The sequence below is a fragment of the Solibacillus cecembensis genome (genome assembly GCF_050272495.1).
GTDB lineage: Bacteria > Bacillota > Bacilli > Bacillales_A > Planococcaceae > Solibacillus > Solibacillus cecembensis.
Window position 1 is genome coordinate 1 of record NZ_JBNNMF010000016.1, and the last position, 57,671, is coordinate 57,671.

The window sequence follows — 57,671 nt, forward strand, 5'->3', positions numbered from 1 at the left end:
TCGAAGGGGTTCATTTTACACACATCCTTTTTCTTTTTCATAACTATACCCAAATAGTAAAGAACAAAAACATTCACCGATTTTGCGTAAGAACCTATCGATATTGACAAACGTCAATAAATTGATTTGAAAAATGCACAGATTATTTTTGCACCGTTGTAAAATCAAGTGTTAGCAAAAAATAAGTAGCACGTTGCATAAGATTGTAGCATTTTATAGAGTGTAAAAAACAAAGAAACAGTTGAAATTATAGTGCTTTTCAAACTTTTTCAGCTTGAATTGAACAAAGAAATAAGGTGACCCTAAGCGTATATAGGTCTTATCACTTAGTTAACACTATTAAATTATTATTCAAATAAACGCTTTTTAGAGGATATTTTGGTATAAAGAACTGCCTTTTTCATAAAAAACAAATAGTCTTTCAACATCTTGATTCTGCTCCTGTATTTTGTAGAAACTAATTGTTTTGTCCACATATATTGTACGAAACATTTGTTCGATGAAGTATGTAGCTTTCACTCAATCCTCGGTTTCAACTCAGAATAGATGAATCAGAAGTAATCACCGGAAGCTTAGTCATCCTCCACCTCGATCAAATAAATCCCTTCCGAAAATCCACCTCGTTTTTCTTTCTTTTGAATGCGAACCTGTTCCAATTGTTCATACGACACGCCGTAAACATGTAAGGCCGCATGCACCAGTTCCAAAATATCCGCAAGTTCTTCTACAGCATCAGTTGGCGAATTTGCTTCTTGGAACTCAAGTGCTTCCTCTTGCATTTTCGTTTTGATTTGTCCTAAATGTTCACTTGGATCTAACACTTTTGTGACACATATTTTACCATCCGCTTCAATTACTTGAGGAATCAAATCGCGCACTAATTTATGATATACTGCCATATTTCCCGCTCCTTTTTGTCTATGTTTCTTTTATATTTATAGTATATGCCAGATCAATTATCACTCCATATAAAAACCCACAACAAAGTGGGATTGTACTTCGCTCTAACGTAAAAATAAAACACCATGGCTACGGGCAATTGAACTTTCACTCACGCTTTTCAATTCCCTTAAGCACTGGGATGAGAGTCAACATTAATTATTCGGCTTCTCTTTTTTCAAATGTGTTTTTCGTATTGAATTTACGACTATTAACAATAGGGGTAATACTACGCCAATCGAATAGGAATAATATATGCCGATTGTTGCGTTCCATTGTTTTTGATACATGATATTGGGATACAGTATAAGAGACAGGACTACGACAATCGCCCCTAATGGCACTATTAGAGGTTTGTAATCTTTTAAATTTAATATTTGTGCTAATCCTAATACTCCAGCGTAAAAATAGATTGTTGTCTTAAAATAAAGGGCAAGAATCCATATGCCAGCCATCAATGCTTCGATACGTTGTATAAAATCCCCGACATTTATTCTTTTAGCCAACTCATAGCTCGGATGATATTCAGCTGCCGTACTATAAGATCCTAATACTGCAATACTTAAAAATGTCAGGATAATGATGACCAATCCGCCTATTAAGTATCCGATATAAAAGGATTTTTTACCTTGTTTTAAATTGTTAATACAAGCAGGAAAAATCATTAATAAAACGACCGCGTCGACAGCAGTAACTTCAATTAAAGAGACAGATGATTGAAGGATGGGTAGTGGTCCTGCTTCAAAAATAGGCTGTATGTTTTCCAGCTTAATTTCAGGTAAAATAAAGAATACTAAAAGGATAAAAAGAACAAAGAAAATTAAGATAAATATTTCAGCAGAGCGGGCAATAGTCTCTAAACCGAGACGTACACCAATTACGATAACGAGCGCTAGAAGGATATTAAGTGCTAGCATGGGCGTATTTGGCATCAAATGTATATTTAGGAATGTCCCAGAATAAAACAAAAGACTTGCAGCATAAATAAAAGCCATCACTACAAACAAAAGGGAGACAGCTTTTCCTATCCATTTCCCTAAAATCTTTTCGGTAATTTGAATAAAGGTAAGATTCGGGAACCATTGCGCGATTAAGCAAAATAGCCATATAACGATTAGTCCGATTAATGTTCCGAAGATTGCTGCAATCCAAGCGTCTTGTTTCGCTCCATCAGCTAAAACTGATGGGATAATTAAGATACTCGTCCCCATCGAAAAAAACGTTACTAAAGCTAGAAATTGATACGCGTTTATTTTTATATTTTGCATCATTTCATATCATGGCATCCCTTCCTTAAGGTTCTTTTATATTTTATAAAGGTAAATCCTTATCATTATTTTAAGCTTAATGTTACTCATGCACCTTCTCTAAGAAAGTTTTATTTATAGTCCCTGTCCTAAGAATCGTCAAATCTACATTAATATTCGTCGTTAAATTAGAAAATTCTTCATCCCAATTATCTTTCAGTTTATTCCACTCTTTCGGGTTCGATCGATGGATGGCTTCACCAAACCCAAAGATGTCTACATTATAATTTTTTTGCAACGATTCAATCGTCTTCTTTCCATTTTCTACTCCTTTTTTTTCAAAACTTTTTTCAAGTTCGGCGATTGTTTCCAAGTCATTTAGATTAATTTTACATTGTACCGAACCTACATTCCCTTTTACTTGAACATTAATATTTATTTCAGGCTTTCCGTTCTTCACATTCCCTTTCACTTCAGCCTTGGACTTAATAACCTCTATTGTAGCTTCCCCTTCATTAGGACAAGATATAGGTCTTACGGTTGTTTTTACTGTGTTTGAAATGTAACTAAATGCTACGGTTTCATTTTCATCTAACCAACCTACCAATTTATCCCCTTTAAAAACAGCTAAATGATCATATTTTAAAATAGCAGCGGGCTTAATTGATTCCACATTCTGTTTACTTGATCCTATCTTTGGATCGCCTATTAATTTAATTCCCGTAACTGCGGCTTCTTTTCCTTCGCTTATAAGATCCGTTAGTAATTCATCAAGATTAATACTTTTCGTACCTGCCCAAGCTTCTTCTGACACTTTAAGACTTTTAAACATTTTATTTGCTGGAACGCTTTCAATCGTTGTTGTTACATTTAATATATCAGTAGCGGCGCTTTCTTTAGCAATTACAACAAAGAAATCTGGCCGAATTTCTGGATCCCTAGACAATACGTCCAATGATTCGCTGATTCCCTCTTCAGCTAATTCCTCACCAATGACAAGCATTTGTAAATGACCCGGGTAAATTTTCCTTGGCGATTCCTTTGTCATTTTTCGAAATGCTTCATAAACCGTTTCTCCTCTTGCAGTAAAGAGGGTTACTTGCGATTTTCCCGTCCCTCCATTTGTGGACATTTCTGAAGGTACAACTACTTGAGCAGATACTAAATATTCATCATCAACTTTATCAAATCCTATTGCTGCTGCAATGGCGAGTTGATTTAATTCTCGCCGGTCCCAACATCCCGAAAGAAATAGGCTGAAAAATAGGAGACCAAACATGTACTTTTTCATCGCAAACTCCCTTCATTTCTTTTATTTTTTTGGTGGTGCTGGTTTTGCAGAGGCTGAATCTTGTTGCTTCACCATATTCTTTTTACCAATTAGGTGAGGTCGAGTCGTCATTTTCCATATAGGTAAAACGATAAACGTATCCTTTTGATCGGAAATATTAAATGGCGCTAACGGAGACATATAAGGTACGCCAAAAGAACGTAAACTACATAAATGCAAAACAAGGCCAATTAAACCAATCACAATGCCAAAAATACCAAATGTAGCGGCTAAAGCTATGAATACAAAGCGTATGATCCTTACTGAAATCGCAATTTCGTAAGATGCTGGAACAAAACTAGTGATGGCAGTTATTGACACGACTATGACCATCATAGCCGAGACTAACCCTGCTTCAACCGCTGCTGTTCCTATAACAAACGCCCCTACAATCGACATAGCTGAACCGATAGAGCGCGGCATTCGGATACCCGCTTCCCGTAAAATTTCAAAGGTGACTTCCATAATGAGTACTTCAATGAATGCAGGAAATGGAACACCTTCTCGCTGGGCTGCCAAACTAATGAGAAGTGCAGGCGGTAGCATCGCTTGGTGAAACGTTGTGATGGCAATATATACTGCCGGTGCAAGCAAAGAGATGCCAAATGCTATAAATCGAAGGAAACGAACAAGACTTCCGATTATCGTACGTTGATTATAATCTTCAGGTGATTGGAAAAACTGAACAAATAGCGCTGGAACAACTAACACAAAGGGTGTCCCATCCACTACAATAGCTATGCGACCCTCTAGTAGTTCAGAAGCTACTACATCCGGCCGTTCTGAGTTGAAAATGGTCGGGAAAGGTGAATAGGTTGAATCCTGGATAAGTCCTTCTAAATTACCGCCTCCCAGAACCCCATCAATGTCTATTCGATCCAAACGTAAACGAACTTCTTCCACTATTTTTTCATTTGCAATATCTTGAATATAAACGATGGCAATATTCGTTTTCGTACGCATTCCAATTTCCTTTGACTCGATCCTTAGGTTTGGATCCTTAATTCTCCGACGAATGAGGGCCGTATTGACACGCAAATTTTCATTAAATCCTTCTTGAGGTCCTCTTACTACCGTTTGGGCTGTTGGTTCACTAACCGCGCGTTCTGCCCATTTTTTATTGGAAATGACTAAAACTTGTGAATATCCATCGATTAAAAGAATTGTATCCCCCGACAATAGGCTCGTTATTATCACTTCAAGACTCGTTATTTCTTTAATTTCTCCTACTGTCAGTGCAACATCTTTTAATACGCTAATCAGATTTTGCTCGGGTGAAGCTTTTTCCTGCAAATCAATTTTGTTCAGGTCTAACATAAGCGTTTCTAATATAAAATTTTGTAATGAAGCTGTATCGGTTAATCCATCAGTATATAAAATACCTGCTTTAATGTTTCCTTGTTTCCCAATGCGTATTTCACGCGTAACAATATCTGAACTTTTTCCAAGAGCTTCTTGTATCGTTTTTATGTTTTGTTGAAGAGAAGTTTTTAATTTTATGACCACTTTTTGTTTGGGTTCCTCAGCAGGGCTCGTTAAAGGGCTTTGAGGAATTGACGCTTTTTTGTTTTTATTTTTTGAAAACCACATAATTCCTCGCTTTCTTCATCCTTGAAAAATCCATTTTTATTTTCACCATTTGACTATACCCTCATGAATGGTGGTATGTATTTCTATTTTTAGTATTACTTACTTTTGTTTGTTTAATACTTCAATTTAGAGTATTTACCAAAATATGCACTAACAATAGAAAGAAAAATGATGAAATTTTCTATACCGCTGCTTCATTGCGAAACCACTTGCGCTTCCGGAAAACTGGTGCAGGGCCTCATCGATATTTGTTTAATCTAAATCAAGCATGTACACAAAATCCCCTTGATTCACAAACTTCTCGACCAGTTGCCCCGTAATAACAACTACAGGCCTCTTTGTACTATGTATCAGTTTGAAAATATAGTATATCGTTCGTTTTAATTACAAACAGAATATACTCAAATCACCAATTTAGGTTTTCTTTGTTTTTTAGAGGTGAAATCGAACGTTAAGTAGAAAATAAAACGTATCGCATTAAGCAACAATAGAAATCAATCGTTTTTGTTTAGAGGAAATGAAATTGTAGGAGGAAAGCATTTATGAAGATACTTTTTTGTATTGGGGTCATTGTATCAGGTGTCATTACAATTGCCGCATTTGCAATGGCTAATTTTTTAACAGCTCCATTTAATCCAGCTAATCCGAATGTTGGGGGCAATGATGCATTATTCTTTATCGCATTTCCATTTTTGATTATTTTATATTTCTTTTTTAAAATAATGTTTGTATTTGAAAAAATTCATGAGTGCCTCCGATTAAATTTTGATATATTAAAAACAATCTACTTGTTAACATTTGTTTTTTTTTTTAGTTTTACCGTTTATCGAATTATCCAATTCAAACAAAAAATACAACCGCATTTTGAATATGAAATTGGCTATTTAAATCCATATTCAAACAATTTGTTTTTTAACGTTTGGACATTTTCAGCCTGTTTATGCATTTCTGCACTCGGCTCATTTTATTTAAATTTCCGATTGAAGCCCGTTGAAATTAACAACAAGGAAGCTGAAAATTAGGCCTATTTTATGCTAGTTCTTTTTATAACTGGCAAATATAGAATGAAGCATTTTATTAATCCATGCTTGAAAAATGCATGAAAATACCTGCCATCCGTAATATTACCGAAATGGCAGGTATTTATTTAACCCATCGCATATAACGATATTCAACTGGCCAGAATCCTGACTATAAACTACATTTACCGCCCCTCAATTTCATCCGTAAGCTGATTTAATTTTTGTTCCAGCTCATTAAGAATACGCAATTTCACATCCAATTGTTCCTCGAATTCAATAGATTGCTCCAACATCTTTTTCATTTGTGTATCTAAATAGGCAAGCAAATGCGTGTTTTTGGCGTATTTCCCATTTTGATTGGATGACTCATTTTGCAGCGGAGTTTCATTTTGTTGTTTTAAACTGTTTATTTCGTTTTGGAGCTTTGTAATTTCCTCATTTTTTTCTTCGTTTTCTTTTATTAAATATGCTTTCATATGATTCGATTCATTGCCTTCTTTATGAGCCTTTTCGAAGTCGTTAACAACAATAGTCATCTTTTTAGCCGCTTGTTCGGTGAAATGAACCAACTGCTGTTCAAGTTTTTCGATTATCATCTTAAAATCCACTTCTCGAATGACGTTTGTACTTTCTTTTTTCGTTTCAATTTCACCTTGTGCAGCTTCCAACGCCTCCGACAATTGCTTGTTTAATGCCCTTAACTCTTCCTTATCTTTCAATAATGATTCAATGGACGCAATTTGTTTTAGCCGTTGTAATTCCTGCTTATACATGATTTCATTATGATTTTTCGTTTTATTTTCAAATTCTTTTTTTAGCTTCAAAATTTCTATAGAAAATTCTTTATTTTGATTTTGCAATTGACTATTTTCTTCATCGAGTCTTACTACAAGTGAATAATAATCGCTTTCTTGGTGTTTAGCTACTTCATTTTTATATTTGGCTAACTCCGCTTTCAAAAAAATGATCAATTGTTGCATTTGGAAAGTATCATTCATATTGACGCTTTCATTATCCACCGTAGTGCCTCCTACTTATAAAAATTTTTTAAGCGTATTAATAATATCTTCAAATTCCTTTTGGTTGTTTTCAATCATTTCATCCAACTTTACCATAACAACTTCTCCAAATTGGTCATTCATAACAGCATTTGAATTTCGCTTATCCCCTGTCAACAGATGCTCTAATAATAAATTCAGCGTACTTTTTTCAAAAAATACAAAACTGTTATTTTCTTCACTATTAGACTTTTTTACATGTGTCAAATGCTCCTTCATAAATTCACCAATCATGCCCTCCGTGAGCCCTTCCGTTTGTTGATTATTAATTTCACTCATGTTCTTCCTCCTGTATAAAACCGCTACCACTCAGATTGATTGGATTAATCGCAGGCACGCCCTCATTCAATTGATCGCAATACGTAACGCCGGTAATTGTGCTTGCATACGATGTACTATTCGCCCATTTTAGTTGAAAGTTTGGAAATATGATGGTCTCATTCGGTTCAATAGACATAATATTTAATGGTTTTAACCAAAATTCTTCTTTGTTTGCCCGCTCATTCATTCGCTCCCAACTCGCCGAATTTTTTAAATTTTGGCTGAAGTGTTCATAAACATATTGCCCAGAGAAGGTAAATGGCGAATTCTCAGGTAACTTAATGCAAAAATATATATTTGTTAACGGCTCATTGCCAATATTACGAATATGGTAATTACCTAAACATAAGCTTTCTTGTTCTGTGTCATGGGAAATATTTAATGATGCCGTAAAATAACTCAAAACATTGGCATTTGGAGCAATCGACAGTCCTTCTATCAATTGCCTAATTTCAGATACATAGGCTGTCGTTTGATTTTGAAGCTCTTCTATTTTCACTTCCAAATGTTCCTGGTTGATAACCACAATTAGCTCCCCCTTTTTTAATTCACAATCATACAGTCTAAAGTTTATGTAACTGACATCCATTATTCCATTGAACGCAAAAAAATAAAGAGAGGGTAATCCCTCTCTTTATCATATGTTTTTTTCTGCTGTGTTAGCACAATTAGCAATGGGTACTTGGGAATAGTCCGTGACATTGCTTTGGTCGACCCGTTGGTGAGCATGAACTTGGTAAATCTGCTCGTGGTTCACAGTAATTTGCTAAGAATTCAACAGTTACTGGGAACGTTGACTGGATACTTTGGCAAACTGATACCGAAATTGATAAAGCTGTAAACGAAATAAAACCTGCTGTAGAAGTAAGCGTACCTGTCGTACATACGAAACAATCTAAATCTGTGTACGTAATTTCTACATCTGTCCCTTTAGGCGCGCACAATGTAACTTGTTCACAACGCGTAACAGGAATTGTTGCACTCGTATACATTGTTCCATTCGGTAATGTAACGATAAGGGTAACTTCAAAGTTCTTTTGAACACTCAGGTGTTGCAAACATACGCGTGCACCTTCAATCGTAAATGTACGATCCTCACGATTCAAAATAACGATTGGATTCGTCGCAGCTGGTGTTACTTTACATGTAACAGCTGCTCCAGCAAAATTGACTCCTGCCGGTACACCTGGAAACGAAATTGGTCCAGCTGGAGAAATATCAAATGACATCTCCTTAACAACCCAGTCATATACCTTGTCAACGTTGATACAAATATATTCGCGTCGATCATGTGATGGCTTAATCTCTTGCATCTTTTTTGGCACCTCCATAATTTTTTTTGTCTTTCGTTTGTAGCATATGCGGTTTCCATAATTGGTGCATGGGCTTTTAGATAACTTCATTTTGAATTTTTCCTCTTCCTTTAGGAAGGATTTTCTAACTGATTGCAAACAGAAAAAACGCAAAACATCGAGACATTTGTAACATAACGAGTATATTTCCAATAAAATATGAATGGACTGGAAGGAGTGAAATACAATGGAAGATACAAAATTGTACTCCACACAAAATATTGAAAGATTAAAACAAAAAATCGCTGTATATAGGGAAACGTTAATGACATTAAAAAAGGGGACTTCTATAGAAGAGTTTCTTAATAAGAAGGAGGAATTTGACGGCTTCAAAATACAAATTGCACATCTTGAAGGGCTTTCTAAAACAATAGAAGAACAGCAAGGCATACAATTCGACGGCTATGGTGAAAAAGTAAAACAAATTGCCAATCAAATTGACATACTTAACCAAACCGTTGAGGAGATGAATCAAGAAATTTCATTGTTAATAAAAAAGGAAGTAAAAGTTGAGGTTGATGAACATTTAGACATAAATAGAACTCAAGGCAAAATGGATACCCCCTTATTCGTTACCAATGAAGTTTATAAAATTCCTGAGGAAATCCCTCAAGTGAAAGAGCCTTTTTTACTTACAAATAATTCGCCATCTTATATGCAATTGCAAAAATTAGCAGGGCTCGCTCGTAACACGAAGCCAGATGCCTTTATTGAAAAACCCGTTGCAAGCAAACCCGTTACGCAGAATCCACCAGAAGAACGACATTTTAATCACCAATACTTTCAATCCACTAGTACGCATCCAAGCCATATGTACAATGGTTTGTATAAAAACATTTCAAATACTTCCTCATTTCATTTTAAAAATGAATCTTCGGTACAGGAAATACCGATTTATAAAAATGAACCTACGGAAAATCCACTAATTGACTTAGGTAGTAAAGCAAGTAATTCTATTGTTCAAACAGTTGATAAGGTGGTTGGTATTAATTCGATAGCAGAAGAAATGGTTGATTCAACAGCTCCAATTGTTGAGGACAGAGAAAATTCAATTACGGCAGCCGAGAAAATCGAGCCTTCCACTGCTCAAATAATTGATAAAATGGAAAGCACAAATACTACGGCTAACGAAAATAATATTTCGGTTGCTCCAATAGTTGATGACGTTAAGAGTATTGATTCAATATCAGAAAAAATAAACATTTCTGCTGATCTAAAAGCTAATGAAGTTAAAATTATTAATCCAATAATAGAAGAAACCGATCAATCCGCTGCTCCAATAGATGAAGAAGTAGCTTGTATTGATGCGGTAGTAGAAGAAATCAATGAAGTTTCCTTGGAGTTTCCAATTGAAAAAATAAGCGTTCAAACCGAATCCTCTGAAATTAATGGCATTCAAGAAGAGCCTTTGAATGATTTAAATGAAACGGTGCCCGAGGAACACAAAAAAGAAGGATTTAGCTCATTTTTCAACCTATTTAGAAGAAGGAGTTAAATTATATTTCATTCAAAACGATAGAACTTAATTTCTCAATACTCTTTTACATTAAGAACACCTATATAGTGAAATATAAATGAGTAGAGCTTCATATCACACAGCTTTTAGTTTACATTCATTACATTTTTTACGGACAATTGTACTCCCACCTAGGATTCCTTAAATTCTTAAGTGGGAGTTTGTTGTCTTTTTGAAGGACAAACATAGCGACTACTTTTTAACAGTACTACATTTACTTTTAATATACATATTGTGCGACGAACAATACGATTTAATTGAAGAAAACCCCCATAATAAGAGAGTTTAAAAATTAACACGTCCCCATAGTTAATAGCCCCTACCACTTTCATTTCTGAAAATATGATAATGAAGAAAGGAGGTGTTCAAATGTTCTCAAATAATCATATGAAACATGGCGGATGTGGTTGTGGTTGTGGTTGCGGAGGTAATCACGATAGATGTAAAAATGCAATTGGACCATTTTTAGCAGTTGACAAAGCTTGTATCGTCCCACCAGTTAACCGAGGTTCCATCATTCCATTCTCTTCTGGATTAACTCCTGTTGTATTAGCTACGGTTGCGCTTGGTTTAGTTGGTGTACCTCAGCAAATCGGATTTGGTACTGCGACTCCTGGTGTAGCTCTTATAGGTAATACGATAGACTTATCTTCAGTTGTAACTGAAGCTTTCGTCGTTCCACGTGCAGGTAATATTACTGCTATTTCTGCTTCTTTTAAAGAGTTATTAGGCGTTGCTCTTGTCGGAACAACTACAATCAATGCTACAATCTATAAAGCTACTGGAACAAGTGCTGTCTACACTGCGACTGCTGCATCTGTTAATTTAAGTCCATCAATCACAGGTGCTGTCTCTATAGGTCAAATTTTTGCTGCTTCAGCAAACTTAGCGCCTATTCCTGTAGCACAGGGTGACCGTTTAGTAATGGTGTATTCAATTACTGTGTCAGGAGTTACTGTAATTCAGGTACTTACAGGTACTGCAAGTGCTGGTATTACAATCGAATAAAAGGACATCACATATGCGATTTTTCTCGAAAAGTACGCGAATAAAAAATAACTAAAACACAGTTTCATGTAAGTTATTGCAACCGAGCATCTCATTACCATGTCCATCCACACCATCATTTTTATAGGATAATCACCCACAAATCCGAATAATCCAGTTCGAGCTTATGAAACGAATTGGCTTTAAGAACAAAACCCCCATAGGATTACTCTTTTCGAGTAGTCCTATGGGGGTTTGTATTGTTAAATTTTCCTCATTAGAACTTCCCCATTAGTAGGTAATGCAGCAATCGCACCAACCTTTTCACAAACAATGGCCCCTACATAATTCGCAAATCGCACCATCACACACACTGTTTCAAAATCAATTTGCTTAGGGTTTGTTAGTGAACTGAATTGAAAGAGCATCGCCCCAACAAATGCATCACCTGCTCCGGTAGAATCAATTGACTTCACTGGAATTGAAGGCACTTGCTGCAATTGCTTGCCATTCGTTATAAGAGTTCCTTTACTCCCTCGTGTCACAGCGATTAAGTTCGCTCCCATTTCAAGCAATTTTTCTGTCGCAGTGTTGATATTTTTTTCATTCGTCAAAATAAATAATTCTTCTTCACTCACCTTGATGAAATCCGCCTTTTCAATATACGGCTTGCATTTCTCAACAAAATCGCGTTGTTGATTTGGCCATAAATCCGCTCGGTAGTTGGGATCAAATGAGACGAAATGTTGCTGTTGAACCGCCTCTTCAAAAACCTCTCGATATACATTACAAAATGGTGGTGATAATAACGCGGTCGCAGAGCCAAAATGGCAAATTGGATAGTTCTTCAGCATTTCGATTGCGATATCCTTTTTCAGCAATTGCTCATCTGCCCCACGAAAAAATTGAAAATCGCGTTCCCCATCTTTTTTGCGCGAAACAAAAGCTAACGTTGTCGGAGTTTGCGCGTCTTTTACTAAATGCGACACACCAACGCCTGCTTCTATTAATACGCTTTCTAAAAAATGACCAAATCCATCCGCTCCAACTTTGCCACAAAATTCTGCTCGTCCACCTAACTTTACAATTGCTGCACTCACATTAGCTGGAGCACCCCCTGCATGTTTTTCAAACGTTTTCCCATGCTGTAGATCGGTTTCTACTTGCTGGCAAAAGAAATCAATTAATATTTCCCCAATACATAATACCGTTTGCTTCATCTATCTTCCCTCCGATTTTCATTTTATTTTGATTTTACCAAACTTGCTGTTCGATTTACTGGATTTCTATACAAATTTTACATGGCAGTTTGGATGATTGATTGTTCTATCCATCACTTTCACATTTCTATCCACCGAAAATAAAAACACAACAGAAGAGTCACCTTCCATTGTGTTTTACCAATTTATTTTAAGATTTTAATTTCCACAGTTTTTCTACCCCAATTATAAGCAATCGTTTTTGTTTTCACAAAAATATCAATTTTGTTTCCTTTAATTGAACCACCTGTATCACCCGCAATGGCAATTCCATATCCTTCAACCCATACTTTCGTACCAAGTGGAATGACTTTTGGGTCGACTGCGATTAATTTGATGTCGGGATTTTCCTTTAAATTAATGCCATAAGCCGTTTTACCCGCGCAACCTGAGCAGTTTGCCGTAAATGCACTTGCTTCAACATTCAATGTTTTAACTACTTCATAATCTTCGAGAGTTTCCTCCGTAGCTGCACTTGTTGTTTGACCTATTAATACCGTACTAACTAAAATTAAGGCTAGGCTTAAAATCATTTTTTTTAGAAACATTTAAGTCTTTTCCCCCGTCTCATTTGTACTTTTAACAAATACTAACTCTTTACAGTTTACTCAATTAATATTTCAGAAATATTACAGGGATATTTTTTGCAAATTACAAATTATTTCGGTTTTCCCATAAATGTAATATTTGTAATTTACCAGACACAACTCCACAAAAAAAAGAGCTACTTTGATTTCCCATCAAAATAGCTCCTTTTTATATGAATATTACATTACTGTTGCTTCGGGTTCGTAGTCAATCATTTGCTCAATCACATTATTTTCCCCCATAATCGCTACGGTCGGATGGTGATCGGCTACTTCTTTATTATCCACGTACACATAGGAAATAATAATGACAATATCGCCCTTTTGAACAAGTCTTGCAGCTGCACCATTTACACAAATCACACCTGAACCGCGCGCACCTGCAATAATATACGTTTCAAATCGTGCACCATTATTATTATTGACGATATGCACTTTCTCGTTTGGTAGCATGCCGACCGCATCCAAAATATTTTGATCAATTGTAATCGAGCCGACATAATTTAAATCGGCCTGTGTCACTTGCGCACGGTGTATTTTACTATTCATCATCATTCTAAACATAAGCTGGGTCTCCTTTTAACGAAAAAATGACATTATCAATTAAGCGTGTTTTACCAATATATACAGCCGCAGCAAGTAGAACCTGCTGGGTTTCTGCCGTCACTTCAGTTAAATCTGGATACGACAGGAACGTCAAATAATCGATTTTCCCTTCCAATTTCGCTTCTATGATTCTCTTCGCTAGCTGTATGCTTTGTTCAACATTTCCCGATGCCATTAATTCATGTTTCGCTAATTGCAAAGCTTGCTGAATGGCTGGTGCTTGTGCACGCTCGGTTGCGGATAAATATACATTACGACTCGATTTCGCAAGTCCATCCTCTTCACGTATAACCGGGATAATCCGCAGTTCTACAGGAAAATTATAATCGCGTACCATCGTTTGAATGATTGCCACTTGTTGTGCATCTTTTTGGCCAAAGTAAGCAAAATCTGGTTGAATAAGATTAAATAATTTCGCAACGACCTGTAGCACACCATCAAAATGACTCGGGCGACTTGCTCCGCATAATACGGTCGCTTGCTGACCAGCTCGAATGTAGATGCCCCCATCATGTGGATACATTTCTTCAACTGAAGGAGCAAAAATAACATCTACCCCTGCCGATGCTGCCAACTTTGTATCCCGCTGTAAATCGCGCGGGTAGGATGCAAAGTCCTCATTTGGACCGAATTGTGTTGGATTGACAAAAATACTCATCATGACAATATCATTTTCTGCACGTGCTTGTGTCGCAAGTGTTAAATGCCCCTCATGTAAAAAACCCATTGTTGGCACCAATCCGATGCACTTTCCTTTTTGCTTGTTTTCTAAAATAATCGCTCTTAATTCTTCAATTGTATGGATTACGTTCATTTTTTTACGCCCCCATACAATTGCGTTAATTCCTCTTCTTTCATCGTAAAGCTATGGGCTAAAGTCGGGAAAGTCGCATCCCTTACAGCTTTTGTATAAGCCATTATGCCGCGCTCAATCTCATCACCGACCTGGGAAAATCCTTCAACAAATTTAGGTATATGATGATTTCCATATTGCAATAAATCATGGTAGACAAGCACCTGTCCATCTGCTTCAATTCCTGCACCAATACCGATTGTAGGGATCGTTAAAATGTTGGATACAGCCTGCGTTAGTTGGTGAGGAATACATTCTAATACAAGCGCACATGCACCCGCTTGCTCCACTGCACGGGCATCTTGCAATAATTTTTCTGCTTGCTCCGCTGTTTTCCCTTGCACCTTATAGCCACCTAATACACCTGCTGATTGTGGAAGTAAACCTAAATGGGCCACGACAGGAATCCCCGCTTGCGTCAGCTTTTCAATCACTTTTAGGACTTCCCCAGCGCCCTCGACCTTGACTGCATTGGCATTGGTTTCCTGCATGATGCGTACTGCTGTTTTTAATGAATCATTTGGATCGCCATGATACGTACCAAAAGGCATATCGACGATGATAAACGTATTTTGCGCGCCACGACGAACGGCTTTACTATGATGAATCATATCGTCCACTGTAACAGGCATTGTAGAATCATAGCCAAGTACAACCATACCTAAAGAATCACCAACTAAAATCATATCGACATCCGCTGCTTCTGAAAATTTTGCTCCCGGATAGTCATACGCGGTAATCATGACAATTTTCTCGCCGTGTTCTTTCATTTTGATAAACTGTGTTACTGTTTTCATGTTACTCCTCCTTTTTATAAGGAAGAAAACAAAAATACCCTTCTATCTAAAATTAGACAGAAGGGTAGCGTCTTACGAGAAAAAAATTTTTAAACGCGTGTTTTCTTCCGTCCCTGTCCATACAGATCAAGGCAGATATTTTATTATCGTTCACTTGTCTTGCTAATTAGGTACAATTCTATTGAAACCATTAAGGTTCCAAAAATTAGATATTGTCCTAAATTCACTATAACAAGTTTGGAAGAAAACGTACAGTATTTAATTTTTTTGCAACTGCCACAACGATTCCGTGGCATCCTTACTTATTAATCTAAAATTTCAATATCAGCTGAATAAACGCCTTTTATTTCACCGTTTGCTTGGCGAATTTCGAGGACGCCATTTTCCGTTATTCGGATGGCCTCCCCTTCCACAACTTCACGCAAACTCGTCGCTTTTACTTGTTTACCAAGTGTTCCAGAAGACTGTTCCCACAGCTCTTTAATAAATTGAAAACCATGTTTGACATAATGATCGCTATAATTCTCCAAAAATTGCAGGACATGTGCTACAAGCTGCACACGGTCAACTTGTTCCCCTTCACCAATCGAAACGGACGTAGCAATGGACTGAAGCTCGTCAGGAAAATCCGCTATTTGCTGATTGACGTTAATGCCAATGCCGATTAATAACGCTTGCACTTGATCCGCCTCAGCAATCATTTCAGTTAAGATGCCTGTCGTTTTTTTTCCATTAATCAAAATATCATTGGGCCATTTAATTTCGGGTGTAAAGTTTTTGAACATCGCTTTCATCGCATTAATAATCGCAACAGCTGCCACAAGCGTAAATTGCGGTGCTTGATGTGGGGGAATTGTTGGACGAATAATGATCGTCATCCAAATGCCCTTCCCTTTTGTTGATTCCCACTCCCGCAACATACGACCACGACCTGTCGTTTGATGTTCCGCGATAACAATCGTGCCATCTTTTGCCCCTGCACGAACAAGTTCATGGGCAACGAGCTGTGTCGAATCTACCTTGTCGAAGTAATGAATTGTTTGACCGTAGCGATCTGTTTGTAATAATTGCTTTAATTGACCTACATCCACTTTATCGGGAACACTCAATAGTTGATAGCCGCGCTTCTTAATCGTCTCAAATTCGTAACCTTCCTGTTGGAGCGTTTGCATATGTTTCCAAATCGCTGTACGCGAAACTTGAAAATCATCCGCGAGCTGCTGCCCTGAAATTGGCTCACCATTTGCTTTTAAAAACCGTTGTAATATTTCATCCTTCATCGTTAAATGCATGAAACCATTCCTTTAACTGTTCTTTATCATTTGTTACTTGACCATTAACGACCGCTGACAAAGCCGCTTGCAATGTCGTTTGTAACCATGGTCCTGCTTTATTGGCCGTCCATTGCAGTAAGTCTTTTCCACTGATGGCAAGTTCACTTTTATGTTGGATTGGCAAGGAATGCTTCATTTTTTCGATTTGTTCAAAGGAAATCGTCGTCGGGACAAATTGCCAAGTCGCAAAAAGATGTGCTGTATGCAAAATCTCCAACTCTAATTGTAAATAATCCATTCGTTGCCAGCCCTCATTTTGCAGCTTTTCATACGCTAGAAGCACTTGTTTGACAAATTGCTTATCCTTATTTGAGCAACGGTATGCAGATAGTAATGCCACATCATGCCCATTTACTAAACAAAAATAAGCCCAGCCTACTTGTCGGTTCATCGACTGAAACGTTTCCCATTCAATTGCATCAAATTCGCCTGGTAAATAAGCATCGAGCTGTGACCACTGGATATAATGAATCGCTCGCACTGGATTTGGTGAAGTCCAAATTTTAGACATCTCCACTTGAATCCGTTCCATGGCAATAAATTTGATAGACTCTACTTGATTTTGAATCGCTTTTAACGTATTTTCTTCAATCGAAAAATCCATTTGCGCACTAAATCGAATCGCCCTTAACATACGCAATGCATCTTCTTGAAAACGCTCCTCAGCAAATCCCACGGCTCGAATAATCTGAGCATCAATATCTTGACGTCCATTAAATAAATCGACGAACTCCCCACTGTTACGAAGCGCCATCGCATTCATCGTAAAATCTCTACGCTTTAAATCTTCAGGCAAATCCCGTACAAAATTCACTTCATCCGGTCTGCGATGATCGCTATATGTAGATTCTGTGCGGTACGTTGTCACTTCAATTGGTTCTCCGCAATCAAGTACTAAAACCGTTCCATGATCAATTCCGACATCCACCGTTTGTAAAAAAATGGCTTGCACTTCTTGCGGTAATGCACTCGTCGCAACATCCACATCCGAACTGTCCTTTTGTAAATAATAATCGCGAACAGCACCACCGACTATAAATGCTTCATAACCCGCATTTTCTATCTTTGTAATGACGTCTATTGCGGATTTCCATTGTTTTGGAAACTTCATTTTGCTGCCGCCAATCGTTCATAAATTTGTTCATACTGCTCGATAATCGAATCTTGATGGAATTTATTTTGGACTGCATCTAGTGCAGATTGACGGAATGCGGCTAATTTTTGTTCGTCTTTTAATAATTCGATGGCATAACTTGCTACCGCGTCTGTATCACCCAGCTCCACTAAATAGCCATTCACCCCATGTTCAATTACTTCTGGAATTCCTCCGATTGCCGTACCAATACCCGGCACACCACACGCCATTGCTTCCAGTAAAACTAGGCCAAATGATTCTTTTTCTGATAGAAGCAGTTTCAAATCACTAATCGCAAATAATTCCGTAATATTTTCTTGCTTTCCTAAAAATAAAATATCACACTCATACGGAGATTCCTTGACAATTTCCAATACACGTTGTTTTTCAGGTCCATCCCCAACTAATAATAATTTAGCAGGCATGGCTTCACGAATTTTTAAAAATGATTCGACAACATCTGGTAAATTTTTTATTTTCCTAAAGTTTGAGACATGAATCAGCACTCGCTCCTCTTTAGCGATGCCAAATTGTTCTTTTAGATTACCTGCATCCACGGGACGAAACACATTGCCATCCACAAAATTATAAATCGCTTCAATCGGTACATTCGTATCAATTAATTCATACGTTTGTTGCTTTAATGAATTCGAAACGGCCGTTACCGCATCGGATTTATCAATGCCATATTTGATAGCAGGAGCAAGCGTTGAATCCTCCCCTAATACCGAAATATCCGTTCCATGAAGCGTTGTCACAATCCCAATATTTTCGCCGCTCATATCGCGTGCCAAAACTGCGCAAACTGCATGCGGAATGGCATAATGTACATGTAAAATATCCAATTTCTCTTCCTTAATGACATTCGCCATCTTACTAGCAAGGGCGATATCATATGGCGGATATTGAAAAACGGAATAATTACTTACTTCCACTTCATGAAAAAAGACGTTTGGATAAATTTTATTTAATCGGAATGGTACACTCGATGTAATGAAATGAATTTCATGTCCACGTTCAGCTAACATTTTGCCCAGTTCAGTTGCAATTACGCCAGAACCGCCAACTGTGGGATAGCATGTAATACCAATTTTTAATTTTCGCATTCGCCTCTTCTTCCTTTCTGACTTTCAATGAAATGTTTTGCTTATTGTCTGCGCTCTTTCAGTTTTCTCCAATCAACAAAACCTTCTTGTAAACCTTTCAGAATGATTTCTGCTGTGCCCATATTCGTCGCTAATGGAATGTGGTAAAGGTCACATAATCGAACGAGCGCCATCACATCTGGTTCATGTGGCTGTGCCGTTAATGGATCACGGAAGAAAAACACCATATCCATCTCATCATTTGCAATCATTGCCCCAATTTGTTGATCCCCACCTAAAGGACCCGAACGGAATAGCGTGATTGGTAGACCAGTTTCTGTATTAATCATTGTACCGGTCGTACCAGTTGCATATAACTCATGCTGCGCTAAAATATCACGGTATGCGATTGCAAATTGGATTAAATTATCCTTTTTTTGATCATGTGCGATTAATGCGATTTTCATAGGATTCATTCCATTCTTTAAATAATATTTTCTAAACCGTAAATTAATGTATCTCTTTTCATAACCTCTTCTACACAAAACGTAATACCGCCCATGAAACTTTCACGATTTAATGAATCATGTCGAATTGTTAGTAATTCACCATTTCCACCAAACATGACTTGTTGATGTGCCACTAATCCTGGTAAACGGACAGAATGGATATGCATGCCATCATAATTGGCCCCTCTTGCACCTGTATGTGTTTCTTTTTCATTCGGGTGACCTTGTTGTTTTTCCGCACGCACTTCACTAATCATTTGTGCTGTTTTAATGCCTGTCCCAGACGGTGCATCCAGTTTTCTATCATGATGCATTTCAATAATTTCAACATCAGGGAAATACTTGGCAGCCTCTTTCGCAAATTTCATCATTAAAATCGCACCAATTGCGAAATTCGGGGCAATAATACAACCCAAATTTTTGTCATTTGCTAATTCCGTTAACTCTTCAAGCTGTGCCTCTGTAAAACCTGTCGTACCAACAACAGGACGCACATTATATTGCAACGCTTGTTTCGTATGCTCATATACCGATTCCGGACTCGTTAAATCCAAAAATACATCCGGATTTGTTTCTGCCACTAATCGCTCAAAATCAGTATAAATTGGCGCCGTATAATGATCCGGAAATAAATCTAATCCACCTAATGTTGCCGCACCATTTTTATAATCTAAAACAGCGACTAAATCCATACCGTCTTGCTTCATCATTGTATGAACGGCCTCTACCCCCATTTTCCCTCTTGCACCGGCGATTGCTACTTTGATTGTCATAACTAATAACTCCTTTTCAACTATGTATACAATTATTTTTTATTTATTTTAAAATACTACTTTTCATCGTATCGATTTCACTACTTGTTGTCAAAATTCAAAAATTGAAACATAATAAGATGGAATTAGCGGAATCACACTTATATTATATTTTACACTAAATTGGGACCTAGTATTAATGAATTTACCTTTTAATATACCAATGTTTTATCTTAGGTTAGCATCTACTTGGTCGGAAATCGTTTATTTATACCCCCACCGATATGAAATGTTACCGGACAAGATAAATTCAATAGCAAAAAGGTGTTAGGCTTTTAACTGCCTAACACCCCTTTTTATTTTCCGGTAGATTAATCGTCCGAATTATTCATGCCTGTGTAAATTAAAATTAAACGCACTAACTCAAGAACTGCTACTGCAGCCGCAGCTACATATGTCATTGCTGCTGCATTTAATACTTTGCGAGCTGAACGTTCTTCGTTATTTCCGATAATACCTAACGAAACAACTTCATTCATCGCACGCTTTGACGCATCAAACTCAACAGGTAATGTAACGATTTGGAATACAACACCAGCTGCTAATAAAGCAATACCTAGTAAAAGGAAAGTTGGATTAGTAGCCAAAATACCAATAAGTACAAAAATCCAAGACGCATTCGAAGAAATATTTGCTACTGGTACTAATTTTGCACGTAATGTTAAGAACGAGTATGCTTCCGCATGCTGAAGCGCATGACCAACTTCGTGCGCAGCAACAGCTGTTCCTGCGATTGAAGAGTTATAATAATTATCTTCAGATAGTGCGACTGTCTTCGTAGCAGGATTGTAATGATCCGCTAAAACCCCTTGTGTAGGCACGACACGAACATCTGATAAACCATGTTGATCTAATATTTGACGTGCTACCTGTGCACCCGTCATTCCTTTTTGTGCTGGTACTTGTGCGAATTTTTTATATGTGCTCTTAACTTTCATCTGAGCGTATAGCGGTAGTAACATAATAATCGCAAAGTAAACAATATACATTCCCATTTAATTGAACATCCCTTCTATTTCTTACAATTCATACTCAATATTAAATAGTTTTTACAGTCGTTGCAAATATTCACGCTTGCGACTTTCGAAAAAAGCGAGCATTATACATGCAATAGATAGCCAAAATGTAAAATACCCAATTTCGCTCGGATATTGATAGATTACACGATAAAATGGCATCTGCCCAAATAAGTAGTCAATAATATCATTGTGAAGCGTCCAAATAGCAGCCACTATTACATGCCATAGTTCAAATCGGTATTTTGGTAAATAAAGTACAGCTTGCACAGCCATCATAAAATGTGAGGCAACAAGCATCCATCCCTGCCCACCTAATTCACCCGTTTCAGCTAGTGTGAGCAAATTCATCACAACTGCCCAAAGCCCATACTTAACTAATGTAATTAAAGCTAATACTTCCATTAATTTAAAATGCTTACCAAGTAACCATCCAACTAGTACAAAACAGAAAAAGAGACTTGCCGTTGGAGAATCCGGTACGAAAATATAGAAAATCGGCTTAGTATCAGCAAGTTGACTACCATACCAATAGTATCCATATATCGTTCCCAAAATATTAATGACTAAAAGTAAAAATAAAAAAGCTTTGTGATTTAACAAATACCACCATTGTGTCATATATGCTTTCATTATTTTCTCCCCTACTTTATACGAAAAAGTTTTCAATAAGTTTCATTTTTGCCCACATTCGTGGAAAATGCAACTTTTGATTAATGTTTTAATTTATTATGTACATTGCGCAACTTTTTAATATGTGCTTCGTCCTTTAATATACGGACAGTCATTATTAGCAATCAAAAAAGAGAGCCAAAACTCTGGCCCTCACATAATGCTTATTTTTCTTTTAAACCTGCAATGAATTCAGATAATACTTGAAGCTCTTCATCAGTACCACTAAATGTTCCTGCTGGCATACCACCACGACCATTTGCGATTACTTCAGATACTTCTTCAGCTGTTAATTCATTACCTAGTAACATTGGACCAGACACACCAGCTAAGTCGCCACCGTGACATCCAATACAAGAAGCTTGTGCTTGGAAAATTTCATAACCTTCAGAAGTTTCATCAACTTCAACATCCGGTAATAAACCTAAATGCTTGTCTGAAATAACACCTTGCGCTTTAACAGCTTCCCAGTTCGTTGCTGCAACAGATTCCCAAGTTGTATAAATAAGTGCAGCGATTGCTAATAACATGAATGCTGTTGGTAATGGACGTTTAGATGGACGACGCTCTGGCGTTGTATCTAAAAATGGTACTAATGCTAAAGCTCCAAATGCAATACCTGGAATAATTGCTGCCCCGATAAGGTTATATGGACCTGATGCAAAAGAATATTTTAATAATTGGTACATTGATAAGAAGTACCAGTCCGGTAACGGAATATATGATGCATTTGTTGGGTCTGCCGGTCCTTCAAGTGGTGAAGGGTGAGCGACAGTTAATAGTAAATATCCAATTAAGAATACCGCACCAACCATCCATTCTTTTAATAAAAAGTCTGGCCAGAAAGCTTCTGTTTTACCTGGATACTCGGAATAATCTTTTGGCACATTCGGCATACGATTGTTCGCTTTTACACGTGAATCGCCTACGAATTTCATACCTTTTCCGCGTTGCATAGTGTCCCCTCCTTTAGTAAATCATACAGTTGGTTTCAGATCAAAGTGGACCTGAAATACCTTGTCGGCGGATCATAATAAAGTGAGCTGCCAATAATGCAAATAATGCTGCTGGTAAGAAGAATACGTGAATTGCAAAGAAACGAGTTAACGTTTGTGCACCAAGGATTGTTGCATCCCCTGCAAGTAACGTTTTAATCATTCCACCAATAAATGGCATCGAAGCGGCAATTTCAATACCTACTTTCGTTGCAAATAACGCTTTCATATCCCAAGGTAATAAATACCCTGTGAAACCTAAACCTAACATAATTGCAAAGATACCTACACCTACTAACCAGTTTAACTCACGAGGTTTTTTATATGAACCAGTGAAGAATACACGAAGCGTATGTAAGAACATCATTACGATTACTAATGAAGCCCCCCAGTGGTGCATACCACGAACGATTTCACCGAATGCTACTTCGTTTTGTAAATAGTAAACTGATTTCCAAGCATTTTCTACGTCTGGTACATAATACATTGTTAAGAACATACCTGATAGAATTTGTATTACTGTAATGAAGAATGTTAATCCACCGAAACAGTAAACGAATGCTGAAAAGTGATGTGCAGGGTTAACGTGCTCTGGCACTTCGTGGTCGGCAATATCACGCCAAATAGGAGTAATATCTAAACGCTCATCGACCCAATCATAAATTTTATTTAGCACTGTGTCGTACCCCCTAACTTATTAACTGAAAGTGTTTGCGATTTTTTTCCCAAGCATTAAGTAACCATCTTTTTCTGCCACTTCATATTGATCAAGCGGCCCAAGTGGTGGTGTACCTTTTACATTTTTACCGTTTTTCTCGTAACGTCCTGCATGACATGCGCAGAAGAATTGATTTGCATGTGCTGGGTCACCTTCCCAGTTTACAGTACAGCCTAAATGTTTACATACGGGTGATAATGCTACGATTTCATTGCCGTCGTGATATACCCATGCTGCTTCTGTTACATCTGATTTATACCATCCGTCCGTTTGTTCGAACGTAAAGTCCACCTTTACAGGTACATCTGTAATATCAGCAATTTTTTGACTTGTTAATACAAGATTCCCTTCTGCCTTCGTCTGAAGAACTGGGTCAATTGCAAAACGAACCATTGGCATTAGCATACCAGCCGCCATAAATCCACCTACACCAGTAATTGTGTAAGTTAAAAATTGACGTCGTGTAACTCGATTATTACTCATTCTTTTCCCCCCTCTTACTAAAAGGTCAGCCCATTGGACATATACTTTCATAAATAGTAAATAACTAGGACATATCTATGATATATCAATAAAATAGGTTGGTCAATAACGCTTTCATTTCATTTGGCGACTTTGTGAACATTTCATGAAACTATGGAATCATATTATACCCATGCTTCTGTTAAAACCGGAATTATTTGCTTTAGCTGGTCTTCTAAAATGCGTTGTTTAACCGTTTTATCCATAGATTCCAATGGAATTGCTGGTAGCCATAAAACGTTTAAATTTTCATTTTTCTTTGACCAAAAATGGTCACATGTAATAAAAATGACAGATTTAAAACCCGTACTATGTAATTCCTCTTGCAATTGCATCGGTAATAATTCATTTTTTGTTCGGTCTGTATATGAAAATGGCGGCATTAACATTACTCTACCTCTAAACTGCTGTTCGATAAACATTGTTAATGTCATTAAATATTCTACCGCTGAGCTACTCTGTTTCATACCTTCGTCCGATAGGTTTAATTGCATTAATGGCACGATAGCCGTATCAATAAATTGTTTTTGTGTTTGAAATTGTTCAATATCCTTTACATTGAAATTCATTAAATATCCTCCTATTTTAAATACAAAAAGCATATGTAGATAACCAAGTTTATTTTCCTAAACTCGAATTAGGTGCTTCATCATATTAAAATTTTCTATTATTTTTTGGCTCTTGACCAAAGTACATGCTTGACTATATAGAATACCCTTCTACAAAAGTAAGATTACTAATAAAGTGCGTGCTTGTTTAGGCTGGCTAAGTATGTGAGTCACACCGCTTTGTGCGCATGTAGCAGGCCAGCTTTTATAACATTTCCCTACTGAAACTCTCCGCATTTATTGCGCAGCTTGCCGTGGGAGGCGGCGCATTCTTAGGCAGATTTCCCTTATACTTCATCCAATTTTTAATCGGTGAGTGATAATAGACATTTTCACTCCATTAATAGACAATTCATCCGTCACAAAAAACTCTCCAATGATTTTCATCGGTTACTAATGCAATAATTCAATGTTTTAGTATTCGTAAAGGAATTATTTTGCAAAACTTCGTGATTTTATCACAAGAACAGATTTTGGTGTTGTACCATTTTATAACATAGTCAAAAAGGACATCCCCTTACAAAAATTACGTAAGGTAATGTCCTTTTAGTTTGGATTCCCTCAAAGTTTATATTTCTTACTTACTAGAAAAAAGCTATTTATTAATAACCTTTAAAGCTTGCAATAAGTTTGATAGCTCAAAAAACTTCTCTTTATCCCCTGCGTCCAATGCTTCATCAATGTCCCGTAAAAGTTGCTGTTCTTGGAATGCCATAACACTGTTTTCCAATAATCGTTGTGCAGCTAGACGATCTTTTTCATGGATGACTAAATCTTTTGGCATATATGGATTTTCCTCCAACACAGCTAAATATACAGGGTTCGGTGGAACATTTGGAAAATTTAATTGAACATACATTAATTCTTGGGGATTTAATCGCAAATCATGAAACGATTTTTCCGCATCTGACGTCATAATATTTTTTTTATAAAATCGGAATGGAATAGCTGTTGTTTCGACTGTCGACATGACAATGGCCCTTGGACAATAATGTGCATCATCAACAAAATGAATATTCGATAGCAATTCATCGTTGCTAAGCAAATAATTTAAAATCCAAACCCCTTCCCTACGCTTTAATTGAAAATTTTTCAAGAACCATTTAATGAATACTTTCTTATCATTTAGTGGTACGGAGTAAGTCACCATTATATCCTCCTTCTATTCAAAGCGATCCAATAAATCAAGCCATTGCTGTTCAGTTGGCTGTAATTCCACCAGCTGCTCGGCAATCCGTTTTGCTTCGGCTTGCTTGCCATCTTCCAATAAGAATAAGCAATATTTTTCTAAAAATTCCTCATCGTCTTTGAATTCAATATATGCAAGTTTGTAAATTTCATATGCTTTTACAAACTGTTCATTTATATTATACGCATGCGCAACAAATGGATATAGTGATACCCACTCAAATTCATTTTGTTGCAGCTGTTCAAATAAATCAATGATCTCTTCATATTTGTCTTGTGAACTATAGACGGACATGAGGACTAAAATTGCCTCCATGTATTCAGGGTCTAGCGCAATTGCTTCTGTTAAAAAGCCGATTGCCTCATCGGGTTGACTATTTTTTAACGCCATTTTTCCAGCAAATAAAAAGAAGGATTTATCATATTCATCACGCTTGATTCCTTCTTTTATTACCTTTAATGCGCGTACATTATCGTCTTGCATGGCATAACTATCCGCTAATAATAAATACGCTGAGAAATAATCTGGATCCAATTCTTTTAAATCTTCCAGCTGTTTAATCGCTAATTCATATTTTTGTATTTGGAAAGCAGCGTAACCCGAACCAAATAGTAAATCTGGTGTTACTTCTTCTTCAAGCGCTTCCATATAATATTCAAGTGCCGTCTCATAGCCTGCACCTGCGCGATATACTTCCGCTAATCTTTGCGCCAATATTACTCCGGCGAATTTTTTATCAATTGTATAAAGCTCCTCATAAATGCGCGCTGCTTCTGAAAAACGCCCCGTTTCAAAAAGGAGTTCCGCTTTCGCAAATTGTAATAGCGGTTCTGTTGGCACTAGTTGCAGTGCTTCATTAATGCGCTGTTCTGCTACTTCATATAACCCCTGCATTTGATAATAATCCGCAAGAACTAATAATGCCTGCGGATATTCGGGTGCTTCATCGCTTATCCCCATCAATAAATGAAGTGCCTCGTCTTCTTCGCCCATTTCAATAAGGACTGAAGCTTTATCTATCGCTATTTGATCTTCTTCAGGGAATAAAAATTGTAAATGTTCAAATACTCGGTTGGCTTCATTTAAAAAACCAAAATGCATCAACGCTTCTGCAATCTCATATTGCTCGGAAGGTTCACTATTTAGTAAAAATGTTTCTAGGAGAAGGTCAATTTGTTCGATATTTCCTTCTTGGATTGCTTGTAATAATTCATTCATTTTGTCATTCACCTTTTCCTACTTTTTCAATATTATGCTACATGACATTCCCATGCTTCACAAGAAAAAGGATTTATTTTAACGTAAAAATCCGATTTTGAACGACTTTCAATTTAGTATAGCTATCCTTAGCACCTAGTACCTATAAGTATGTCCTGTTGTATGTAGCACAAAAAGCCATCCTGACCATGCATCAAAATGACTTTTTATTCGTTTACTTTGTTTTCAAATGCTCGACATGTTCAAAAAATGTTGGATACGATACGGCGATGCACTCTGCGTCATCCAGCTCAATAGCTCCGTCTGTTACTATTGCTGCAATGGCTGCCATCATACCGATTCGATGATCGCCATAGGATTTTAAACTTGCCCCGTGTAATTTCGTAGGCCCTTCAATAATCATGCCATCACTTGTCGCTTCAATTTGTGCGCCTAGTTTTTTTAATTCCGCTACGACCGCATCAATGCGATTTGTTTCTTTTACCTTTAACTCTTCTGCATCTTTAATAATCGTTTTTCCCGTTGCCTGTGTTGCTAATAACGCTAAAATCGGAATTTCATCAATTAGTCGAGGAATAATCGCCCCTTCAATGGTCGTTCCTGTTAAATTTGAAGTGGCAATCGTAATTGTCGCTGTTGGCTCAGCTGCATTTTCGTCATTCAGCTCGATTTCCATTTTTGCCCCCATGTTTTGAAGCACTTCAAGAATGCCATTTCGCGTTTCATTTACCCCGACATTTTTCAAGGTGATATGGCTATCTTTCGCAATCGCTCCAGCAACTAAAAAGAAGGCAGCAGATGAAATATCCCCTGGAACGTCGACGTGCGTGCCCGTAAGCTGCTGTCCGCCTTCAAATGATACGACCCCTTGCTCCACTGTAATCGCCGCGCCAAATTGGCGTAGCATGCGTTCTGTGTGATCACGTGACACTTCACTTTCACGTACAATCGTCGTTCCTTGCGCTCGTAAGCCCGCTAATAACAACGCAGATTTCACTTGTGCACTCGCGACAGGCATTGTGTAATCAATTGCCTGCAAAGTCGTTCCTTGTATCGCTAGCGGTGTGTATTGGCCATTTTCTCGACCTGCAATTTGCGCACCCATTTGACGTAATGGATCCGTTACGCGACGCATAGGACGCTTTCCAATGGATGCATCACCTGTCATGATCGTATGCACATTTGTCCCTGCTAAAATTCCTAGCATAAGCCTCGTTGTCGTACCAGAGTTACCGGTATATAACACTTCACTCGGCTCCTTCCAACGATCCATTCCAGGACTTTCAATCGTGACATCTGTTCCATTTACTTGTATGTCGACACCGAGCTTTTGGAAACAATCAATTGTATCTAAACAATCTTCTCCAAGTAAAAAACCAGAAACAGTTGTTTTTCCTTGTGCGATTGAACCAAACATAATTGATCTGTGCGAAACTGATTTATCACCAGGTATCGTTATTTCCCCTTGAAGTGCTGGCTCCTTGTATTGCATTACTTTTGAACTCATAACAATCCCTCCCTAGAAAAAATACATCTCGCAAGTTATTTTAGCGAGATGTGTTGTTCATTAAGATATATGTGTATCATAATTTGCTTTTTGCGCGATGCATTTCACAGCACGTTCACGGTCTTCATTTGTTTGGAAACTGATTACTAAAATACCAAACACATCGACGCGCGTTTCAACAATTCGAATATTGATAATGCTAATTTTTTCTTCCGCTAAGTAACCGGTCACTTCAGAAATAACCCCTGGATAGTCTGGAATATCCACATACAAGTCATAAGGCATGTACAATGCACCATTGGCAACTGGCAGCTTATCACGAACGTCTCTCGCGTCAGAGAAGTAGCGCTCAATTTCTTCCGCGTCACCTTGATCAAGCAGCTGCCTTACACGTCCCATTTCATCTAGCCACGTATCCAATTGTCCGACTAACTCTTTTTTATTTTGTAATGTAATATCACGCCATAATGTTGGATTGGAGGAAGCAATACGTGTAATATCACGGAAGCCCCCAGCCGCTAAAGAAGACGTCATTGGGAATGCTTTTTTCTCAAAGTTCAATTGATGAACTAAGGAAGCCGCAACAATATGTGGGAAATGGCTAACAACAGCTGTCATATGATCATGCGCTTTAGCGTCTACTACAACCATTTTCCCGAGCGTAAATTTTAATAAATCGTCGAGCGCCGCAATTCGTTCAATTTCTTCGCCTTCAGTTGGTGTCAACATATAATAGGCATTTTCCAATAAATACGGTTTCGCTGCTGTGATCCCACTTTTATGTGAGCCCGCCATTGGATGCCCTCCAATAAAAGTGATGCCCAATTCTCTTAATTCAAGCGCTTTTTCCATAATACGGGCTTTCGTACTACCAGTATCCGTAATAATGACATTGCGTTTTAAATTCCAACTTTTTAGCTGCTCCATAAAATCGAGCGTTATATTGACGGGTGTCCCAAAAATAATAACATCAGCCTGCTCAGCAAATTGTACAGGATCTTCTACCACTTCATGTACAACATGTAACGTGCTCGCTAATTCTCTCGTTTGCTCATGTGCGTCATAGCCAAACACTTTCGTATGCGGAGCCTTTTGCAGAGCTAATGCAACCGAACCACCAATTAACCCTAGTCCGATTACGAAAACATTCCGTGTCATTCAAAAACCCCTTGCTCTTTCAAAACTTCAGACAGCAATTGTAGGAATTTTTCGTTTTGCTGCTCGGTACCAATTGTTACACGAATAAATCCTTCCAAACCAAGTGCCACGCCACTACGAATAATAAATCCGCGCTTCATCATCTCTTCAAACACAACTTGGCTACTCATTTTCACTTCAAACATGATAAAGTTCGTTTGAGAAGGGAAATACTTTAACCCTTGTGACTCACAAAACGCGACAAATTGCTGCTTGCCCTTTTCATTCGCCACACGGCAACTTGCAATGTATTCCTGGTCGCCAAGTGCTATTTGCGCAACCTTTTGACTTAAAATTGTATTATTAAATGGGGCACGTACTGGATCAAGCTTCGCAATCACTTCTGCTTGCGCAATTCCATATCCTACGCGGAATGAAGCTAAGCCATATGCTTTAGAAAACGTGCGCAATAAAATTAAATTCGAATACTCTCGGAAATAATGCAATGTGTCTTCAGTTGTTGGATCATTGACATACTCTATGTACGCCTCGTCTAATACGATGAAAACATCTTTTGGTACTGCGGCTAAAAACGCACGCAACGCTTCATCTGAAACAATTGTTCCTGTTGGATTGTTAGGATTACAAACCCATACTACAGATGTATTTTCATCAATCGCTTCAAGCATTGCTTCTAAATTATGCACACCATCATTCATCGGAATTTTACGTACTTCTGCGCCTTCAATTTCTGCGTTATGCCAGTATTGAGAAAACGATAGATCGGCCATGACCGTATTCACTCCTGGATATAATAACGCACGTGTAATAATCGCGATTAAATCATCCGAGCCGTTGCCGATAATTAACTCCGCTTCTTCTACTCCATAAAAATTGGCGAGGCTTGTGCGTAAGTTTTGTGCATAACCATCAGGATACATCGCATGATTAGATGCATCCGATTGTAAAAATGCCTTTACTTTTGGTGAGCTACCAAATGGATTTTCATTTGATGCAAGTTTTACAACTTCATCTAATCCAAACTGTTTCTTTACTTCTTCTATTGGTTTACCTGGTTGGTAAGCTTTCATCCCATGTAATTGTTGTTTCCATTTCATCTTTGACCGACTCCTCTTAATTTGCTGTTATTTCACTAAATCTGGTCGTAATTTAACGGCATCTTTTAAGTAAATATGATGAATTTCATGCTGTGGTGTATGTGTGTTGACATGTAATAACACACGAATACAAAGCGGAAGTCCACCCGGTACATCCATCTCATGCATACACATGATCGGTACGTATTGCCAATCTTCCATTGAACGAACAGACTTCGCCGGGAATGCTGAGCGAATATCTGGTGTTGTCGAAATGGTAACAGATGCAATATCTGAAGGATCTACTTTATTTTGTTTCACTACTTCTTGTACAAGCTTAGCTGTCTCTTCCCATACTAACTCAGCTTTATCTTCATCAATCGTAATTGCGCCACGTATTCCACGAATCATGCTTGCACCTCCACTAGTAATTGTCTTAACTGTTTATCGATTTCTTCGCATTCTTCTAACTCAATTTTTTGAACAAATGGTTTTCCAACTGTTTCTAACAAAACAAACTGCAATACACCATAGTCTGCCTTTTTATCTTTTAATAAATAGTCCGTAAGCTGTTCAAACGTAAATTGTTGAACCGCTTCAAACGGATAGCCACTGTCGATGGCAAATTGTAAAAATCGCTTTGTAAAGGCATGATCGATTTTTCCGTGGCGTTCACTTAATAATAAACTATAAATGAGACCAATCATGACTGCTTCACCATGCGCGACTTTGCCATAACCCGCAGCCGCTTCGATTGCATGACCATATGTGTGACCTAAATTTAAATATTTACGAACGGATTGCTCCGTCTCATCTTGTTCCACAATGTCAGCCTTCACTTGAATACCTTGTGCTAAATAATCTCCTAGCAACTGCTCTGGTAAATTTGTAATGGAATGACCTTCTACTAATTCTTCCACCCACTTAGCATCGGAAATAAGCGCATGTTTAATGACTTCAGCCATTCCTGAACGTACTTCTTTTTCACTTAAACTGCGTAAAAATTTCGTATCATAAATAACCGCTTGTGGCTGATAAAACACACCAATCATATTTTTGCCATGCGGATGATTAATCGCTGTCTTCCCACCTACTGCAGAGTCATGAGCTAAAATCGTCGTTGGCACTTGAATAAACGGAATTCCGCGCATATACGTCGCGGCAACAAATCCAGCTAAATCTCCTACAGCACCCCCACCAAATGCAATAACGAGGGATTTACGCGTACATTTCTTTTCTAGTAAAAATGTTTGCGTTAGCTGATAATTTTCAAAACTTTTGCATTGTTCTCCTGCGGGCATGACAAGCACTTCAAAGGAATAAGAAAAATTCGCTTCGAAATATTCCTTTTGTGCCGCCCAAACAAATTCATCCGTTAATACAATGATTTTATCTGCCGTTTCAAACAGTGTTTTATGCGATTGCACGACATCTTGTAAAATGCCATTCCCAATCGTTACTACATACGAATGAGATGCGGCACGAACTGGAATTTTCATATTAGTACTCCTTTGTGTACTGACGCATCGCATCAATTTGTGCTTTTAATTGAGGGAATTGATCACTGTGGAATTGATCAACAATAACACTCGCTATTTCCCAAGCAATAACATGTTCTGCCACGATTGACGCTGCTGGTACTGCACAGCTATCTGAACGTTCAACACTTGCTTTAAATGGTTCCTTCGTTTCAATATCTACACTTTGTAGCGGTTTATATAGCGTTGGGATCGGTTTCATGACACCGCGTACAACGATTGGCATTCCAGTTGACATCCCACCTTCTAAGCCACCTAGACGGTTTGTCGTGCGCGTATAGCCATTTTCTTCATCCCAAATAATTTCATCATGTACTTCCGAACCTTTTTTACGGGCCATTTCAAAGCCGATGCCGAACTCAACACCTTTAAACGCGTTGATACTTAACATCGCTGCAGCCAATTTCCCATCTAATTTACGATCATAGTGAACATAAGACCCAATGCCCGCTGGTAATCCTTCTATAATGACTTCAACGACCCCACCAATTGTATCGCCTGCTTTTTTCGCATCATCAATTGCTTCGACCATTTTTGCCGATGCTTCTGGATCCACACAGTAGCAAGGATCTTCTTCTACAATCGTACGAATTTCGTCTGCTGATTTTCCTTCAAGAAGTGCTGGATCCGCTTTAATTCCTACGATTTCCGTCACATGCGCAACAATCGAAATGCCTAGCTCATTTAATAGAGCTTTGGCAACAGAGCCAACTGCTACACGCACTGTTGTTTCACGGGCGCTTGAACGCTCTAGAACATTGCGTAAATCACGGTGACCATATTTCATCCCACCAACTAAATCGGCATGTCCTGGGCGTGGACGGGAAATTTGACGCTTCATTTCCGATGGGTCGATATCTTCTGGTAATTCTGCAGCCCCCATAATTTTAGTCCAGTGCTTCCAATCATCATTTGTTACGACAAGCGCTACTGGAGAGCCTAATGTTTTTCCGTGGCGAACGCCCGAAACGATTTCGACTGTATCTGTTTCAATTTGCATACGACGCCCTCGTCCATGTCCACCTTGTCGACGTTTTAAATCATAATTTATTTTTTCTGCTGTCACCGGTAATAGTGATGGTAACCCCTCTATAATTGTTGTTAATTGTGGTCCGTGTGACTCACCTGCTGTTAAATAACGCATTAAACACTTTCTCCCTTCAACTCGTTAAAGTATGTATTTTTCACTATAACATATTTCAAGATAAATATCAGCACCATTTCCATACGGATATGTAGCTATTTTAGAACATTCTGAACATTTAAGATAAAATACCAGGCATGTACGAGCAAAATTGAACAAAAAAACGCCTATTCGCAAATTGTACGAAAAGCGTTTTTTATTCGTTTGAAAAGTGGATTCCTCTCCAAACTTTCGCAACACACATACAGCGCATTTTTATGCTATTATTTTTTTCGATAAAAGAATGTATCCTCCACTTCAAAACCATAGCGTGCTGGATTAAAAATTTGTTCCGTTGAACCAACAAATAAAATACCACCTGGGCGCAATGCTTTACTGAAGTTTTCATAAATTTGATCTTTCGCTTCTTCTGTAAAGTAAATCATCACATTTCGGCAAACGATTAAATCAAAATTGGATTCATAGTTATCCTTTAGTAAGTTATGTTTTTTAAATGTAACCGTGCGTTTAATCTCATCCTTAACTTTAAAAAATTGTCCCTCTTTTTCGAAGTACTTCGCTTGTACATCTTTTGGGACTTCTGCTAAAGAACGGTCTGGATACAACGCAAGCTTGGCTTTTTGAATGACGTTCTCGTCTAAATCCGTTGCCAAAATACCGATTTGAGATAATGATATATGATGCGACAACACCATTGCTAGGCTGTATGGCTCTTCCCCAGTAGAACAAGCAGCACTCCAAATTTTTGGTCGCTTGTTTGTTTGAAGTAACTTCGGGAAAATTTTATTTTGCAGTACTTCCCATCGTTTGCCATTGCGATAAAACTCAGAAACATTAATCGTCATTCGATCTAAAAATTCATTCATCAAATCCCGGTCTTTTTCTAGTGCTTGAAGAAAGTCCACAAAATCTTTATACCCTTTTTTCTCATAAAGCGAAGTAAGTCGGCGCTTCATTTGTGCTTCTTTATACAGTGCTAAATCAATCCCTGTTTTACGTTTAATGCCATCTATGAACTGTTCGTAACCTGACATTCTCATCTGTCCCCTCGTATATCGTAAGCCTATTATAGCTGATTATAGTAACAACTGAAATACAATTCCACTTTATTTATGAAGGTTTCCTAGTTTCTAACAACTGTTGCTTCGAATGTTCTAATTCTAGACGCATTTTTTCTGTCTCTTTATCATAGTTTTCTAATTTTAGACGTTCTAATTCAATCTCCTTGTCTAATCTTTTCAACTCTATTTTCTTATTTTTCGTATACGTATCTGTCAAAGTTCCCACTACAACAATAATGACAATAGCAATCCAAAAAACCATTTCATCCTCTCCCTTTTATTTAATATACGTTAGTCTCGTCCTTATAGTTTCATTATTCTGATAGTTTTTATGTAAAAAATAGCGTCCACTATGAAAGTGAACGCTATCTATTCATTTTAATTATTCAGCTAAACCTTCGCCGAACCATAAGTTGATTTCGCGCTCAGCAGAAGCTAAAGAGTCAGAACCGTGGATTACGTTGTGAGATAAAGTTACAGCGTAGTCTCCGCGGATTGTACCAGGAGCTGAATCTTCTGGTTTAGTAGCACCCATCATGATACGAGCTAATTGGATAACGTTTTCGCCTTCCCAAACCATACCAAATACTGGACCAGAAGTGATGAAGTCTACTAATTCACCGAAGAATGGACGCTCAGCGTGTTCTGCATAATGATTTTCAGCTAATTCACGAGAAGCTGTCATTAATTTTGCTCCGCGTAATACAAAACCGCGACGCTCAAAACGGTCTACGATATCACCGATTACTTGACGTTCTACGCCATCTGGTTTAACCATTAAAAATGTTTTTTCGATTGCCATGTTGTTAAACACTCCTTAAAATTAGATAAAAGGTTTTACACCTACCGATAAATATTACCAAAGACAAGCTCAAACTGCAACAAATATTAGCAGAGTGCTCGATTTTGCTAGAATTTTCGCTTCCCCATAAACAATGCAATATCGCGCATTTTTTTCTTTGTAGGATTATTTGGTAATTTTTCAACTTCAGCTAAAGCCTTTTTTAAATATAAATTACTAACTTTTGTCGCTTCTTTTATCGCATTTGATCTACGCACAAGTTGTAACATCGCTTGGCGTTCTTCTTCTGTTAGCTCACCCGTTGATACTTTTTCTATATATGGGACGATTTGAGGATCTTCCTTCATCAATAATATAGGTAATGTAATATTCCCTTGAATGAAGTCACTGCCTGCTGGTTTGCCTAGCTGCTTGTCCGTAGCAGTGAAATCTAATATATCATCAATAATTTGGAAGCTCATCCCAACAAAATAGCCATAGCGTTTTAAATGACGTGTCGTTTTTTCATCTGCTCCACTAACGACCGCCCCTAGTTCACAACTTGATTCAATTAACAGTGCTGTTTTACGCTTAATACGGCGGAAATAATCTTTAACCGTTTGATTTAAACGAAACTTATCTTCAATTTGAATGACTTCACCATTACAAAGTTCAACCATTGTTTCAGCTAAAATTTGATGGGCTTGAGGATTTTCAATGATTGTGACATATTCTAATGCTCTCGCAAATATAAAATCCCCTGTATACATCGCGACACGGTTATTCCACTGCGCTTTTACCGTGTGTCTACCTCGACGCATATCCGAATCATCTATGACATCATCATGCACTAATGATGCCATGTGGATTAATTCTAACGGTACGGCAATATTTTTCATTCGCTCAATATTATAGTCACCAAATTTCGCACTTAGTAACGCAAATACCGGTCGAATCCGTTTTCCACCCGCTTGCAATAAATGAAGTGAGGCATCATTCAATAAGTGAGAAGATGAACTTAGCGCATTTTCTAGTTCTTTTTCGATGATTTCTATATCTGATTTAATATCAGCGTATAGTATTTTTAGCTTCATCTTTTCCACGCGTCAAAACCCACTCTCACTATTATTCTTTTTTAAAGCCTATATGCACTGCGGCTGCCCCACCACTGTAAGCTTTATATGTTACATTTTGCATACCTGCATCTTTGAACAGTTGCGCTAATTTTTTCATACCTGGGAAATCATTTGCAGACTCTTGTAACCAAGAATATTCTTTATAACTTTTCGCAAAAAGCTTTCCGAACACCGGCATAATATATTTGAAATAGAAGCGGAATAGTTGACGATAACCAGGAATTTCCGATTGTGATGTTTCTAAACATACGACCATTCCTCCAGGTTTTACGACACGATGCATTTCTCGCAACACTTGCAAATAATCTGGTACATTACGCAATCCAAAGCCAATTGTTACAAAGTCAAATGTGTTATCTTCAAATGGCAATTCCATCGCATTCCCATGAATTAACTCCACATGTGGCATGGCAGCTGTTTTCTGAAGTCCTACATTCAACATGTTTTGACTAAAATCTAGCCCTTTAACAACGCCTTCTTCACCAGCAGCTTGTGCTAAAGCAATCGTCCAATCCGCTGTGCCACAACAAACATCCAAGCACTTTGAACCTTTATTAACAGCCATGCGCTTCATCGTATCATTGCGCCATTTGATATGTTGCTGGAAGCTAATAACAGAGTTCATCTTATCGTAGCTTTCTGAAATACTCTCAAATACTTCATGAACATGTTGTTCTTTCGATTTTGTCATGTTTTCAAAACCTTTCTTATTCACTTATGAAGTGATCAAGTGCTCGATATATTGTTTTAATTCGGGTTGTATTGGTGTGTGCTCCACAATCCTTTTCAATTCGTCCTGCCTCTTCATAAGTTCTTCTTGCAATTCTTTTTGAATAGTCGGTGAGTTGAATTTGTCATTATGTAATTGCTTAGAAAAAAAGCTTTCCTCACCATTTTTAATCAACGAAAACTCCTGTTTCAATCGTAAATAAGTTAACGTTTTTTTCATAACATTTTTATATTGTGTAAATTCATATGCTTCATAATATCGTTCAATTAATTCACATTCAATGATGCTTATACTGTCAATCCACTCGTGAAGCGGTCTTTTCACAGGTTCGTAAATTTTAATCTGTTGTTCACAGCGATTGACAATGCCTTTAGATAACTTTTGTATAAGTTGGATATTTTTAGATAGCGCTAATAATTGATAATAACGACCACTATAGTAATCACCAGCAAGCACTGTTAGTTGTTGCTGTTTACCAGTCGCATTTTGTTCTTTTATTTTTTCATGTTCACAAAGGGAGGCATGCACAATCCCAACCGTTATTGCGCTTATTTTACGGTCGTCATCTGATGGTTTCCCATCTAAAAACGGTAGCTGAATAAAAAACAACTGTTCCTTATTCAAGATGGGTTCTCCGACATTTTGTAGTAATGCTCTATGACGAACATGCATGAAAATATTTGATTTTAATTGCTGAATAGATTGTGTAATGTATGTTGCACTCATAGAAATTACTCCATTTCAGTGTTGTTTCAATCGTTTATTTCTTCCCGTTACTTTGAACAATACCGTGTGTCGAATGAATTTTTGCTTTCCCACGAATTTTCATAGCCGATGTATGTTCTGTAAACTGCGCAATCATTACTTCGCCAGCATCTAATTTTTCAGAATGGTGAAATTTTGTATCCGTACCACGTGTAAGTCCAATTACGTGAACGCCATCTTCTTCTGCTTCAATGATAATATAATCTTGTGCCATTATTTGTATCTCCTCACCATTAGAATTCCTTTATTTATCATAACATAAAAGACGTTAATTAAGACATCTGAACATATGAAATAACTTCATTACGTTTAACATCATCTTGCTCGTAAATACCACGTGCAACCGATGTAATTGTTTTTGCGCCAGGTTTTTTTAAGCCGCGCATTGTCATACACATATGTTCTGCTTCAATAATGACATAAACACCTTTTGGATCGAGCATTTCCATAATTGTATCCGCTACTGTCGATGTAATGCGCTCCTGCAATTGAGGGCGACGTGCAACCGATTCTAAGCAACGTCCTAATTTACTCAGTCCTGCCACTTTCCCGTCTTTTGGAATATACGCAATATGCGCCTTTCCATAAAAAGGTACTAAGTGATGCTCACACATCGAAAAGAATGGGATATCCTTCACTAGTACTAACTCTTCATGGTCTTCATGGAAAACCGTATTAAAATATTCACGTGGATCTTCCTTTAAGCCGCTAAACATTTCCGCATACATTTTTGAAACGCGCTTCGGTGTATCGAGTAAACCTTCTCGTTCAACATCCTCACCAACCGCTTCTAATATCATTTTTACTGCTTCTTCAATTTTCTTTAAATCAACATTCGTCATGAAACTATTTCCTCCTAAATTATCCAAAACGGAATCATTAAGTTTTTAATTGTCTGTTCTATCTATGTAGATCACTTTTCGTTTGTATTTCACCAAGTGAATCGTAGCATATCTCGTCAAGAAGTTCAAAAACTGTATACTTAATTCGACAATAAATGCATGCCACTATAGGTGATATTACATATGTATATCTTGTCATTTTAAATTGATTAAGCAGAAGTCCCTACTTCTACTGAATCAAGTTAAGCTCCGGTGGATGTCACACCATATCCGGTCTTATCGCTAAAAAGAGCAGCCTTCAGAAATTCTGAAGACTGCTCTATGTAACGCTAGACGGTAAAAATTATTTTACAGCGTCTTTAAGCGCTTTACCTGGTTTGAAAGCAGGTACTTTGCTCGCAGCAATTTCGATTTCCATACCAGTTTGTGGGTTACGTCCTTTACGAGCCGCACGTTCACGAACTTCAAAGTTACCAAAACCGATTAATTGTACTTTATCACCCTTTGCAAGAGCATCTTGAATTGTATCAAATACAGCTTCAACCGCTTTGGAAGCATCTTTTTTAGAAAGACCTGCCGCTTCAGCAACAGCGTTTACTAATTCTGTTTTATTCACACCATTCACCTCCTCTCAAAGGGTCATGAATCTAAATCCTGTAAAAAGAGTAACACACAGAAAACCGCGGCGCAACTGTATTCATGCATGTTTTGCCTATTTTTTATGGAAAAACGCAAATTACAGGACATTTCACCTATAAAGTGAACTGTCCTGTACATTTTTTTATGTCGAATCAATTGATTTACTAATTAAATAATAAACGTAATTAGACCTTTTTCTCCTTCATTCACCATCCGTTCCATCATTAAGCGCATACGATTTTTCGCACTTGTTGGTACGACTTGCATTTTATAGCGAATACTTTCTGTTAACACTTCATGTAATGGTGTCCCAAATAATTGTGTTTCCCACAACGCTTGACGGTCATGATCATACGCATGTTGTAAATCTTTCAATAAATGTTGGCTATGGAATTCAGAGCCAATAAGCGGTGAAAATTCCGCTTCCATATCAATACGAATAATATGATACGATGGTGCGTTTGCCTTCATACGTACACCGAAAAAGTTATTTTGTTTAATTAATTCTGGCTCACTCGGAACAAATTCATCCATTGAAGGCAGTGTCACACCATATCCTTCCTCGCGCGCATCTGAAATTGCTTCTCGGAATCTCTTCTGCGCTTGTTTTGCCTCGGCAGCTTCTTTAATAAATAATAACCAATCTTTTTTCGTGTCGACTGGCTTCTCTAACCATTGCTGGCAAACCTTTTTATAAGTCTCCCCATCGACTGCCACTCTTAATGTAGCAATTCCTGAACCTGGGTCCATTCTTTCAACATTACATTTTTCAACAAAATCAATTTGCTGTAAAATGGCACTCGCTGAATCCACATCACGGATTTTCATTAGACCATCCTGCAATTGCTCCACAGCAAATGTTAATGTTTCATTTAATTCATGATGATCATCGAGTATTTCTAACCAATCCGGCTTTTCCACTTCAATTTGATTTACTGGGAACTCAAATAATGCTTCTTGTAAAATATACGCCACATCTGCTGGCTGCATCTTATCGACTGAAATCGCGATTACTGGCACATCATAGCGTTCAATAAGGGCATTGCGCAGATTGGTCGTTTCATTAGAGGTTGGTATCGAACTATTTAAAACCAAAACAAAAGGTTTGCCAATGTCCGTTAACTGCTCAATAATTTGCTCTTCTGCAACTTGTGCAGCTGCTCGACTCATACCATTTACTGTACCATCCGTTGTCACGACAATACCTAGATTCGCATGATCTCGAATGACTTTATCGGTACCCATTTTTGCTGCTTCTTGGAATGCAATCGGTTCATTATGCCAAGGTGTATGCACATATTTCGGCCCAGACTCATCTTGATAACCTTTTGCCCCGTCAATGACATACCCTACACAATCGACGAGTCGAATACGGAATGGCATCTCACTTTCTCCGATTGTTACCGATGTCCCTTGAGCTGGAACAAACTTTGGTTCAGATGTCATAATAACGGGTCCAGGAGAGCTTTGTGGTAACTCGTCCATTGCACGCATACGATCTTCTGCATTTGAAATATTCGGTAAAATAACGCCTTCCATCACCTTTTTAACAAATGTTGACTTCCCCACTCGAACCGGACCCACTACCCCAATATAAATATCGCCATTTGTTCGTTCTGCGAGTTGCTGAAAAATTTGATCGCTAATTGCCGTTCCTCCCTTTTCCAAAACTTCACATTCCACATGAACATCGAATTGCATTTCTCAATCTTGTTTGATGTTCACATTTGAAGCACCCTCAACAATACTATATGTATTCTTCTCTCTAAATATGAAAAAGTTCTCGCGCATCAAATGCACGAGAACTCTTAAGTATTACTCTTCTATTTTCAACGGATCATACATAATGACCGGTTCATTATTTTCATCAACCGTGTAAGGTAATGAATAGGCAGGCACGACTGAATAGGCATCCACTAATAACTTTCGAATGTCCTCTCCTGGTGTCGCAGTAATATTATTGTCTTGCATGTATTGATATAAGTCGATTGAATAATCCACATACAAATTGCCTTCTGACGTGACTAAAATTGGCAATTCATTATTTGAATACGGGCTTGGAACTGTTATATCTTCTTGATAACCAATATTTTTAAAATTAATCGTATACACATGCTCAACTACTTTATCCTTAAACTGTGGATATTTCGTTGCTGAGAAACGAATATTTACTTCGCGTATACGTTCAGGAGCCTGTAAATCGACCAGTTTTACTGTCGGATTTTCTTCTGGGTCCCAAATCATATATTGGAAAATACCACCCTTTTCATATGCATTAGCTGGTGGTGAGCCTATGTATTTTGGAACAAGCTTATCGAAATCAATTAAATATTTAATAAAAATATCCGTATCTTGATCGCGTGTTTTAATTGGTAAAACACCCGTATCTTTTTGGAATTCATCCACTGCTCTTTGCACGCCTGCTAACATATCCACATCTGGACGCAAACTTGACTGATCAAAATTAGCTGGCGAACCACAACCAACTAAAACGATTGTCACAAGTGAAAAAATAAGCCATAGTTTAGACCACTTCATTTTGTTCTTCCCCCATCATTAATTTGGCCACGTAAAGACTACGAGTACCATCAATATTGAACCTATCAAAAACATCCCGAAAGCAATTAATCGGAGTATAAATGATAAAAACGCATTATGTACCCATTTACGTACTGCCGAAATCATAATAACAGATAATAATAATAAACCGATTGAATAAAATGACACCCACATAATATCAAGTGCACCCATAGCATCTAACGGGCCACGTGCTGACGCAACGATCAAAAATGTAGGATTCATAAACTGCAATATGTGTTGCAACGATAAAACCGCCTTTCATAACTAGTTACTTCTATTCCGCTAATAATTATAGCGTTTTCACAACTAAAAGAATAGGAGGTATGCGCGCATACCTCCCTAATTGTGACAATTTATCATCTTTTACTACATTTCATCGATTTCTCTTTTTTTCATTCGAATCATTAATTGGTCAACCGCTTCTTTTGGTTCCATGTTATTGAAAAGCACTTCATATAAAGCGGATGTGATTGGCATCGTCACTTCATATTTTTTCGCAAGTTGGTAGGCCGCTTTCGTTGTTCGCACACCTTCTACAACCATGCCCATTTCATCTAACACTTGCGGCAACTTCATTCCTTTGCCGAGCATATTTCCTGCGCGCCAGTTTCTTGAATGCACACTTGTACATGTAACAATTAAGTCGCCCATACCCGTCAAGCCAGCAAATGTAAATGGATTACCGCCCATTTTGACACCTAATCTTGTAATTTCAGCTAACCCACGTGTAATGAGCGCGGCTTTTGCATTATCACCATATTGCAGGCCATCTGTAATTCCCGCAGCTAAGGCGATAACATTTTTTAACGCGCCGCCAATTTCTACACCAATCACATCGTCATTCGTATAAACGCGGAAATAATGGTTCATAAATAAATCTTGCACTTTTTCTGCTGCTTCCAAGTTTTCACACGTTGCCGCAATTGTCGTAGGATGTTGCAAAACAACTTCTTCCGCATGAGAAGGTCCTGATAGCACAACGATATCCCCAAGTATTTCAGGTTTTAAACTTTCTTTCATAATCTCAGAAATACACATTAGCGAATCGGGCTCAATCCCCTTTGAAACATGTGTAAATAATGTTTTTTCCGTTAAAAATTGCGATATATTTGCACAAACTTCACGAATTCCTTTTGTTGGAACTGCCATGACAATTGTTGAAGCATGCTTTGCTGCTTTTTCTAAGTCATGTGTCGCTACTAAATTTAACGGTAAAATTGTATTGGGTAAATATTTTTTATTTGTATGCTGTTCATTTATTTCGTTTGCTTGATCCTCACGATGAGACCAAATCAATGTGTTATGACCGTTTTCTGCCAAAACAATCGCCAGCGCAGTCCCCCACGAGCCAGCCCCTAATACTACTACATTTTCTTTCATTATTATCCTCCGTCATTCCCCAATGTTTAGAAAAGTATTATACAAACTCGGAATACGAGCTCTTTAGTTGTACAAAAACGCTAGTTCATCGAAATAAACTAGCGCCTCTGCTGTGAAAAAGAAATATTCTTTTATAAATTTATTTGATTAAGTGCCAGTCGCGCCTAATCAATCCGATTCATTAGTCACGAGCACGTGTAATTAAACGTAGTGGTGTACCTTCAAAATCAAACGTATCTCGTATACGGTTTTCTAAGAAACGTACATAAGAGAAGTGCATGATTTCTGGTTCATTTACAAAGACAACAAATGTCGGCGGCTTAATTGCCACTTGTGTTGCATAGTAAATACGTAAACGACGTCCTTTATCTGTTGGTGCCGGATTACGTGCTACTGCATCTTCAATCACTTCATTTAAGATTGATGATTGAATACGCATTCCATGATTTTCACTCACGCGTTTAATAACCGGTAAAATTGTTAATACACGTTGTTTTGTTTTAGCTGATACAAAGACAATCGGTGCATAATCTAAAAATAAGAAATGCTCGCGAATTTGCTCTGTATATAAATTCATTGTTTTTTCATCTTTTGCAATGGCATCCCATTTGTTAACTACGATAATAACTGCTTTTCCTGCCTCATGAGCGTATCCAGCAATTTTTTTATCTTGTTCTTGAATACCTTCTTCTGCATTTAAAATGACTAAAACAACATCCGAACGTTCAATCGCTCTAAGTGCACGTAAAACAGAATATTTTTCTGTCGTTTCATACACTTTCCCTTTTTTACGCATACCTGCTGTATCAATGATGACATAATCTTGGTCATCATGCGTATACGGCGAGTCAATTGCATCACGTGTCGTTCCTTGAATTTCACTAACAATAACACGCTCTTGTCCTAAGAATGCATTCACTAATGAAGATTTCCCTACATTTGGACGACCAATTAATGAGAATTTAATTGTTTCTTCCCCATATTGTTCTTCGTCTTGTTGTGGGAAATGCTTCGCACATTCGTCAAGAAGATCCCCTAAACCTAAGCCGTGTGAACCAGAAATTGGCCAAGGCTCACCGAATCCTAAATTATAAAATTCATAAATCATATGGCGCATATCCGGATTATCAATTTTATTGATTCCTAATATGACTGGTTTCTTCGTTTTATACAAAATTTTTGCAACTTGTTCATCTGCTGCTGTGACACCTTCACGACCATTCGTCAAGAAAATGATTACATCCGCTTCTTCAATTGCGATTTCTGCTTGTTGACGAATTTGCTCTAAAAATGGTTCGTCTCCTATTTCAATACCACCTGTATCAATGATATTAAATTCATGCGCTAGCCAATCAGCCGAACTATAAATACGGTCACGTGTAACACCTGGGATATCTTCCACGATGGATACACGTTCTCCAACAATACGATTAAAAATTGTTGATTTACCTACGTTCGGACGTCCTACGATGGCGATTACTGGTTTTGTCATCTGTACTTCACCCTTCCAAACACTTATCTTTTATGTATTATACACGAAATTGCTTGTAATATCATTTTTTCGCAACATTCAAAATCAATTCCGACGCGGCGTTCTTAGCCTGAGTTCCTATATTCAGGGGAGTTCCCCCTACTGAATCAAGTTAAAAAAACGAATTTAGGAGAGGTTTTACTCCCTAAATTCGTTTTGAATTATCGTTTATTTAAAGCCCTTTAATTGATCGCCAATGAAATCGCCAAATGAGAAGCCTGTTGCTTCAACTGGTAACTCATATTCGAAGTCCTCTTCTTTTTCAGGACTCTCTTGTAATGCTTTAATGCTTAATGCTAGACGTTTTTCTTGTGCGTTCACTTCAAGCACTTTCACTTCAACTTCTTGTCCTTCTTTTAAAACTTCATGTGGTGTATTAATATGCTTATGGGCAATTTGCGAAATATGCACAAGCCCTTCTATTCCTGGGAACACTTCAATAAATGCACCAAATGTTACTAAACGCTTCACGACACCTTTTAATACATGGCCTTTTGCAGCATTTGCCTCAATATTAACCCAAGGACCAGCTAGCGTATCTTTAATAGATAATGAAACGCGCTCATTTAATGGATCCACAGAAAGCACTTTTACTTTTACTTCCTGCCCTTCATGTAAAATAGCGGATACATCATCCACATGCTCGTGCGCAACTTGAGATATATGCACTAAGCCATCAATTCCACCAAGGTCGATAAATGCACCAAAACTCGCTAAACGCTGTACTTTACCTGTTAAAATATCACCCTCTTGAATGGAACTAATCACTTGTTTTTTCTTAGAAGATTTTTGCTCTTCCAAAACGGCACGGTGTGATAAAATCAATCGCCCTTTTTCTTTATCTAATTCAGTAATTTTAAAGCTCATTGTTCGCCCTTTATAATCATCAAAGTTTTCAACGAAATGATCTTCTACTAATGAAGCTGGTACGAAGCCGCGTACACCTAAATCTACGACAAGTCCGCCTTTTACCACATCTTTTACTTCTGCCTCGAAAATTTCACCAGATTCAAGTTTTGCTTCTAAATGATCCCACGCCTGTAGTGCATCTACTTTGCGTTTTGATAAAACAAAATTACTTTCTTCTACCTTCGTAATCATAAGCTCGAGCGTATCTCCTACAGATACCACATCCGAAGCTTTTTCAATGTGTAAGCTTGAAAGTTCGCTAATCGGTATAATTCCATTAAAAGGCGCACCCTCTATTGAAACTGTTACTGACTTATCCTCAACTTGCTCAGCAACACCTTTCACAATATCTCCTTCATGAAATTCTTGGTCTAACCCTAAATTCATTTCTTCAGACATATGTAACCCTCCTTCGCATATTCCACTTATTAGTTTATTCCAAATGTTCGATAAAAACAAAAAATATCCCTTTATTTTTAGAATTTTTTTACATGTAGGGAAAAGTTAAGGTGCATCACCGTAACTTGCGTTTCATTTCTAAAGTGTTTTTTCATGTGCCAATTTTAAAATTGCTTGCGCTGCTTCGTCGATCGATAAATTCGTTGTATCTAAAAATAAGGCATCTTCAGCTTGAATTAACGGCGACGCTTCACGTTCACTGTCTAATTTGTCTCGCAGTGCAATTTCCTCTTGCAGCGACTCAATTGTCGAAGTGATCCCACGACGCACATTATCCAAGTAACGACGGTGTGCGCGTTCTTCAACCGTTGCAGACATAAATATTTTTAACTCCGCCTCCTTCAAAACATGTGTTGCAATGTCTCGACCATCCATAACAACTCCACCATTTGCAGCAAGTTGTTGTTGCATAGCTACTAAAATCTCACGAATATTAGCGTGGGCTGCAACTTGTGAAACATTGGATGTAACCTCATTTGAACGAATTGCTTCAGAAACATTTTCACCATCAACAAATACGAGTTGTCCTTGTTCTGAAGGCTTTAATGTAATCGTTGTTGTGCGCAGCATTTTTTCAAGAGCTTCTGCGTCATGTAATTGTATGTTTTCATTTATCCCTTTATACGTAACTGCCCGATACATTGCCCCTGTGTCGATATAAGTAAAGTTCAATGCTTCCGCGACGATTTTTGCGATGGTACTTTTACCTGCACCAGCTGGGCCATCGATTGCAATTTGAATTTTTTTCATCATAAATAATCCCTACTTTCCGTCTATATTGTATCATAATCCACTTTGATTTTTCATATACAATGCATGATTCTTCTCCACTAAAAACAATAAAAACCGCCATTTTTTTAATGGCGGTTTTCATTATTTTTCATTCAATTCTTTTTTACGGAATAGCAACTGACGTTCAAAACAAAAACGGACAATATGTTGCTGATCCACATCATCTGTATCCGTAAACTGGACAGAAGCGATACGAATCTCATCTCTTTCAAATATACGAACAATGATGGCATCCGTCTCTACATAACTCATATCCCCATTTGTAAATGGCAGAACAACGAATGCCTTTACCAGGTCACCTTCTTTAAATCCAACGGGTGATTTAATGAGGATTGCTGTACCACCTGCACTAATGTCTTCTGCTTTGAATTGATAAAATTGATTATTAAATTCAATCGCAACATCTACAGGTGTTTCAACACGAACATATTCTCTTCGTTGGATTTTAATAAAACCTTCTTTAGGTGGGCACGACAACAAAATCATTTGTACATTGCCTGCTTTACGACCAAGTACTTCTGTAGTAAATGCATAATTTTCTTTCGAATCTGTACTAAAAGTTACTCGAAATTGTGCTCCATCAATTAAAAAGGCTGTTTTTTTCGTTAGTACATTTACTGGATAATCAATAAAAATTACATTATTATGTTGCTCCACAATTCGACAACGGAACTTCTCTACACGCTCTGTATAGATTGGTTCTAATGTCAAAAGAGTACCCATTTTTAATTCCATTTTTTTCTCCTCGTACTATAAAGATTAGTAGCTTCATTATCGCATGATACGGTAAATTTATCTACCTAATCCTTATATTGTTTACCGAGAAATCACTTTAATTTTTCATTTTTTACCACTCTATGTGTTTCCGCATCAATAACAATTCGGAAGGTGTCTTGGAAATTATTATCGATTCGAGCAATGACCTCATAGCATTTACGTAGTGTAAACGTATTATCCGCTGTATAAATATTTTTTACTTCTTCCACTTTCACATTGTCAGCAAAAAAAGTTTCCCAATTAATCGGAAGTGCTGCTTGTTGTGGAATCTTTTCTTCTTGAACATATTCCATCGCACTAATTCCTAATATTTCAGCATTATCTTTGGCAATTTTCAGTTGTATGCTGTCTGGGTAGACGAGTGCATTATCTTCACCATATACGCGTGTAAATACTAGATGCCAAGCTTCATGATTTTCACGTGTTTCTGATATTACAACATCTTCATAGCCTACTTTTTTCATGAATTTCTTTGCCGTATCAAGTATTTCTTCATGTGACAATGCACTTTTAGCCACTGGTCTTTCCATTAGAAACGATAGTAAATGCCCCCCTTTTTCTGTAATATCCGCATAGCCCACTCTTGTCCCTCGAATGAATTGGATATGATAAAAAGGATACGGTGCATCATCTCTACTCTTTGTTACAGTAATTGCTGCGTCTGAAATTTCAGGGAAATATTTTTTAAACTGTTCTATCGCTTGTTTTTTCGTAATCGGTTGATCCGATAAATGCTCCAAATCACGTTTCTTTTCAAAATCAGACTCACTTGCTGTTAAAGGGAAATCCGTTTCGTTATAGGATTTAAGCTGCTTGGATGCCCCTAAAAATGGTGAATCTTTAATTTCCATTGCTTTATTAGCGGACCATTTATTAAAATCCCCGTTATTTTCATAAAACGAAACGGTTGCGACATTCCACTCTTCAGCAAATGCGTTCAAATTGGCCGAAACGGGTTCCATTGTAGATTGCCAATTATTGAAATCACCACTATCTGCTGTCATTTTCGCGGTGTTTCCAATCCTCCCTAAATAACGCATCCATTGTGTTTGAACCTCATCTTGCAGTGGTAAATTGGATACGGATTTTCTTAATTCACTACTAAGTCTCCAAATATTGTCCAGCTCGGTCGTTAATGCACGTTCATCTTGGAACAATAATGACTGCGATACAGAACGGTGAAGTAAAGTTAACTTTTCTGTCGCGGTAGATAAATCATTCGTATACGATGCATGCACGCTACGTTCAAGTTGTTTATTTTTATCGTAAAGATCATATGCAACAAATGCGAGTATAACAACGAACAAACCTAGTAAATACGAAAAGTTTTTCATACTATCACCTTATAAGCAAAAAATATGCTCTCCTATTTGTTTAATTTGTGGTCTCGACCAAATCCATTTACTTGTAGCTGTCACAGGATTGAAATAATACAGTGCATTTTCAGATGGATCCCAGCCATTAATCGCATCCAAAACTGCTTGTTTCGCTCGTTCATTCGGTTCGAGCCAAATTTGACCATCAGCAACCGCTGTAAACGCCAATGGTTGGAAAATTATTTCTGAAATAGTATCTGGGAATTCAGGTGATTCCAAGCGGTTTAAAATAACCGCAGCTACTGCAACTTGTCCTTCATATGCTTCCCCGCGCGCTTCTCCATAAACAGCATTCGCCATAAGTTGTAAATCTTGTTCACTATATTTCACAGGCAGTTGCATAGAGGAAGTCGAATTAGAGCCGCCCCCATTTTTCACTTGCTGGTCTAATGGAGTTCCGCCGTAATAAGTAAAGCGATTGCCTGATTTAATTTGCTTATCTACATATGCTTTATCAAAATCTGAATTATTCGCCAGTTTATCCTTCGTTGCCTTTCCTGCAATCCCATCTACTGGCAACCCGTATTTTTCTTGGAATTCTCTTAACGCCCAATACGTGCCGTAACCAAACTTACCGTCAATTGCTCCATGGTAAAAACTGATATACTGCAAACGCGCCTGTAATTCTACGACATCGTCTCCAAATGCTCCGCGTTGAACATCCTGATTTGAAAAAGCGGATGCATTAATTGAAAAACTTAATGAAACAATAGCCATTAAATAAATTAATTTTTTCAAAACACTTTCACTCCCTTTTCTAATAGGATGTAAAATTATGCAGTTATTATACGTAAAAAAATACGATACACTTAAAATAGTTTGCATATAACTTTCATAAAACCAAAAAAAAAAACGCTTCCGATTGATTCGTTCAATCGGAAGCGCTTAGCTTATTGTTTACATTCATTTTATCCTATGAAAATCTTAATGTCCGTTCATGCGAGATAAATGCTCGACTAAATGCTCGTGCGCTTGCTTTACTTTTCTTAATGCGAACCACCATAAAAAGAACATGAATGGCAACATCGCATATAAAAAGTATTCCTTCATCATTAAAATGGAGTTATACGAAATATGTAAGATCACAGGTGCGAGCAATGCTAAAAAGATATATTTTTTCTGGATACCCTCTGTCGAAAATTTCCCTTTTCCATAATAATAGCCCATTACAACACCAAATAAAGCATGGCTTGATACGGGTAAAAATGCGCGCATAAAGGCTTGATCTATGCCAAAGGATACTAAATAAATGACGTTTTCAACCGTAGCAAAGCCTAACGAAACGGCCGCGCCATATAAAATCCCATCATACGGGTCATCAAACTCTACATGTTTTAAAATAACTGCAAAAATGACGAGCCACTTAAAAAATTCTTCAATTGTACTCGTAAATATGACATTTGAAAAAAAGACGCTTGAAAATGCTTGCTCTTCCTTTAATACGAATTGGATGAAAAGAATGGGGAACGTAATGATCGCGCCATAAATAAATGATTGAAGAAGCGTTCTCCGAGGCTCTGTGTCCATTTGATTTCTAAGGTAAAAATAACTCAAAAGGGCCAATCCCGGCGCAATTGCTGCGGATAATAACAATATGAACATTTGGCCGGCTCCTCTCCAAAAACAAGTTATTAATAGTATACCATGTTTAATTTGGTTACAACTAAATCGTTAATAAAAACAAAAAACTCGGCAAAATTCCAGCCGAGTCGAGAATTTCTTTGCTTAATGCATGAATGAATCAAAATCTGTTATCCCATTTGCGAGCATTAGCATCAATTTAAGTCGTGCTTTTTTCGGGTCAAAATCGCCACCCATTACAACACCGATATCCTTTAAATTATTGGCGCTACTAGGATAATCATACGTTGGGAATACGCGTCCTTCTTCTGTGGCCGTCGTTAAAACAACTTTCGTCCCACTGCTGCATAATCGTTCAATCGGATTAATCATGGCTGGAACGACTTGACCACGTCCCGCACCAATTAATACAACACCTTCAACCTTCGCTTCGCATAAAGCATTCAATAAAATTGAACTTGCCCCTAAATAAGCATAAATAATTTCAACATTTGGGTAGCTTGACTGAATCGAATAAAACTCTCTTTGTGTAGGTTTTTGATAAATAACCACTTCATCATTATCAATATAGCCTAGCATGCCATAACCAATCGCTCCAAATCCATTAATGCTTGAAGAGTGAATTTTTTTCACATATTTAGAGTGAAGTATTTGTTCATTAAACACGACGCATGTGCCGATGTTTTTCCCTTGTTCGCTCAAAGCAACTAACAGCGAGTTACGCAAATTCGAATACACATCTGTCCCAATATCTTCTGGCGATTTTTGAGAACCTGTTACGATAATCGGGCGTTCATCATTTACTGTAAGCTCTAGAAAATACGCTGTTTCCTCTAAGCTATCCGTTCCATGTGTAATAACGATACCGCTAACTGCTGCATCTTCAAACACTTGATGAACCGTTGTATTCAATAAGTTCAGATGGTCATAGGTCATATGCATCGACGGAATTTGATACAGATCAATTAACTCGATATCGATGTCATTTTCCAATTGACACATTGCTAAGATCGCATCGCCATTCAACTTACCAGATTCTAGTTTATTTTTATCATTTCGGGTACTTGCGATTGTACCACCCGTTGTAATTAAAACGACTTTTTTCTTCAAGCGATTCACCTCTTATTTTCTCTCACTTGCAATTTTTTGTGCGATTTGACCGCCATGAAAGCGACCATTTTCAATAAATATTTCATTTGCATTATTTCCAGCAGCAATGACGCCCGCTATAAATAAATTTTCTATATTCGTTTCCATCGTTACTTCATCAAAATGTGGTCTGCCTGATTCGTCATCGATTTTGACATGCATGGCACGCAGAAAGTCATGATCGGGGTGATAGCCAGTCATCGCAAATACAACATCATTTGCAATCGTTTGCACTTCCCCGTTAACGATAATGACAGCCTGTTTATCCTGAATTTCCTTCACCGTTGCATTAAAATGAATCGTTATTTCCCCTTCTCGCACAAGCCCTAAAAACTCTGGTAGCACCCATGGCTTAATGCTTGGCGAATAGTCGCTCCCACGGTAAACAACCGTTACATGTGCTCCGGCTTTATTCAATTCAAGCGCAGCATCAATGGCAGAGTTTTTACCGCCAATAATGAGCACATTGGTATCAAAAAAAGGATGTGCCTCTTTAAAATAATGATGTACTTTCGGCAAATTCTCACCTGGAATGTTCAAATAATTAGGGTGATCGTAATAGCCTGTAGCGATGATGACATATGGAGTTTCATACGTTGCTTGATCTGTTTGAACAATAAAATGCTTATCGAATTTCTCAACAGTGTGCACTTTTTCAAAACGATTCACTTGAATTTTTTTTGCTTTGACCACTTCACGATAATATACTAACGCTTGATTGCGCTTCGGTTTACGTTCTTCAATAATAAACGGCACATCACCAATCGCTAATTTTTCACTCGTGCTAAAAAAAGTTTGGTGTGTCGGATAATTGTAAATAGCATTCACAACATTTCCTTTTTCAATAACAATCGGGGATAAACCAATTGTTTGTAGTTCAATCGCTGCCGATAAGCCACATGGTCCACCACCAACAATGATTGCATCTACCTTTTGCATAAAAACATCTCCTTCAATCTATTTGGGAGGCTTCTACATGTATAGAAGATCGAAAAGCCATTCCCATCATACTGTGAATTGTCATAATTTGATTGTATTCGGATTAAATTTAATCTCGATCAGGTGACATTCTGGTTTTGCCCCAAGCCGCAGTGGCACTAATGTCGTCCCGTAGCCATTGCTTACCAACTCATAATGCCCTTTCTTTTCCGCAAAATAGCCATGTGGTTGTATGCCGAAATTGCCTAAGCGAATTTGACCACCGTGTAAATGTGCCCCAATGCTTAGTAACGGCTTAAATTCCGAATGGATTTTTGGGAACACTTGGGGATTATGCGCAATGAAAATCGTCATTTGCTCGTCACAATTTTGAATTGCTCGCTCAACACCTCTTGATGCAAACTGAAAATCGACCGCACTTATCTTTACATTATTTTTACTTTCGATGATTATTGATTCATTTTCAATAATGACGATTTCATGCTTTTTAAATAATTGACGCAGTTCGTTTTCCCCTTGCTCTCGGTCATTATTTCCCCACACGAAATACACAGGCCCCAATGTTTTCAAAAGGCGAATATTTTCGTGCATGACGTGTTTAGATGTTCTTCTATCCACAAAATCACCACCAATTACAACACAATCTACCGGCTCGGTAATCGACGCAATCATTTGTTCATTAATTTTTCGTGCATGTGTATCTGAAATAAAAAATAGACGAATCGTTTCGTCCTTCCCAGCAGTACGGATTGTATGTAGTCGTACATTGTTTTCATTTGCTTGTTTGAACATATACAATAAAACACCTACACACAGAGCAATCATTGTTGCAATAATGGTCATATACGTTCCCCCAATTCAAAAGAAAAAGACGATGCCTTGTTCGGATTCGTCTTTTCTATAGTTATTATACAAAATACTCGACCTTATGGTACAATAATCAATTTTTGTCCTGAAAAAATATTGTCATTTGGTAAATTATTTGCTTTTATTATTTTTTCAATATTGGCTGGACTTCCATCCCCATAATATTTAATCGCAATTTGGTATAAATTGTCTGTAGGACTAACTGTATGTGTTGAACCTTGTGCATTTGCTTGTTGCTCTGCTTTTTTCTTTTCTTCTTGTTCTTTCGCTCTTTGTGCTGCAACTTTTTTCGCTTCTTCTGCGGCCTTATCATCAGCAGAATTTTTTTGTTCTGCTTTTTTTGCTTCTTCCGCGATTAAACGTTGCTTTTCTTGTTCAGATTTTGCTAAAGCCGCCTGTTCTTGATTTTTAGCTTCGTCTTTTTCTTCTGACTCGTCTTCATCAGGAATAGCTGTTTTATCTGGGTCCTGTTTTTCAATCACGACTTGGTGTGTATCATCTTGACCGACATTTTTACCATCCGTCGCCTTAACTTCTGGCTCGTAAAATAACCAAACATACCCTAAAATACTTAATGGGAACAAAATAAAGATGACAACGAGTGCCGTCATGATTGGATTTTTTTGTTTTTTTGTATTTGTGTTTCGATTTCGTTTTACACGCGATACTCCGGTTGTTGTCTCATTATGTAAATCGATTTCTTGACGATGTTCTTCTACCTTTTCTCGGTAATCTTCCTTTGTCATAGTTGCAATCCTCCAACTCTTATCAATTACGCCTAATAATCATATTATGACGAAATTTTACTATAAAGTAAACGGTTCATCAACAGTTTACAAATTACGCAGTAAAATCTGTTGCAATCGGCCTTTCCAATCGGTCATTGGATTTTGATTTTTCGGCTCCACACGCTCTTGTAATAACACTGAAAGGTCCACGCCACAATTACTACAACAGTTTTCACGCTTGTCCTCTACTTGTTGACCAAAATAGTCGATTAAAAGTTCCCGCATACAGGATGTTGTTTCGACAATTTTCAACATCGCCATCACTTCTTCAAATTTTGCCATTTGCATATTGCCAAGTCTTTCTTTTAGTTGGTCCACCGTTTCGCGTTCCATCCAATAATGCACAACTCGAAACGCGACCTCTGAAATTTCACCATTGGATAACATAACGTTAGGTTGCTCCCCATTCGCCCTATATTGCGCATAGCGATCCACATGAAATTCCTTTGGCAAGTCTTCCGATACGATAAACTTTGCATACTGCTCATCGCCTTCACAAAATAATAAAAAAGCAACGGCATCTTCGCCATCACGACCAGCACGTCCAATTTCTTGCATATAATTCGCAACGGTTGACGGCATCGATTCATGAATAATTTGCCGCACATTATTTTTATGTATCCCCATGCCAAAAGCATTTGTTGCTACAATCCAGTCCAAATGCCCTGATAAAAATTGATGTTGAATAAACTGACGATCCTGCATCTCTTTCCCTGCATGATAAGCCGCCGCTGCAATGCCACGCTGCAATAACTGCGCACTAATACTTTCTGTTTTTGCCCTTGACTGCGTATAAATAATTCCAGGTCCAGCTGTTTTTTCAACATGCTCTAAAATCCAAGTCAATTTATCTTCTTTCAATGCAAATGGCTTTTTTACGAGGTGAATATTCGGACGATCGACAGAATGCACATAAATAAACGGACTTTCCATTTCTAAATAATGTTCAATATCGCGCAATACTTTCGTTGTTGCTGTTGCAGATAATGCAAGGACCGGTGGGCGATTTGTCACTTGAATGACTTCACCAATGCGTAAATAATCAGGACGAAAATCATAGCCCCACTGTGAAATACAATGCGCTTCATCCGCGACGATTAATGACAGCTCTAGGCTTGCTAATCGCGCTTTTACTTGCGGCTGCAACAGCATTTCCGGTGAAATAAAAATAAAGCGATACTCATGCAAAAAATGTAAAGCATAGTTTTTTTGGGCAGGTGTTAAAAAAGAATTCAGTGCAATGACACGCTTCTCACCCATTTGTTTTAATTGATCTACTTGATCTTGCATTAAAGATAATAACGGCGAAATAATTAATACAGGCTTGTCAAATATATAACCAGGTAGTTGATAACAAAGGGATTTCCCCATTCCAGTAGGCAATAAGGCAATGACATCCTGACCTGCAATCAATTGTTCCAGCACTTCCTTTTGTCCCGGACGAAATGTTTCATAGCCAAAATATTGGTGTAAATACGATTCCAATTGCATTAATAATGTGCCCCCTTTGCCAATGCTAAACGTAGCTGAAAATAACTCACATGCGGAATAATTTCCTTTAAAGTTTTTAACTTTTTTGTTTGATAATCTTCTGACGCGTTGATGATCAGTTGTTGATCCTCTGAGGTCAGAAACGGTTTACTATCAAATTTCACGTCATTCATCGCAAGTTCAACAATATGATCTTCAATTGTATTTAGCTTCAACCTGCGTATCGAGCTAATTTGCTCCAAGGAATGCCCTTTTTTATACAATTTCGCCGTTTCATTTGCTGAACTTGTGAGCATAAGGTCGACGCGAATTCCCTGTGCGAGTTGATATAAATAAGGATACTTTTGCGCATCACCTAAAATTTCATTTAGCCATTGATGAAGACCACTGCAATACATTAATCGAATATCCATCTCTTGCATATGAAAGCCAAAAGCCATTTGCTGCCATGTCAACCCAGGTTCCTGAAAACCTGACAAACGGTAGACAATAATTGTCTTCACTTGCTCATTTACTTGAATTTTTTCCAAGCTTTGTTCCATTTCTAAATAAATTTTCATTTGTAAAGTTTGCTGTTGAAATTGATTTCCCACTAAAAATTCGCGCACCTTGCTTTGTACGTCTTCATCTTTTTCGACGGCAATAAATGATTTCACCCCGGCTGCTTGATGCGATAAACTTTGGAGAGCTAAAGATACCCGTGCAAAAAAGACATGCTCATTGCCACGATAATGCCACCCGTCAAAATGAAACAATAATGCTTCACTCGCCTGCTTTATACCAATCTCTGTCATATGATAGTAGCCATTCTCTTCAATCAGGATATAATTTTTTGCAAATAATAAATCCACTTGCTCATCAAATTGCCCTCTCGTAAGTTTTGGCAGAAGTCCAAAGAATGGATGTAATTGAAACAATCCGACATCTTGAATCGTCTGTCCTGAACGCTTCCCTTTCAGCAAATGAAAAGCTGCAGATAAAGTACGTTCATTTTGAAATGAAGTAAAAATTTTTAAAAGAATTTGTTGAATTAGCATATCAAATCCCTCATTTTCGTAGTATTAGGTTGAAAAGTAATTGAAACACAATTAGAATAAAAAAGAGCTTAATGGAAGCGAACGGAAAAAGGAGAGATAACAATGCCAAAATATACAATCGTGGATGCAGATACATGTATCGCTTGTGGCGCTTGTGGCGCTGCTGCACCAGATATTTATGATTATGATGATGAAGGAATTGCTTTCGTTATTTTAGATGATAACATGGGGACTACTGAAGTTCCAGAAGATCTATTAGAAGATATGCAAGATGCTTTCGAAGGCTGCCCTACTGATTCAATCAAGGTTGCAGATGAAAAGTTCGACGGCGATTCTTTAAAATTCGAATAATCGTTTATAA

General features: G+C 37.7%; 62 protein-coding genes. 4 read left to right on the top strand and 58 right to left on the bottom strand.

The genetic code is table 11. From position 1 onward, the window contains the following. Positions 1-572 precede the first annotated feature (572 nt). From ACQKIH_RS14380 to ACQKIH_RS14395, 4 genes are all read right to left on the bottom strand, one after another. The gene (locus ACQKIH_RS14380) at positions 573-899 is read right to left on the bottom strand and encodes a pyrophosphohydrolase domain-containing protein (protein WP_427767190.1); all 327 of its coding nucleotides are present in this window, start codon (positions 897-899) and stop codon (positions 573-575) included. A 195-nt stretch (positions 900-1,094) separates the two neighbouring features. Then, positions 1,095-2,207 (bottom strand): GerAB/ArcD/ProY family transporter, encoded by a 1,113-nt coding sequence (locus ACQKIH_RS14385; protein WP_427767193.1) that lies wholly within the window; start codon positions 2,205-2,207, stop codon positions 1,095-1,097. 82 nt (positions 2,208-2,289) lie between these two features. Beyond that, a complete protein-coding gene (locus ACQKIH_RS14390) occupies positions 2,290-3,477 on the bottom strand; it encodes a Ger(x)C family spore germination protein (protein ID WP_427767196.1) in 1,188 nt (395 codons plus the stop codon). A 21-nt stretch (positions 3,478-3,498) separates the two neighbouring features. Then, on the bottom strand, positions 3,499-5,106 hold the full coding sequence (locus tag ACQKIH_RS14395) for a spore germination protein (protein WP_427767199.1): 1,608 nt from the start codon (positions 5,104-5,106) through the stop codon (positions 3,499-3,501). A 542-nt stretch (positions 5,107-5,648) separates the two neighbouring features. Here ACQKIH_RS14395 and ACQKIH_RS14400 point away from each other — a divergent pair. Continuing rightward, on the top strand, positions 5,649-6,128 hold the full coding sequence (locus ACQKIH_RS14400; RefSeq protein ID WP_427767202.1) for a hypothetical protein: 480 nt from the start codon (positions 5,649-5,651) through the stop codon (positions 6,126-6,128). 182 nt (positions 6,129-6,310) lie between these two features. On the opposite strand, the gene ACQKIH_RS14405 is transcribed toward ACQKIH_RS14400, so the two are convergent. The 4 genes from ACQKIH_RS14405 to ACQKIH_RS14420 all read right to left on the bottom strand — a co-directional run bounded on the left by ACQKIH_RS14405 (position 6,311) and on the right by ACQKIH_RS14420 (position 8,820). Next, on the bottom strand, positions 6,311-7,147 hold the full coding sequence (locus ACQKIH_RS14405; protein WP_427767205.1) for a hypothetical protein: 837 nt from the start codon (positions 7,145-7,147) through the stop codon (positions 6,311-6,313). Positions 7,148-7,162: 15 nt separating this feature from the next. Continuing rightward, positions 7,163-7,465: a hypothetical protein gene (locus ACQKIH_RS14410; protein ID WP_427767207.1), complete on the bottom strand. Its 303-nt coding sequence runs from the start codon at positions 7,463-7,465 to the stop codon at positions 7,163-7,165. After that, the gene (locus ACQKIH_RS14415) at positions 7,458-8,033 is read right to left on the bottom strand and encodes a hypothetical protein (protein WP_427767210.1); all 576 of its coding nucleotides are present in this window, start codon (positions 8,031-8,033) and stop codon (positions 7,458-7,460) included. Before ACQKIH_RS14415 ends, ACQKIH_RS14410 begins: the two co-directional genes overlap by 8 nt. Before the next feature lie 142 nt (positions 8,034-8,175). Continuing rightward, positions 8,176-8,820, bottom strand: coding sequence for a BMQ_0737 family morphogenetic spore coat protein (locus ACQKIH_RS14420; protein WP_427767212.1), 645 nt, complete (start codon positions 8,818-8,820; stop codon positions 8,176-8,178). Positions 8,821-9,124: 304 nt separating this feature from the next. Here ACQKIH_RS14420 and ACQKIH_RS14425 point away from each other — a divergent pair, with 304 nt between their 5' ends. Then, a complete protein-coding gene (locus ACQKIH_RS14425; RefSeq protein ID WP_427767215.1) occupies positions 9,125-10,354 on the top strand; it encodes a hypothetical protein in 1,230 nt (409 codons plus the stop codon). Positions 10,355-10,744: 390 nt separating this feature from the next. Next, positions 10,745-11,383, top strand: coding sequence for an exosporium glycoprotein BclB-related protein (locus tag ACQKIH_RS14430; RefSeq protein ID WP_427767217.1), 639 nt, complete (start codon positions 10,745-10,747; stop codon positions 11,381-11,383). A gap of 242 nt (positions 11,384-11,625) precedes the next feature. Here the strand turns inward: ACQKIH_RS14430 and ACQKIH_RS14435 are convergent, their stop codons facing one another. From ACQKIH_RS14435 to ACQKIH_RS14680, 50 genes are all read right to left on the bottom strand, one after another. Continuing rightward, a complete protein-coding gene (locus tag ACQKIH_RS14435; protein ID WP_427767219.1) occupies positions 11,626-12,582 on the bottom strand; it encodes a carbohydrate kinase family protein in 957 nt (318 codons plus the stop codon). 185 nt (positions 12,583-12,767) lie between these two features. After that, positions 12,768-13,169, bottom strand: coding sequence for a 3D domain-containing protein (locus tag ACQKIH_RS14440; RefSeq protein WP_427767221.1), 402 nt, complete (start codon positions 13,167-13,169; stop codon positions 12,768-12,770). 219 nt (positions 13,170-13,388) lie between these two features. Then, positions 13,389-13,772: an aspartate 1-decarboxylase gene (panD, locus tag ACQKIH_RS14445; RefSeq protein ID WP_427767224.1), complete on the bottom strand. Its 384-nt coding sequence runs from the start codon at positions 13,770-13,772 to the stop codon at positions 13,389-13,391. Continuing rightward, positions 13,765-14,628: a pantoate--beta-alanine ligase gene (panC, locus tag ACQKIH_RS14450; RefSeq protein ID WP_427767228.1), complete on the bottom strand. Its 864-nt coding sequence runs from the start codon at positions 14,626-14,628 to the stop codon at positions 13,765-13,767. Before panC ends, panD begins: the two co-directional genes overlap by 8 nt. Further along, the gene (gene panB / locus ACQKIH_RS14455) at positions 14,625-15,464 is read right to left on the bottom strand and encodes a 3-methyl-2-oxobutanoate hydroxymethyltransferase (protein ID WP_427767231.1); all 840 of its coding nucleotides are present in this window, start codon (positions 15,462-15,464) and stop codon (positions 14,625-14,627) included. The genes panC and panB overlap by 4 nt, the downstream gene beginning before the upstream one ends. 305 nt (positions 15,465-15,769) lie before the next feature. Further along, positions 15,770-16,756 (bottom strand): biotin--[acetyl-CoA-carboxylase] ligase, encoded by a 987-nt coding sequence (locus ACQKIH_RS14460; RefSeq protein WP_427767234.1) that lies wholly within the window; start codon positions 16,754-16,756, stop codon positions 15,770-15,772. After that, positions 16,734-17,909 (bottom strand): CCA tRNA nucleotidyltransferase, encoded by a 1,176-nt coding sequence (locus ACQKIH_RS14465; protein WP_427767236.1) that lies wholly within the window; start codon positions 17,907-17,909, stop codon positions 16,734-16,736. Before ACQKIH_RS14465 ends, ACQKIH_RS14460 begins: the two co-directional genes overlap by 23 nt. Beyond that, a complete protein-coding gene (bshA, locus tag ACQKIH_RS14470) occupies positions 17,906-19,039 on the bottom strand; it encodes an N-acetyl-alpha-D-glucosaminyl L-malate synthase BshA (protein WP_057982258.1) in 1,134 nt (377 codons plus the stop codon). Before bshA ends, ACQKIH_RS14465 begins: the two co-directional genes overlap by 4 nt. Before the next feature lie 41 nt (positions 19,040-19,080). Then, positions 19,081-19,485, bottom strand: coding sequence for a methylglyoxal synthase (mgsA, locus tag ACQKIH_RS14475; RefSeq protein WP_427767239.1), 405 nt, complete (start codon positions 19,483-19,485; stop codon positions 19,081-19,083). 17 nt (positions 19,486-19,502) lie between these two features. Continuing rightward, positions 19,503-20,300, bottom strand: coding sequence for a 4-hydroxy-tetrahydrodipicolinate reductase (dapB, locus tag ACQKIH_RS14480; protein ID WP_427767242.1), 798 nt, complete (start codon positions 20,298-20,300; stop codon positions 19,503-19,505). A gap of 350 nt (positions 20,301-20,650) precedes the next feature. Beyond that, on the bottom strand, positions 20,651-21,334 hold the full coding sequence (locus tag ACQKIH_RS14485) for a zinc metallopeptidase (protein WP_057982253.1): 684 nt from the start codon (positions 21,332-21,334) through the stop codon (positions 20,651-20,653). Between the two features lie 54 nt (positions 21,335-21,388). Next, on the bottom strand, positions 21,389-21,988 hold the full coding sequence (gene lhaT / locus ACQKIH_RS14490) for a lipoprotein heptaprenylglyceryl N-acetyltransferase LhaT (protein WP_057982250.1): 600 nt from the start codon (positions 21,986-21,988) through the stop codon (positions 21,389-21,391). A 203-nt stretch (positions 21,989-22,191) separates the two neighbouring features. Further along, entirely contained in the window at positions 22,192-22,983 is a 792-nt protein-coding gene (locus ACQKIH_RS14495; protein WP_057982248.1) for a c-type cytochrome, read from the bottom strand. 40 nt (positions 22,984-23,023) lie between these two features. Beyond that, the gene (qcrB, locus tag ACQKIH_RS14500; protein WP_057982246.1) at positions 23,024-23,698 is read right to left on the bottom strand and encodes a menaquinol-cytochrome c reductase cytochrome b subunit; all 675 of its coding nucleotides are present in this window, start codon (positions 23,696-23,698) and stop codon (positions 23,024-23,026) included. Positions 23,699-23,719: 21 nt separating this feature from the next. Next, complete coding sequence (locus tag ACQKIH_RS14505; protein ID WP_057982244.1) at positions 23,720-24,223, bottom strand: QcrA and Rieske domain-containing protein; 504 nt, start codon at positions 24,221-24,223, stop codon at positions 23,720-23,722. A gap of 164 nt (positions 24,224-24,387) precedes the next feature. Then, positions 24,388-24,831, bottom strand: a complete 444-nt coding sequence (locus ACQKIH_RS14510; RefSeq protein WP_057982242.1) for a YpiF family protein — start codon at positions 24,829-24,831, stop codon at positions 24,388-24,390. A 634-nt stretch (positions 24,832-25,465) separates the two neighbouring features. Further along, entirely contained in the window at positions 25,466-26,020 is a 555-nt protein-coding gene (locus ACQKIH_RS14515; RefSeq protein ID WP_427767248.1) for a ReoY family proteolytic degradation factor, read from the bottom strand. Positions 26,021-26,032: 12 nt separating this feature from the next. Next, entirely contained in the window at positions 26,033-27,277 is a 1,245-nt protein-coding gene (locus tag ACQKIH_RS14520) for a tetratricopeptide repeat protein (protein ID WP_427767251.1), read from the bottom strand. A 214-nt stretch (positions 27,278-27,491) separates the two neighbouring features. After that, positions 27,492-28,784 carry a 3-phosphoshikimate 1-carboxyvinyltransferase gene (gene aroA, locus ACQKIH_RS14525; protein WP_427767254.1) on the bottom strand — a complete coding sequence of 431 codons (1,293 nt, stop codon included), beginning with the start codon at positions 28,782-28,784 and terminating at the stop codon, positions 27,492-27,494. A 60-nt stretch (positions 28,785-28,844) separates the two neighbouring features. Next, positions 28,845-29,942 (bottom strand): prephenate dehydrogenase, encoded by a 1,098-nt coding sequence (locus ACQKIH_RS14530; RefSeq protein WP_427767256.1) that lies wholly within the window; start codon positions 29,940-29,942, stop codon positions 28,845-28,847. Further along, positions 29,939-31,039, bottom strand: coding sequence for a histidinol-phosphate transaminase (gene hisC / locus ACQKIH_RS14535; protein ID WP_427767259.1), 1,101 nt, complete (start codon positions 31,037-31,039; stop codon positions 29,939-29,941). The genes ACQKIH_RS14530 and hisC overlap by 4 nt, the downstream gene beginning before the upstream one ends. 27 nt (positions 31,040-31,066) lie before the next feature. Further along, the gene (gene aroH, locus ACQKIH_RS14540; RefSeq protein ID WP_057982234.1) at positions 31,067-31,429 is read right to left on the bottom strand and encodes a chorismate mutase; all 363 of its coding nucleotides are present in this window, start codon (positions 31,427-31,429) and stop codon (positions 31,067-31,069) included. After that, positions 31,426-32,517 (bottom strand): 3-dehydroquinate synthase, encoded by a 1,092-nt coding sequence (gene aroB, locus ACQKIH_RS14545; protein ID WP_427767261.1) that lies wholly within the window; start codon positions 32,515-32,517, stop codon positions 31,426-31,428. Before aroB ends, aroH begins: the two co-directional genes overlap by 4 nt. 1 nt (position 32,518) lies before the next feature. Beyond that, positions 32,519-33,700, bottom strand: coding sequence for a chorismate synthase (gene aroC / locus ACQKIH_RS14550; protein WP_057982230.1), 1,182 nt, complete (start codon positions 33,698-33,700; stop codon positions 32,519-32,521). A gap of 263 nt (positions 33,701-33,963) precedes the next feature. After that, the gene (locus tag ACQKIH_RS14555; RefSeq protein ID WP_057982227.1) at positions 33,964-34,734 is read right to left on the bottom strand and encodes a CheR family methyltransferase; all 771 of its coding nucleotides are present in this window, start codon (positions 34,732-34,734) and stop codon (positions 33,964-33,966) included. 76 nt (positions 34,735-34,810) lie between these two features. After that, a complete protein-coding gene (locus tag ACQKIH_RS14560; protein ID WP_057982225.1) occupies positions 34,811-35,023 on the bottom strand; it encodes a hypothetical protein in 213 nt (70 codons plus the stop codon). Between the two features lie 120 nt (positions 35,024-35,143). Continuing rightward, on the bottom strand, positions 35,144-35,563 hold the full coding sequence (gene ndk, locus ACQKIH_RS14565) for a nucleoside-diphosphate kinase (protein ID WP_057982223.1): 420 nt from the start codon (positions 35,561-35,563) through the stop codon (positions 35,144-35,146). Positions 35,564-35,670: 107 nt separating this feature from the next. Next, positions 35,671-36,645, bottom strand: a complete 975-nt coding sequence (hepT, locus tag ACQKIH_RS14570; RefSeq protein WP_083493557.1) for a heptaprenyl diphosphate synthase component II — start codon at positions 36,643-36,645, stop codon at positions 35,671-35,673. A gap of 22 nt (positions 36,646-36,667) precedes the next feature. Further along, positions 36,668-37,369 (bottom strand): demethylmenaquinone methyltransferase, encoded by a 702-nt coding sequence (locus ACQKIH_RS14575; RefSeq protein WP_427767266.1) that lies wholly within the window; start codon positions 37,367-37,369, stop codon positions 36,668-36,670. A gap of 24 nt (positions 37,370-37,393) precedes the next feature. After that, entirely contained in the window at positions 37,394-38,134 is a 741-nt protein-coding gene (locus ACQKIH_RS14580; protein ID WP_057982220.1) for a heptaprenyl diphosphate synthase component 1, read from the bottom strand. 34 nt (positions 38,135-38,168) lie between these two features. Beyond that, entirely contained in the window at positions 38,169-38,387 is a 219-nt protein-coding gene (mtrB, locus tag ACQKIH_RS14585; RefSeq protein ID WP_057982218.1) for a trp RNA-binding attenuation protein MtrB, read from the bottom strand. 58 nt (positions 38,388-38,445) lie between these two features. Continuing rightward, positions 38,446-39,015: a GTP cyclohydrolase I FolE gene (gene folE, locus ACQKIH_RS14590; protein ID WP_057982216.1), complete on the bottom strand. Its 570-nt coding sequence runs from the start codon at positions 39,013-39,015 to the stop codon at positions 38,446-38,448. Between the two features lie 343 nt (positions 39,016-39,358). Beyond that, on the bottom strand, positions 39,359-39,631 hold the full coding sequence (locus ACQKIH_RS14595; RefSeq protein ID WP_057982214.1) for an HU family DNA-binding protein: 273 nt from the start codon (positions 39,629-39,631) through the stop codon (positions 39,359-39,361). Between the two features lie 191 nt (positions 39,632-39,822). Then, positions 39,823-41,355, bottom strand: a complete 1,533-nt coding sequence (gene spoIVA, locus ACQKIH_RS14600; RefSeq protein ID WP_427767270.1) for a stage IV sporulation protein A — start codon at positions 41,353-41,355, stop codon at positions 39,823-39,825. A gap of 114 nt (positions 41,356-41,469) precedes the next feature. Beyond that, entirely contained in the window at positions 41,470-42,192 is a 723-nt protein-coding gene (locus ACQKIH_RS14605; RefSeq protein WP_057982212.1) for a hypothetical protein, read from the bottom strand. Between the two features lie 18 nt (positions 42,193-42,210). Beyond that, positions 42,211-42,456, bottom strand: coding sequence for a DUF2768 domain-containing protein (locus ACQKIH_RS14610; RefSeq protein WP_057982890.1), 246 nt, complete (start codon positions 42,454-42,456; stop codon positions 42,211-42,213). Positions 42,457-42,600: 144 nt separating this feature from the next. Next, positions 42,601-43,614, bottom strand: a complete 1,014-nt coding sequence (locus ACQKIH_RS14615; RefSeq protein ID WP_427767274.1) for an NAD(P)H-dependent glycerol-3-phosphate dehydrogenase — start codon at positions 43,612-43,614, stop codon at positions 42,601-42,603. 181 nt (positions 43,615-43,795) lie between these two features. Further along, positions 43,796-45,106 carry a ribosome biogenesis GTPase Der gene (gene der / locus ACQKIH_RS14620; RefSeq protein WP_057982207.1) on the bottom strand — a complete coding sequence of 437 codons (1,311 nt, stop codon included), beginning with the start codon at positions 45,104-45,106 and terminating at the stop codon, positions 43,796-43,798. A 207-nt stretch (positions 45,107-45,313) separates the two neighbouring features. Further along, positions 45,314-46,453, bottom strand: a complete 1,140-nt coding sequence (gene rpsA / locus ACQKIH_RS14625) for a 30S ribosomal protein S1 (protein ID WP_427767277.1) — start codon at positions 46,451-46,453, stop codon at positions 45,314-45,316. Between the two features lie 138 nt (positions 46,454-46,591). Then, a complete protein-coding gene (gene cmk, locus ACQKIH_RS14630; protein ID WP_427767279.1) occupies positions 46,592-47,266 on the bottom strand; it encodes a (d)CMP kinase in 675 nt (224 codons plus the stop codon). A gap of 120 nt (positions 47,267-47,386) precedes the next feature. Beyond that, positions 47,387-48,040 (bottom strand): flagellar brake protein, encoded by a 654-nt coding sequence (locus ACQKIH_RS14635; protein ID WP_427767281.1) that lies wholly within the window; start codon positions 48,038-48,040, stop codon positions 47,387-47,389. Between the two features lie 92 nt (positions 48,041-48,132). Next, entirely contained in the window at positions 48,133-49,416 is a 1,284-nt protein-coding gene (locus ACQKIH_RS14640; RefSeq protein ID WP_427767284.1) for a PepSY1/2 domain-containing protein, read from the bottom strand. Between the two features lie 9 nt (positions 49,417-49,425). Further along, on the bottom strand, positions 49,426-50,175 hold the full coding sequence (gene sleB, locus ACQKIH_RS14645) for a spore cortex-lytic enzyme (protein ID WP_427767405.1): 750 nt from the start codon (positions 50,173-50,175) through the stop codon (positions 49,426-49,428). Positions 50,176-50,382: 207 nt separating this feature from the next. Further along, positions 50,383-51,060 (bottom strand): glutamic-type intramembrane protease PrsW, encoded by a 678-nt coding sequence (prsW, locus tag ACQKIH_RS14650; RefSeq protein ID WP_427767287.1) that lies wholly within the window; start codon positions 51,058-51,060, stop codon positions 50,383-50,385. 123 nt (positions 51,061-51,183) lie between these two features. Beyond that, positions 51,184-52,149: an asparaginase gene (locus ACQKIH_RS14655; RefSeq protein WP_427767290.1), complete on the bottom strand. Its 966-nt coding sequence runs from the start codon at positions 52,147-52,149 to the stop codon at positions 51,184-51,186. Positions 52,150-52,161: 12 nt separating this feature from the next. Further along, the gene (locus ACQKIH_RS14660) at positions 52,162-53,127 is read right to left on the bottom strand and encodes a YpdA family putative bacillithiol disulfide reductase (RefSeq protein ID WP_427767292.1); all 966 of its coding nucleotides are present in this window, start codon (positions 53,125-53,127) and stop codon (positions 52,162-52,164) included. Between the two features lie 81 nt (positions 53,128-53,208). Then, entirely contained in the window at positions 53,209-53,970 is a 762-nt protein-coding gene (locus ACQKIH_RS14665) for a metallophosphoesterase (protein ID WP_427767294.1), read from the bottom strand. 83 nt (positions 53,971-54,053) lie between these two features. Continuing rightward, positions 54,054-54,740, bottom strand: coding sequence for a LysM peptidoglycan-binding domain-containing protein (locus ACQKIH_RS14670; RefSeq protein WP_427767296.1), 687 nt, complete (start codon positions 54,738-54,740; stop codon positions 54,054-54,056). Between the two features lie 87 nt (positions 54,741-54,827). Further along, positions 54,828-56,273 (bottom strand): RecQ family ATP-dependent DNA helicase, encoded by a 1,446-nt coding sequence (locus ACQKIH_RS14675; RefSeq protein ID WP_427767299.1) that lies wholly within the window; start codon positions 56,271-56,273, stop codon positions 54,828-54,830. Further along, a complete protein-coding gene (locus ACQKIH_RS14680) occupies positions 56,273-57,310 on the bottom strand; it encodes a YpbB family protein (RefSeq protein ID WP_427767301.1) in 1,038 nt (345 codons plus the stop codon). Before ACQKIH_RS14680 ends, ACQKIH_RS14675 begins: the two co-directional genes overlap by 1 nt. A gap of 102 nt (positions 57,311-57,412) precedes the next feature. Between ACQKIH_RS14680 and ACQKIH_RS14685 the strand changes: the two genes are divergently transcribed. After that, entirely contained in the window at positions 57,413-57,661 is a 249-nt protein-coding gene (locus ACQKIH_RS14685) for a 4Fe-4S domain-containing protein (RefSeq protein WP_057982184.1), read from the top strand. The last annotated feature ends 10 nt before the right edge of the window (positions 57,662-57,671 follow it).

Coding starts and splice junctions, on each gene's coding strand:
- ACQKIH_RS14380 (WP_427767190.1), bottom strand. CDS start 899: ATGGCAGTATATCATAAATTAGTGCGCGATTTGATTCCTCAAGTAATT.
- ACQKIH_RS14385 (WP_427767193.1), bottom strand. CDS start 2,207: ATGCAAAATATAAAAATAAACGCGTATCAATTTCTAGCTTTAGTAACG.
- ACQKIH_RS14390 (WP_427767196.1), bottom strand. CDS start 3,477: ATGAAAAAGTACATGTTTGGTCTCCTATTTTTCAGCCTATTTCTTTCG.
- ACQKIH_RS14395 (WP_427767199.1), bottom strand. CDS start 5,106: ATGTGGTTTTCAAAAAATAAAAACAAAAAAGCGTCAATTCCTCAAAGC.
- ACQKIH_RS14400 (WP_427767202.1), top strand. CDS start 5,649: ATGAAGATACTTTTTTGTATTGGGGTCATTGTATCAGGTGTCATTACA.
- ACQKIH_RS14410 (WP_427767207.1), bottom strand. CDS start 7,465: ATGAGTGAAATTAATAATCAACAAACGGAAGGGCTCACGGAGGGCATG.
- ACQKIH_RS14420 (WP_427767212.1), bottom strand. CDS start 8,820: ATGCAAGAGATTAAGCCATCACATGATCGACGCGAATATATTTGTATC.
- ACQKIH_RS14425 (WP_427767215.1), top strand. CDS start 9,125: ATGACATTAAAAAAGGGGACTTCTATAGAAGAGTTTCTTAATAAGAAG.
- ACQKIH_RS14430 (WP_427767217.1), top strand. CDS start 10,745: ATGTTCTCAAATAATCATATGAAACATGGCGGATGTGGTTGTGGTTGT.
- ACQKIH_RS14435 (WP_427767219.1), bottom strand. CDS start 12,582: ATGAAGCAAACGGTATTATGTATTGGGGAAATATTAATTGATTTCTTT.
- ACQKIH_RS14440 (WP_427767221.1), bottom strand. CDS start 13,169: ATGTTTCTAAAAAAAATGATTTTAAGCCTAGCCTTAATTTTAGTTAGT.
- panD (WP_427767224.1), bottom strand. CDS start 13,772: ATGTTTAGAATGATGATGAATAGTAAAATACACCGTGCGCAAGTGACA.
- panC (WP_427767228.1), bottom strand. CDS start 14,628: ATGAACGTAATCCATACAATTGAAGAATTAAGAGCGATTATTTTAGAA.
- panB (WP_427767231.1), bottom strand. CDS start 15,464: ATGAAAACAGTAACACAGTTTATCAAAATGAAAGAACACGGCGAGAAA.
- ACQKIH_RS14460 (WP_427767234.1), bottom strand. CDS start 16,756: ATGCATTTAACGATGAAGGATGAAATATTACAACGGTTTTTAAAAGCA.
- ACQKIH_RS14465 (WP_427767236.1), bottom strand. CDS start 17,909: ATGAAGTTTCCAAAACAATGGAAATCCGCAATAGACGTCATTACAAAG.
- bshA (WP_057982258.1), bottom strand. CDS start 19,039: ATGCGAAAATTAAAAATTGGTATTACATGCTATCCCACAGTTGGCGGT.
- mgsA (WP_427767239.1), bottom strand. CDS start 19,485: ATGAAAATCGCATTAATCGCACATGATCAAAAAAAGGATAATTTAATC.
- dapB (WP_427767242.1), bottom strand. CDS start 20,300: ATGACAATCAAAGTAGCAATCGCCGGTGCAAGAGGGAAAATGGGGGTA.
- ACQKIH_RS14485 (WP_057982253.1), bottom strand. CDS start 21,334: ATGGGAATGTATATTGTTTACTTTGCGATTATTATGTTACTACCGCTA.
- lhaT (WP_057982250.1), bottom strand. CDS start 21,988: ATGAAAGCATATATGACACAATGGTGGTATTTGTTAAATCACAAAGCT.
- ACQKIH_RS14495 (WP_057982248.1), bottom strand. CDS start 22,983: ATGCAACGCGGAAAAGGTATGAAATTCGTAGGCGATTCACGTGTAAAA.
- ACQKIH_RS14505 (WP_057982244.1), bottom strand. CDS start 24,223: ATGAGTAATAATCGAGTTACACGACGTCAATTTTTAACTTACACAATT.
- ACQKIH_RS14510 (WP_057982242.1), bottom strand. CDS start 24,831: ATGAATTTCAATGTAAAGGATATTGAACAATTTCAAACACAAAAACAA.
- ACQKIH_RS14515 (WP_427767248.1), bottom strand. CDS start 26,020: ATGGTGACTTACTCCGTACCACTAAATGATAAGAAAGTATTCATTAAA.
- ACQKIH_RS14520 (WP_427767251.1), bottom strand. CDS start 27,277: ATGAATGAATTATTACAAGCAATCCAAGAAGGAAATATCGAACAAATT.
- aroA (WP_427767254.1), bottom strand. CDS start 28,784: ATGAGTTCAAAAGTAATGCAATACAAGGAGCCAGCACTTCAAGGGGAA.
- ACQKIH_RS14530 (WP_427767256.1), bottom strand. CDS start 29,942: ATGACACGGAATGTTTTCGTAATCGGACTAGGGTTAATTGGTGGTTCG.
- hisC (WP_427767259.1), bottom strand. CDS start 31,039: ATGAAATGGAAACAACAATTACATGGGATGAAAGCTTACCAACCAGGT.
- aroH (WP_057982234.1), bottom strand. CDS start 31,429: ATGATTCGTGGAATACGTGGCGCAATTACGATTGATGAAGATAAAGCT.
- aroB (WP_427767261.1), bottom strand. CDS start 32,517: ATGAAAATTCCAGTTCGTGCCGCATCTCATTCGTATGTAGTAACGATT.
- aroC (WP_057982230.1), bottom strand. CDS start 33,700: ATGCGTTATTTAACAGCAGGTGAGTCACACGGACCACAATTAACAACA.
- ACQKIH_RS14555 (WP_057982227.1), bottom strand. CDS start 34,734: ATGTCAGGTTACGAACAGTTCATAGATGGCATTAAACGTAAAACAGGG.
- ACQKIH_RS14560 (WP_057982225.1), bottom strand. CDS start 35,023: ATGGTTTTTTGGATTGCTATTGTCATTATTGTTGTAGTGGGAACTTTG.
- ndk (WP_057982223.1), bottom strand. CDS start 35,563: ATGGCAATCGAAAAAACATTTTTAATGGTTAAACCAGATGGCGTAGAA.
- ACQKIH_RS14575 (WP_427767266.1), bottom strand. CDS start 37,369: ATGACAAAATCGAAAGAACAACATGTTCATGAAGTATTTGAGAGTATT.
- ACQKIH_RS14580 (WP_057982220.1), bottom strand. CDS start 38,134: ATGAGTGCAACATACATTACACAATCTATTCAGCAATTAAAATCAAAT.
- mtrB (WP_057982218.1), bottom strand. CDS start 38,387: ATGGCACAAGATTATATTATCATTGAAGCAGAAGAAGATGGCGTTCAC.
- folE (WP_057982216.1), bottom strand. CDS start 39,015: ATGACGAATGTTGATTTAAAGAAAATTGAAGAAGCAGTAAAAATGATA.
- spoIVA (WP_427767270.1), bottom strand. CDS start 41,355: ATGCAATTCGATGTTCATGTGGAATGTGAAGTTTTGGAAAAGGGAGGA.
- ACQKIH_RS14605 (WP_057982212.1), bottom strand. CDS start 42,192: ATGAAGTGGTCTAAACTATGGCTTATTTTTTCACTTGTGACAATCGTT.
- ACQKIH_RS14610 (WP_057982890.1), bottom strand. CDS start 42,456: ATGAATCCTACATTTTTGATCGTTGCGTCAGCACGTGGCCCGTTAGAT.
- ACQKIH_RS14615 (WP_427767274.1), bottom strand. CDS start 43,614: ATGAAAGAAAATGTAGTAGTATTAGGGGCTGGCTCGTGGGGGACTGCG.
- der (WP_057982207.1), bottom strand. CDS start 45,106: ATGACAAAACCAGTAATCGCCATCGTAGGACGTCCGAACGTAGGTAAA.
- rpsA (WP_427767277.1), bottom strand. CDS start 46,453: ATGTCTGAAGAAATGAATTTAGGGTTAGACCAAGAATTTCATGAAGGA.
- cmk (WP_427767279.1), bottom strand. CDS start 47,266: ATGATGAAAAAAATTCAAATTGCAATCGATGGCCCAGCTGGTGCAGGT.
- ACQKIH_RS14635 (WP_427767281.1), bottom strand. CDS start 48,040: ATGGAATTAAAAATGGGTACTCTTTTGACATTAGAACCAATCTATACA.
- ACQKIH_RS14640 (WP_427767284.1), bottom strand. CDS start 49,416: ATGAAAAACTTTTCGTATTTACTAGGTTTGTTCGTTGTTATACTCGCA.
- sleB (WP_427767405.1), bottom strand. CDS start 50,175: ATGGCTATTGTTTCATTAAGTTTTTCAATTAATGCATCCGCTTTTTCA.
- prsW (WP_427767287.1), bottom strand. CDS start 51,060: ATGTTCATATTGTTATTATCCGCAGCAATTGCGCCGGGATTGGCCCTT.
- ACQKIH_RS14660 (WP_427767292.1), bottom strand. CDS start 53,127: ATGCAAAAGGTAGATGCAATCATTGTTGGTGGTGGACCATGTGGCTTA.
- ACQKIH_RS14665 (WP_427767294.1), bottom strand. CDS start 53,970: ATGACCATTATTGCAACAATGATTGCTCTGTGTGTAGGTGTTTTATTG.
- ACQKIH_RS14670 (WP_427767296.1), bottom strand. CDS start 54,740: ATGACAAAGGAAGATTACCGAGAAAAGGTAGAAGAACATCGTCAAGAA.
- ACQKIH_RS14675 (WP_427767299.1), bottom strand. CDS start 56,273: ATGCAATTGGAATCGTATTTACACCAATATTTTGGCTATGAAACATTT.
- ACQKIH_RS14680 (WP_427767301.1), bottom strand. CDS start 57,310: ATGCTAATTCAACAAATTCTTTTAAAAATTTTTACTTCATTTCAAAAT.
- ACQKIH_RS14685 (WP_057982184.1), top strand. CDS start 57,413: ATGCCAAAATATACAATCGTGGATGCAGATACATGTATCGCTTGTGGC.